Annotated in this window: 44 protein-coding genes (2 of these 44 only partly in view); 19 read left to right on the plus strand and 25 right to left on the minus strand. The window is 63.8% G+C overall.

Going from position 1 to position 57,671, the window contains the following annotated elements:
- Together PLO63_00295 and PLO63_00300 are read left to right on the plus strand one after the other, a co-directional pair.
- Positions 1-121, plus strand: partial view of a hypothetical protein gene (locus tag PLO63_00295; protein HOI72556.1) — the 3' portion only. 92 nt of this gene lie to the left of the window's left edge; 121 of the gene's 213 nt are visible here — the last part of the coding sequence; the start codon falls outside the window, past its left edge; the stop codon is at positions 119-121.
- Positions 100-663 (plus strand): nucleotidyl transferase AbiEii/AbiGii toxin family protein, encoded by a 564-nt coding sequence (locus PLO63_00300; protein HOI72557.1) that lies wholly within the window; start codon positions 100-102, stop codon positions 661-663. Before PLO63_00295 ends, PLO63_00300 begins: the two co-directional genes overlap by 22 nt.
- Before the next feature lie 30 nt (positions 664-693).
- Here PLO63_00300 and dapF read toward each other — a convergent pair whose 3' ends face one another.
- Positions 694-1,569: a diaminopimelate epimerase gene (gene dapF, locus PLO63_00305; protein ID HOI72558.1), complete on the minus strand. Its 876-nt coding sequence runs from the start codon at positions 1,567-1,569 to the stop codon at positions 694-696.
- A 304-nt stretch (positions 1,570-1,873) separates the two neighbouring features.
- Here dapF and PLO63_00310 point away from each other — a divergent pair, with 304 nt between their 5' ends.
- From PLO63_00310 to PLO63_00320, 3 genes are all read left to right on the plus strand, one after another.
- Positions 1,874-3,106 carry an ammonium transporter gene (locus tag PLO63_00310; protein HOI72559.1) on the plus strand — a complete coding sequence of 411 codons (1,233 nt, stop codon included), beginning with the start codon at positions 1,874-1,876 and terminating at the stop codon, positions 3,104-3,106.
- 15 nt (positions 3,107-3,121) lie between these two features.
- Positions 3,122-3,466 carry a P-II family nitrogen regulator gene (locus PLO63_00315; GenBank protein HOI72560.1) on the plus strand — a complete coding sequence of 115 codons (345 nt, stop codon included), beginning with the start codon at positions 3,122-3,124 and terminating at the stop codon, positions 3,464-3,466.
- A 415-nt stretch (positions 3,467-3,881) separates the two neighbouring features.
- A complete protein-coding gene (locus PLO63_00320) occupies positions 3,882-4,601 on the plus strand; it encodes a lysophospholipid acyltransferase family protein (GenBank protein HOI72561.1) in 720 nt (239 codons plus the stop codon).
- 64 nt (positions 4,602-4,665) lie between these two features.
- Here the strand turns inward: PLO63_00320 and PLO63_00325 are convergent, their stop codons facing one another.
- The 10 genes from PLO63_00325 to PLO63_00370 form a co-directional block, all read right to left on the minus strand.
- The gene (locus PLO63_00325; GenBank protein ID HOI72562.1) at positions 4,666-7,560 is read right to left on the minus strand and encodes a PAS domain S-box protein; all 2,895 of its coding nucleotides are present in this window, start codon (positions 7,558-7,560) and stop codon (positions 4,666-4,668) included.
- Positions 7,561-7,846: 286 nt separating this feature from the next.
- Positions 7,847-9,289: an amidophosphoribosyltransferase gene (gene purF / locus PLO63_00330; GenBank protein HOI72563.1), complete on the minus strand. Its 1,443-nt coding sequence runs from the start codon at positions 9,287-9,289 to the stop codon at positions 7,847-7,849.
- A 22-nt stretch (positions 9,290-9,311) separates the two neighbouring features.
- On the minus strand, positions 9,312-12,545 hold the full coding sequence (gene carB, locus PLO63_00335) for a carbamoyl-phosphate synthase large subunit (GenBank protein HOI72564.1): 3,234 nt from the start codon (positions 12,543-12,545) through the stop codon (positions 9,312-9,314).
- A 2-nt stretch (positions 12,546-12,547) separates the two neighbouring features.
- The gene (gene guaA, locus PLO63_00340) at positions 12,548-14,077 is read right to left on the minus strand and encodes a glutamine-hydrolyzing GMP synthase (GenBank protein HOI72565.1); all 1,530 of its coding nucleotides are present in this window, start codon (positions 14,075-14,077) and stop codon (positions 12,548-12,550) included.
- Positions 14,074-15,219 (minus strand): glutamine-hydrolyzing carbamoyl-phosphate synthase small subunit, encoded by a 1,146-nt coding sequence (gene carA / locus PLO63_00345; GenBank protein HOI72566.1) that lies wholly within the window; start codon positions 15,217-15,219, stop codon positions 14,074-14,076. Before carA ends, guaA begins: the two co-directional genes overlap by 4 nt.
- Positions 15,220-15,435: 216 nt before the next feature.
- Complete coding sequence (locus tag PLO63_00350; protein ID HOI72567.1) at positions 15,436-17,613, minus strand: glutamine synthetase III; 2,178 nt, start codon at positions 17,611-17,613, stop codon at positions 15,436-15,438.
- A 31-nt stretch (positions 17,614-17,644) separates the two neighbouring features.
- Positions 17,645-19,978 (minus strand): FAD-dependent oxidoreductase, encoded by a 2,334-nt coding sequence (locus PLO63_00355; protein ID HOI72568.1) that lies wholly within the window; start codon positions 19,976-19,978, stop codon positions 17,645-17,647.
- A gap of 24 nt (positions 19,979-20,002) precedes the next feature.
- The gene (locus PLO63_00360; GenBank protein ID HOI72569.1) at positions 20,003-21,637 is read right to left on the minus strand and encodes a glutamate synthase-related protein; all 1,635 of its coding nucleotides are present in this window, start codon (positions 21,635-21,637) and stop codon (positions 20,003-20,005) included.
- Complete coding sequence (locus PLO63_00365; protein ID HOI72570.1) at positions 21,616-22,731, minus strand: glutamate synthase; 1,116 nt, start codon at positions 22,729-22,731, stop codon at positions 21,616-21,618. The genes PLO63_00360 and PLO63_00365 overlap by 22 nt, the downstream gene beginning before the upstream one ends.
- 218 nt (positions 22,732-22,949) lie before the next feature.
- On the minus strand, positions 22,950-24,509 hold the full coding sequence (locus PLO63_00370) for a sigma 54-interacting transcriptional regulator (protein ID HOI72571.1): 1,560 nt from the start codon (positions 24,507-24,509) through the stop codon (positions 22,950-22,952).
- A 185-nt stretch (positions 24,510-24,694) separates the two neighbouring features.
- On the opposite strand from PLO63_00370, the gene PLO63_00375 reads away from it, so the two are divergent.
- Entirely contained in the window at positions 24,695-27,286 is a 2,592-nt protein-coding gene (locus PLO63_00375) for a PEP/pyruvate-binding domain-containing protein (protein ID HOI72572.1), read from the plus strand.
- 122 nt (positions 27,287-27,408) lie between these two features.
- Here PLO63_00375 and gdhA read toward each other — a convergent pair whose 3' ends face one another.
- A complete protein-coding gene (gene gdhA / locus PLO63_00380; protein ID HOI72573.1) occupies positions 27,409-28,764 on the minus strand; it encodes an NADP-specific glutamate dehydrogenase in 1,356 nt (451 codons plus the stop codon).
- A gap of 31 nt (positions 28,765-28,795) precedes the next feature.
- Positions 28,796-29,881 (minus strand): NrpR regulatory domain-containing protein, encoded by a 1,086-nt coding sequence (locus PLO63_00385; GenBank protein ID HOI72574.1) that lies wholly within the window; start codon positions 29,879-29,881, stop codon positions 28,796-28,798.
- Between the two features lie 206 nt (positions 29,882-30,087).
- On the opposite strand from PLO63_00385, the gene PLO63_00390 reads away from it, so the two are divergent.
- Complete coding sequence (locus PLO63_00390) at positions 30,088-31,287, plus strand: aminopeptidase (protein ID HOI72575.1); 1,200 nt, start codon at positions 30,088-30,090, stop codon at positions 31,285-31,287.
- Positions 31,288-31,358: 71 nt separating this feature from the next.
- Here the strand turns inward: PLO63_00390 and PLO63_00395 are convergent, their stop codons facing one another.
- From PLO63_00395 to PLO63_00415, 5 genes are all read right to left on the minus strand, one after another.
- On the minus strand, positions 31,359-32,735 hold the full coding sequence (locus PLO63_00395) for a hypothetical protein (protein HOI72576.1): 1,377 nt from the start codon (positions 32,733-32,735) through the stop codon (positions 31,359-31,361).
- Between the two features lie 29 nt (positions 32,736-32,764).
- Positions 32,765-35,965 (minus strand): carbamoyl-phosphate synthase large subunit, encoded by a 3,201-nt coding sequence (gene carB / locus PLO63_00400; protein ID HOI72577.1) that lies wholly within the window; start codon positions 35,963-35,965, stop codon positions 32,765-32,767.
- A 289-nt stretch (positions 35,966-36,254) separates the two neighbouring features.
- Positions 36,255-36,653, minus strand: coding sequence for a hypothetical protein (locus PLO63_00405; GenBank protein ID HOI72578.1), 399 nt, complete (start codon positions 36,651-36,653; stop codon positions 36,255-36,257).
- Positions 36,654-37,058 (minus strand): hypothetical protein, encoded by a 405-nt coding sequence (locus tag PLO63_00410; protein HOI72579.1) that lies wholly within the window; start codon positions 37,056-37,058, stop codon positions 36,654-36,656.
- An 83-nt stretch (positions 37,059-37,141) separates the two neighbouring features.
- Positions 37,142-37,981: an MBL fold metallo-hydrolase gene (locus PLO63_00415; protein HOI72580.1), complete on the minus strand. Its 840-nt coding sequence runs from the start codon at positions 37,979-37,981 to the stop codon at positions 37,142-37,144.
- Positions 37,982-38,345: 364 nt separating this feature from the next.
- On the opposite strand from PLO63_00415, the gene PLO63_00420 reads away from it, so the two are divergent.
- On the plus strand, positions 38,346-39,290 hold the full coding sequence (locus tag PLO63_00420) for a class 1 fructose-bisphosphatase (protein HOI72581.1): 945 nt from the start codon (positions 38,346-38,348) through the stop codon (positions 39,288-39,290).
- Positions 39,291-39,369: 79 nt separating this feature from the next.
- Positions 39,370-40,761 (plus strand): class II fructose-bisphosphate aldolase, encoded by a 1,392-nt coding sequence (locus tag PLO63_00425; GenBank protein HOI72582.1) that lies wholly within the window; start codon positions 39,370-39,372, stop codon positions 40,759-40,761.
- 352 nt (positions 40,762-41,113) lie between these two features.
- Here the strand turns inward: PLO63_00425 and PLO63_00430 are convergent, their stop codons facing one another.
- The 7 genes from PLO63_00430 to PLO63_00460 form a co-directional block, all read right to left on the minus strand.
- Positions 41,114-41,683, minus strand: a complete 570-nt coding sequence (locus tag PLO63_00430) for a nitroreductase family protein (protein HOI72583.1) — start codon at positions 41,681-41,683, stop codon at positions 41,114-41,116.
- Between the two features lie 76 nt (positions 41,684-41,759).
- The gene (locus PLO63_00435) at positions 41,760-42,785 is read right to left on the minus strand and encodes a zinc-dependent dehydrogenase (GenBank protein HOI72584.1); all 1,026 of its coding nucleotides are present in this window, start codon (positions 42,783-42,785) and stop codon (positions 41,760-41,762) included.
- A gap of 53 nt (positions 42,786-42,838) precedes the next feature.
- Positions 42,839-43,666: a 3-hydroxy-5-phosphonooxypentane-2,4-dione thiolase gene (gene lsrF, locus PLO63_00440; protein ID HOI72585.1), complete on the minus strand. Its 828-nt coding sequence runs from the start codon at positions 43,664-43,666 to the stop codon at positions 42,839-42,841.
- A gap of 82 nt (positions 43,667-43,748) precedes the next feature.
- The gene (locus PLO63_00445; GenBank protein ID HOI72586.1) at positions 43,749-45,341 is read right to left on the minus strand and encodes a SurA N-terminal domain-containing protein; all 1,593 of its coding nucleotides are present in this window, start codon (positions 45,339-45,341) and stop codon (positions 43,749-43,751) included.
- Positions 45,342-45,443: 102 nt separating this feature from the next.
- Entirely contained in the window at positions 45,444-45,674 is a 231-nt protein-coding gene (locus PLO63_00450) for a DUF2905 domain-containing protein (GenBank protein HOI72587.1), read from the minus strand.
- Between the two features lie 62 nt (positions 45,675-45,736).
- Positions 45,737-46,675, minus strand: a complete 939-nt coding sequence (locus tag PLO63_00455) for a radical SAM protein (GenBank protein ID HOI72588.1) — start codon at positions 46,673-46,675, stop codon at positions 45,737-45,739.
- Between the two features lie 50 nt (positions 46,676-46,725).
- On the minus strand, positions 46,726-47,796 hold the full coding sequence (locus PLO63_00460) for a hypothetical protein (GenBank protein ID HOI72589.1): 1,071 nt from the start codon (positions 47,794-47,796) through the stop codon (positions 46,726-46,728).
- A 308-nt stretch (positions 47,797-48,104) separates the two neighbouring features.
- Between PLO63_00460 and PLO63_00465 the strand changes: the two genes are divergently transcribed.
- The 10 genes from PLO63_00465 to PLO63_00510 all read left to right on the plus strand — a co-directional run.
- The gene (locus PLO63_00465) at positions 48,105-49,367 is read left to right on the plus strand and encodes a glutamate-5-semialdehyde dehydrogenase (protein HOI72590.1); all 1,263 of its coding nucleotides are present in this window, start codon (positions 48,105-48,107) and stop codon (positions 49,365-49,367) included.
- Entirely contained in the window at positions 49,364-50,020 is a 657-nt protein-coding gene (gene nadD / locus PLO63_00470) for a nicotinate-nucleotide adenylyltransferase (protein ID HOI72591.1), read from the plus strand. The genes PLO63_00465 and nadD overlap by 4 nt, the downstream gene beginning before the upstream one ends.
- Positions 50,021-50,149: 129 nt before the next feature.
- Complete coding sequence (locus PLO63_00475; GenBank protein ID HOI72592.1) at positions 50,150-51,835, plus strand: PAS domain S-box protein; 1,686 nt, start codon at positions 50,150-50,152, stop codon at positions 51,833-51,835.
- 112 nt (positions 51,836-51,947) lie between these two features.
- Positions 51,948-53,105 carry an ABC transporter permease gene (locus tag PLO63_00480; GenBank protein ID HOI72593.1) on the plus strand — a complete coding sequence of 386 codons (1,158 nt, stop codon included), beginning with the start codon at positions 51,948-51,950 and terminating at the stop codon, positions 53,103-53,105.
- A gap of 22 nt (positions 53,106-53,127) precedes the next feature.
- The gene (locus tag PLO63_00485) at positions 53,128-53,916 is read left to right on the plus strand and encodes an ATP-binding cassette domain-containing protein (protein HOI72594.1); all 789 of its coding nucleotides are present in this window, start codon (positions 53,128-53,130) and stop codon (positions 53,914-53,916) included.
- A 15-nt stretch (positions 53,917-53,931) separates the two neighbouring features.
- The gene (locus PLO63_00490) at positions 53,932-54,885 is read left to right on the plus strand and encodes an MlaD family protein (GenBank protein ID HOI72595.1); all 954 of its coding nucleotides are present in this window, start codon (positions 53,932-53,934) and stop codon (positions 54,883-54,885) included.
- A 15-nt stretch (positions 54,886-54,900) separates the two neighbouring features.
- A complete protein-coding gene (locus PLO63_00495; protein HOI72596.1) occupies positions 54,901-55,614 on the plus strand; it encodes an ABC-type transport auxiliary lipoprotein family protein in 714 nt (237 codons plus the stop codon).
- Positions 55,611-56,759 carry a metallophosphoesterase gene (locus tag PLO63_00500; protein HOI72597.1) on the plus strand — a complete coding sequence of 383 codons (1,149 nt, stop codon included), beginning with the start codon at positions 55,611-55,613 and terminating at the stop codon, positions 56,757-56,759. Before PLO63_00495 ends, PLO63_00500 begins: the two co-directional genes overlap by 4 nt.
- Complete coding sequence (locus tag PLO63_00505; GenBank protein ID HOI72598.1) at positions 56,756-57,613, plus strand: class I SAM-dependent methyltransferase; 858 nt, start codon at positions 56,756-56,758, stop codon at positions 57,611-57,613. The genes PLO63_00500 and PLO63_00505 overlap by 4 nt, the downstream gene beginning before the upstream one ends.
- A protein-coding gene (locus PLO63_00510) for an NUDIX hydrolase (GenBank protein ID HOI72599.1) crosses the window boundary here: on the plus strand, positions 57,610-57,671 show its 5' portion. It continues 949 nt past the right edge of the window; the window shows 62 of its 1,011 coding nt (coding positions 1-62); the start codon lies at positions 57,610-57,612; its stop codon lies off the right edge, out of view. Before PLO63_00505 ends, PLO63_00510 begins: the two co-directional genes overlap by 4 nt.

The following is a 57,671-nucleotide window of genomic DNA, read 5'->3' on the forward strand; positions in this document are numbered from 1 at the left end:
AGGGCTGTGGCTGGAGGGGGTTCGGCTGGGTGTCCTGCCCCCCTGTGACCCCTGGGAAGGCATCGAGACGGACATCCGCCTGGCAGGGATCCTGAACTCATGTTCGAAGAAATCCTTATAGCTCTCGGCGCTGCCCTGGACCGGAAAGGCCTGGGGTACATGGTGATCGGCGGCCAGGCCGTCCTCCTCTACGGGGAGCCCCGCCTGACCCGGGACATCGACGTGACCCTCGGCGTCGGGATCGAACGCCTGCCGGACCTGCTCCAGGCCGTCCGCGATCTGTCCCTTCAACCCCTTCCCGAAGACGTGGAGGACTTTGTCCGCAAAACGCTGGTGCTTCCTGTTCTGGATAATAATACCGGCATTCGCATCGATTTCATCTTTTCCTACACCGTTTATGAAACGGAAGCGATCCGGCGGGCCCGGTCCGTTGTCTTTCCCGGGGGAGGAACAGCCCGTTTTGCTTCTCCCGAGGACATTGTCGTCCACAAGGTATTCGCCGGACGCCCCCGGGACCTGGAGGACGTGCGATCGATCCTCCTGAAGGTCGGGGATCTTGATCTTCCCTATATCCGTCGATGGCTGGCGGAATTCGATGAGGCGGCGGAGGAAAAACGCTTCGTCCTCCGCTTCGATGAGATCCTGAACAGTCTGGAAGAGTGATTTCGCTTTTTGGTTCGCGCTGACCCGTGCTTAGTGGTCCGATGCCAGGCGGGCCGCTGCGGTCTCCGTCGCCAGGCTGCGCCAGGCCTCCTCCCAGATCGTCCCTTCGTAGATCACCTGGACCCGTCCCTCGAAGTAAACCCTTGAGAAGCCCTTCTCGTTCCGCTCGAAATAGACCTTCAGGATCTCGCCGCTCCGGACCCGGACGCTGACGGGGGACTCCACCAGCCCCCGGGCGGCGGCGATCAGGACGGAGGCCGTCAGGCCGGTGCCGCAGGCCAGGGTCTCGTCCTCGACGCCGCGCTCGTAGGTGCGGACCTGGAGCGTTCGGCCGTCGATCACCCGGACGAAATTGGCATTCGTTCCCCGGGGGGCGTAGTGGTCGTGATAACGGATGGCCCGTCCCGTGCGGAACACGTCGAATGCATCAAGCTCCTCGACGAAATGAACCACGTGGGGCACGCCGGTGTTGACGAAATGGGTTTCCAGGTTTTGTCCGTCCACCCGCAGGGAGACGTTCATCTGCAGGTCCGCCGGGTCCGTCAGGCGGAGCTTAACGACGTCCTGTGTCACCTGGGCGTCGATCACGCCGGCGGCGGTCTCGAAGGACATGGAGGGGCCGGCGATCTTCTTCAGGAACGCGAAGCGGGCGGCACAGCGGCCCCCGTTGCCGCACATCTCCACCTCGCTCCCGTCGGCGTTGAAAAAGCGCCAGCGAAAGGCGTGGCGGTCGGAGCGTTCGATGAGAATCAGGCCGTCTGCCCCGACGGAGGCCACCCTTCGGCAGGCCGACTGAACGAAATCCACAACCTGCACCGGGCCGAGGGCCGCCTCGACGATATGATCCCGGTTGTCGATGAGGATGAAGTCGTTGCCGCTGCCGCTCATTTTAAAAAAGGGAATCATTTCGAAGGTCTCCGTTTAAAAAACGGCGGATGGCCGCCGGTTGGATTCTTCATACCGTTGTTTCATCGGCCCGTCAATCTTCAAAGAATAGTTCCCGGGACTGGAAAACGGGGACCACGATTTTGTGCTGGAGCGATTTTATGGCACACAATTGTTCCTTCCGGGTTCGTCCTCTAAGCCTCCAGGATAAAATAGCATCTATTATATCGTGCAGTTAAACGTCATTTGGCCCATTGGCACATCCCTTGCGCTTCCATGTTTCATCAAGGGGAAACCCTATTCTTGCAGTGTGGGAGGTGTAATCATGAATACCGGCGACACAGCGTGGGTCTTGATTTCCGCGGTCCTGGTCTTTGCCATGACGATTCCCGGTCTGGCCTTCTTTTACGGAGGGCTGGTCCGGCGAAAAAACGTGCTGTCCATCCTGATGCAGTGTTTCATCGTCATGTGCGTCATCAGTCTGCAGTGGGTGCTGTTCGGCTACTCCCTTTCCTTCGGGCCCGACACGGGTTCGGGGATCATCGGGGGGCTCCAGTGGGCGGGCCTCAAATCGGTGGGAGGCCAGCCGAACGGGGACTATGCGGCGACGATTCCTCACATGGTTTTCATGATCTTCCAGGCCATGTTCGCCGTCATCACACCGGCCCTGATCATCGGGGCCTTCGCCGAGCGGATGAAATTCTCCGCGTTCCTGGTCTTCACGCTGCTGTGGACGACCCTCGTGTACGACCCGCTGGCCCACTGGGTGTGGGGTACCGGCGGATGGATGAGGAACCTGGGGGGGCTGGATTTTGCCGGGGGCATCGTCGTCCACGTCAGTTCCGGTGTCTCCGCCCTGGTCCTGTGCATTCTCCTGGGCAGGCGCCTCGGCTACCGGAAATCTCCCTTCCGGCCGCACAACCTGCCGTTCACCGTGCTGGGCGGCGCCCTGCTCTGGTTCGGCTGGTTCGGCTTCAACGCCGGCAGCGCCCTGGGGGCGAACGAACTCGCCGCGAATGCCTTCGTGACGACGCACATCGCCACGGCGGCGGCGGGGCTGACCTGGGCGCTCATCGAGTGGCAGCAGCATGGGGCGCCGACGGTCCTGGGTACGACCACGGGCGCGGTGGCGGGACTGGTCGCCATCACGCCGGCCTGCGGATTCGTGAATCCCATGAATGCGATCTTCATCGGCATCCTGGTGGCGGTCTTCTGCTACGTGGCGGTGGCCGTGATCAAGTCCCGTCTCGGGTATGACGATGCGCTGGACGCCTTTGGCGTGCACGGTGTCGGCGGGATCTGGGGAACCATCGCGACGGGCCTCTTTGCCGAGAAGGCCGTCAATGCCGCAGGAGCGGACGGCCTCTTCTTCGGCGGCGGGCAGCTCATGCCGCAGCTGATCATGGTGGCCGTGGCCCCGCTGTTCGCCGGCATCATGACCTGGATTCTCTTCAAGGTTGTGGACGCCCTGATCGGCATGCGGGTTCCGGAGAAGGACGAGACCGTCGGCCTCGACCTGACTCAGCAGAGCGAAGCGGCCTACACGGTTATTGAATAGAAAGGGAGGTTCGCCATGAAATACATCATCGCCATCATTCAGCCCCACAAACTGGACGAGGTCATGAAGGCCCTGGAAAATGTGCAGATTCCCCTTGTGACCGTCTCCACCGTCCTTGGCCGCGGTCGGCAGAAGGGCGTGACGGAAGTGTATCGCGGGGCTGTCCGGGAGGCGGGGAGCCTCCTGAAAAAGGTAAAACTGGAGATCGCCGTGAACGAGGACTTCGTCGAGCCTGCCGTCCGGGCGATTACCCAGAGCGCCCGGACAGGCGAAGTCGGGGACGGCAAGATCTTCATCCTGGATCTGGCCGAGACCATCCGCATCCGCACGAGTGAGCGGGGCGGGGAGGCCATCGGCTGACGGACGGCGCATCACAGGTCCTGAGCGTTCCATCCGGAAACCCGTTTCTTCAACCCGCCGGGCGACCGCCCGGACAGCGCCAAAGGAGAGGTCCCCATACCCGTACCCCCGGGGAGCGGGGACCTCTCCCTCCTCTTCGTTTTCACGGCATTTTCCATTCCCCGAAGCAAATTTTTCCGAATTGACACCCCGAGGCCGTTCGGATAAGAGGCCCCTCGGAGGGAAATCCAATCTACAGGTGAGGAGGGTGCAGGGAAGCGCAGCAGGCGCCTTGCCGCCCCATTCTGCAATTCCTGCCGTACCCTCAACCGTTTTCCGGCCGGTTCATTCGACGGCAGCGGGGATCCCGCGCCGACCCTCCGGGGAAACGGGAAACGGTTCACGATGCATACAGGAGGAGGAAACCCCCGTGGAGATGAAAACCCGTTCCGAGCCGGAGGCCGACACCACCGCCGTCCCTTCGATGTCACCCCCGCGGGAAATGATCGAGGCGCCTGCCCAGGGGCGCATCATGTCGAGAACCATGTTCGACACGCCCGTCGTGAAGCAGTTCTTCTATGGACTCTCCCTTTTCCTGCTCAGGATCATAGGCTGGAAGAAAGAGGGGAAGCTTCCGGAGATCCCCAAATTCGTGGTCATTGCGGCGCCCCATACGTCGAACTGGGACTTCCCCCTGACCCTGATGCTCGCCTTCGCCTTCCGACTGAAGGTGTACTGGATGGGCAAGCACACCCTGTTCCGGGGAGTCATGGGCCCGATCTGCCGCTGGCTCGGAGGAATCGAGGTGGACCGGAGGCAGTCCACGAACCTGGTGGCCCAGTCCGTTGAACGGTTCCGGACCTCGGAGGTGCTGACCATGATCATTCCCCCCGAGGGGACCCGGAAAAAAGTCCGTTACTGGAAGACGGGCTTCTATCATATCGCCCACGGCGCAGGGGTTCCCATCTTGCTGGGCTTTATGGATTACCGCCGCAAGGTCGGAGGAGTGGGACCGCTCTTTCATCCCACCGGGGACATCGAGCAGGACATGGCGGAGATCCGGGCGTTCTATGAGGGCATTACAGGGAAGCGACCCGACCAGTGGAGCCATGAAAGCGTCGCCGCGAAGACGCGACGGGAGCGGCCTGTAGACTGATCCGCCGCCGGAGGACCAGGGGAGGGGAGGTTTCAAGGGGGTGGCGGCCCGCTTCGTTCCAGGCTCAGCCGCTGAAGAAGGCGCACCGGTTCCTGCCTGCCCGCTTCGCCTTGTACATGGCCACATCGGCGTTCCTGAGCAGCGTGTTCATGTCGGTGCCGTGGGACGGGTAAAGGGCCGCCCCGATGCTCGTGGTGACCTCCATGACGTGCTCCCCGCAGGTGAAGGGCTCCCGGATGGCCTCCACGGCCTTCTGGCAGATCCAGAGCGTGTCTTCGTCGCCCCGGACCTCAGGCAGCAGGATGACGAACTCGTCGCCGCCGAAGCGGGCCACCGTGTCCACTCTCCGGAACAGGCCCTTCAGGCGGGAGCCGACGGCGATCAGGAGCTCGTCCCCGACGGTGTGTCCCAGGGTGTCGTTGATTTCCTTGAAGCGGTCGAGATCCATCATCAGGACGGCCAGGACGCCTCCTTCCCGCTCGGCCCGGGCCAGGGCCATCTCCAGGCGGTCCGTGAATAACTGGCGGTTCGGCAGGCCCGTGAGGATGTCGTGGTAGGCCATTTCCCGGATGGCCTCTTCGGCTTTCTTGCGCTCCGTGGTGTCCCGGGCGATGCTCCGGAATCCCGTGGGAATGCCCTCCGCGTCCCGGATCAGCGTGGCCGACATCTCCACCGTCCTGCGGACGCCGTCCCCGCGCAGGATCTCACACTCAAAGCGGTCCACGGGAGCGCCCGTCTCGAGAATGCCGTCGAACGTCCGGGAGACCCTGTGGCTGTTGTCCTCGTCCATGTATCTCTGGAAGTTCATGCCGCGCAGCTCGTCGGCTTCGTATCCCATGATCCGCTGCAGTGAGCCGTTGAAAAACGTGAAGTTCCCCTCCAGGTCCACCTCGCAGTACCCGTCCTCGATGTTCTCGATGATGGTCCGGTAGCGCTCCTCGCTCTGCTGGAGAACCTCCTCCATGCGCTTGCGTTCGCTGATGTCGCGGATGGATTCGATGGCGCCGATGATCCGCCCCTCCCGGTCGTGGAGTGGCGAGACCTTCATGAAGATGTACGCGCCGCGGCCGCCGTACAGGGCGGGGCAAAAGGCCTCCGCGGTGATCGCGCCACCGTCTTTCCGGACCTGGGAGTAGCGGGTCTCGAGATCGGCGTTGTCCCCCCAGATCAGATCCATGAGTTGGGGGCGGCGTTCGCCGTAAAAAGGGATCGTATAGGCGTAGTCCCCCCGGCCGATCATCTCGGAGGCCGGGATGCCCGTCATCTCCTCGATTGCCCGGTTCCAGACGATGACGTTCCCGTCCGCATCGATGGCCAGCGTCGCGTCGGGCAGGAAGCTGATGATGTCGGCCAGCTGCTGCTGTGATTCCCGGAGGGCGTTCTCCGCCTTCCGGCGGTCGTCGATGTTCTCCAGGATGCCCTCGTAGTAGAGAACCTGCCCGGAGGGATTCCGGACGCAATTCGCATTCATGGACACCCAGAAGGACTCTCCGCTCCTCCTCTGCATCCGGCACTCGAAGCTCCGGACAACCCCTTCCCGCTCCAGGATTTCCTGGAAGCGCTTCCGGTCCAGGGGGTCCAGAAAGACCTGGGTGGCGATGTCCGTCACGGAGCGGATCATCTGCTCCGGCGTTTCATAGCCGCACATCCGGGCCAGTGCCGGGTTCATCTGGAGATACCGCCCGTCGGGAGTGCTCTGGAAGATCCCCTCCGCGGCGTGCTCGAAGATGTGCCGGTAGTTCTCCTCGGAGATGCGAAGGCTTTCCTCGATCCGCCGGCGTTCCGTGACGTCCCGGGAGAGGCCGCAGATTCCCTCGACGTTTCCTCGCTCGTCCCGGATGGGGGTCTTGATGGCGTGGAAGGTAAGGGAAGTACCCTGGATGCGGTGTGTCAGTTCGTATTCGACACTTTCTCCCGCCAGCACCCGAGTGTCCGTGTCGTCGATGATCTTCTGCGTATCCGGGAGGGATTCGAAGATCCCGATCTCCGCGTCCTTCCTGCCGAGGAAGGCATCGTTTTGAATCCCGAACCGTTTTCTGAAAAACGCGTTCACCAGAGTATATCGCCGGTCCGTGTCCTTGATGAAGACAAAATCCTCGATGGAATCGAAGAGGGCCCGGAAGCGTCCTTCGCTCGCCAGCAGGGCATCCTCCGTCGCCCGGCGCGCCGTGATGTCGTCGAGGAAGTTGAGGGTGGCCGCCTTTCCCTCCCAGTCGATACGGACTCCCTTGAGCTCGACCCACTTGACCGTACCGTCCTTTGTCACGACCCGAAACACATAGGAATAGGACGCGGGAACCTCCCCGGCCAGGCGCTGGAGGTGCCGCTCGACCACCATCTGCTGGTCTTCCGGATGGATGAACTCCAGGAAGGAGTGGGAAATGAACTCTTCTTTTGTGTATCCGGCTATTTCCGTCGATTTCGGGTTGATGTAGCGGATGATGCCGTCCTGGGCCACGAAGATAGCCTCGTTGGCGTTTTCCGCCAGGTTGCGGTATTTCTCCTCCGATTCGCGCAGGGCCTCTTCGGTCTTCAGGCGTTCCGTGATGTCGATGAAGTGGACCTGAACGGCGGGCCGGCCCTGATAACGGGTGACGTTGATGTAGGCCTCCGCCGGAAGGATGCTGCCGTCCGGACGGACGATGCGGAGACGGCTGGATGGAGAGAGGGGCTTCCCCTCCAGCCGTTCGGCCAGGCGGCGCCATACGACGTCGCGGTCCTCCGGGTGCAGAAGCCCGTCCATGCCGGTCCTGGTGAACGCCAGGAGTTCGTCCCGCCTGCGCCCGGTCATGGCTTCCAGGGCGGGATTGACGACGACGAAGCGTTCGTCCTGAAAAACGAAAATGCCCAGGGGGGAATGTTCCAGGAGTGGGTCGCCCTCCCCTTGAGAGGCAATCTGCCGGCGGAGGGTCTGCAGCTCCTCGATCAGCCTCGCCTTTGTCTTGCGCCCATTCTCCACGGGGCCTCCTGTCGGGGCGGCTTTTCCGGAGAGGCCGCCCGAAGAGACTTGCAGGACATCCAGGCCGGGATCCCGCGGGGAGCCCGGGTCACGAACAGAACAACGATGCGGAAATGACGCTCCTGTGTATCAGAATTGATAGATAAATGCCATCTGTTCAATAAGGATGTCGGGGGCAGGGTTTCTTCCGATACGGCGGGGGTCCGCCTGCGGGACCCGGGTATGCCCGATGCGACGGAGCACCGGAACACCGGAACGCCGGTTGTCCGGGGAAAAGGAAAGATTCTTACGGAATCAGGGTGAGCTGGACCGGATCCGCCGGCTCGAGGCAGTGCTTGCCGAAGGACTCGGGCGGCGCGACAGGGTATTCCCCGGTGTAGCAGGCGAGGCAGAAGCCGTTGGCCTCCACGCCCGTGGCGGCCACCATGCCCTCCACGGAGAGGTAATGCACCGAATCGAGGCCGACGAAGCGGGCGATCTCCTCCATGTCGTTCATTTCGGCGGCCAGAAGTTCCCCCTTGGAGGAGAAGTCGATGCCGTACGGACAGGGGTGGCGCGTCGGGGGGCAGCTCACGGCCATGTGGACCTCCCGGGCGCCGTTGTCCCGCAGGTTCCGCACCCGGTTGCGGCTGGTCGTGCCCCGGATGATGGAATCCTCCACGATGAGAACGCGCTGTCCCGCGATGAGCGGCCGGACGGGGTTCAGCTTCACCCGCACGCCGAAGTCGCGGACCGTCTGGGTCGGCTGGATGAAGGTGCGGCCGACGTAGTGGTTGCGGATCATGCCCATCTCGAAGGGGATGCCGCTCCCCTCCGCGTAGCCCAGGGCCGCGTAGTTCCCCGAGTCCGGGAAGGGCATCACGAAGTCCACGTCGGGCCGGTACTCCCGGGCCATCTGCCGGCCCAGGCGCTTCCGGCAGAGATAGACGTTCTGACCGAAGACCTGGCTGTCGGGGCGGGCGAAGTAGATCAACTCGAAGATGCAGCGGGCCTGCGGAAGCGATGGAAAGGGCTCGATGCTGCGGGGGCCGTTCTCGTCGATGATGAGTATTTCCCCCGGACGGATGTCCCTCACATACTGGGCTCCCACGAGGTCGAAGGCGCAGGTTTCGGAGGCGACGACCCAGCCGTCGCCGAGGCGGCCCAGGCACAGGGGCCGGAACCCCCGGGGGTCCCGGGCGGCGACGACGGTGTTTCGCGTCAGGATCACGAGGCTGTAGGCCCCTTCGACCCGCGAGAGGGCGTGGGTGAGGGCGCTCTCGATGCCCGCATCGAGATGGCGTGCCATCAGGTGGACGATCACCTCCGTGTCCATGGTGGACTGGAAGATGGATCCCCGCACCTCGAGCTCCCGGCGGATGGCCAGGGCGTTGGTCAGGTTCCCGTTGTGGGCGATGGCATAGTATTCCTCGCCGTGGTGGACGAGAAAGGGCTGGGCATTGGAAATCACCGACGATCCCGTCGTGGAGTAGCGGACATGCCCGATGGCCATGGCTCCCGTCAGTTTCGCCAGGATCTGCTCCGGGAAAACCTCGGAGACGAGGCCCATACCCTTGTGGCCCCAGACCCGGCATCCATCGGCCACTTTGATGCCGGCGCTCTCCTGCCCACGGTGCTGGAGGGCGAAGAGGCCGAAATAGGTGACCCGTGCAGCCTCCCGGTGCCCGTAGACGGCGAAGACGCCGCACTCCTCCCGGGGCTTCCCGTTGTCCCTTTCCCTGTCTTTCATGCCCGCCCTCTTCGGTCTGTTCTTACCGGCCGCATTCCCCGCCTGGATGAAGTCCGGAATGGTATTCCTGCAGCGGCGCCACGCCCCAGTCCCGTTCCCGGAGAGCCCGGACGGCCTCGCTGGTGGCCCGGGCACCGGCGAGCGTGGTCGAGTAGGGGACATTGTACAGGAGCGCCCCCCGCCGCATGGCCGTGGCGTCGGCGCTGGCTCTCCGCCCCACGCTGGTGTTGATCATGAGCTGGATGTCCCCGTTCTTCAGATGGTCCAGGACGTTGGGGCGGCCCTCGCTGATCTTGTGGACGGACCAGACGTGAACCCCGTGGTCGTGGAGAAAGGCCGCCGTCCCCCGGGTTCCGACGATCTGGAACCCCATTTCCTGGAAGGTCTTCGCAACGGGAACGATCCCCTCCTTGTGGCGGTCGTGGACGCTGATGAAGACCCGCCCCTCCAGCGGCAGCCGGAATCCCGCGGCCATCTGGGACTTGGCGAAGGCCATCCCGAAGGACGAATCGATGCCCATGACCTCCCCGGTGGACTTCATCTCCGGACCCAGGATGACATCGACGCCGGGGAAGCGGCTGAAGGGGAAAACCGCTTCCTTGACGGAAATGTGGTCCGGACGGACGGCCCCGGCGAATCCCAGCTCCTTCAGGGTCTTTCCGAGCATGACCTTCGTGGCCAGCTTGGCCAGGGGGACGCCGATGGCCTTGCTGACGAAGGGAACCGTCCGGGAGGCCCGGGGATTCACCTCCAGGATGTAGAGTTTTCCATCCTTGATGGCGTACTGGATGTTCATGAGCCCCACGACGCCCAGCTCCTCGGCGATCATCCGGGTCTGCCGCTCGATCAGGGCCATCATCTCCCCGGAGAACGTCAGCGGCGGAAGGATGCAGGCGCTGTCTCCGGAGTGGATGCCCGCCTCCTCGATATGCTCCATGATGCCGCCGATGACCGTGTCGGTTCCGTCGCTGATGGCGTCCACGTCGACCTCCACGGCGTCCTCCAGGAACTGGTCGATGAGGATCGGGTGCCCCGGGGAGACGTGGACGGCCCGCTCCATGAAGGACTCCAGGGTCTTGCCGTCGTAGACGATCTCCATGGACCGTCCGCCCAGGACGTAAGAGGGCCGCACCACCACGGGATACCCGATTCGCTCCGCCGCCGCGACGGCCTCTTCCGCCGTCATGGCCGTGTCGTTCCTGGGCTGGAGGAGGTCCAGCCGGTTGACGATGTCCTGGAAGCGCTTTCGGTCCTCCGCCCGGTCGATGGCGTCGGGGGAAGTGCCGAGAATTCGCACCCCCGCGTCCTCAAGACCCCGTGCCAGGTTCAGGGGGGTCTGGCCGCCGAACTGGACGATGACCCCCAGGGGATCCTCGGCCCGGACGATGTGGAGGACGTCCTCCAGGGTCAGGGGCTCGAAATAGAGCCGGTCGGAGGTGTCGTAGTCGGTGCTGACCGTCTCCGGGTTGGAGTTCACCATGATGCTCTCGATCCCCATCTCGCGTAGGGCGAAGGAGGCGTGGACGCAGCAGTAGTCGAACTCGATGCCCTGGCCGATGCGGTTCGGCCCGCCGCCCAGGATGATCACCCGGGGCTTCGTGGAGCGTCGGCTCTCGTCTTCCGTCTCGTAGGTCGAATAGAAGTAGGGGGTGTAGGCCTCGAACTCGGCGGCGCAGGTGTCGACGAGCTTGTAGACGGGCAGGATCCCTTCCGCCAGGCGTCTCTGCCGGATTTCCTTCTCGCCGGTGCCCCAGAGCTCCGCCAGCCGGCGGTCGGAGAAGCCCATCCGCTTGGCCTCCCGGAGCGTCTCCGGCGTTCTTTCCGCTCTTGCCAGTTCCCGCTCCGCCTCCACGACGTCGTGGATGGGGTACAGGAACCAGGGATCGATGTTCGTCAGTTCGTGGATTTCCTCGATGGTCAGGCCGTGGGCGAAGGCGCTCGCGATCCGGAAGAGGCGCTGGGAGTTGGGCGTGCGGAGCAGCGGGGTGAAATACTCCCTGGGGTTCCGGACGTCCGCCGGCAGGGGCTGCAGAAGGCCGAAGCGCCCGATTTCCAGGGAGCGGACCGCCTTCTGGAGGGCCTCCTTGAAGGTCCGGCCGATGGACATGGTCTCCCCGACGGACTTCATGGACGTGGTCAGGAAGTCCTCCGTCTCGGGGAATTTCTCGAAGGTCCAGCGGGGGATCTTGACGACGCAGTAGTCGATGGTGGGCTCGAAGGAGGCCATCGTCTCCCGGGTGATGTCGTTGGGGATCTCGTCGAGGGTGTAGCCCACGGCGAGCTTGGCGGCGATCTTGGCGATGGGGAACCCCGTGGCCTTGGATGCCAGGGCGGAGGAGCGCGACACCCGGGGGTTCATCTCGATGACGATCATCTCCCCCGTCCGGGGATGGACGGCGAACTGGACATTGGACCCCCCGGTCTCGACGCCGATCTCCCGCATGATGGCGATGGCGGCGTCGCGCATGTCCTGGTATTCCCGGTCCGTCAGGGTCTGGGCGGGGGCGACGGTGATGGATTCGCCCGTGTGGACCCCCATGGGGTCCAGGTTTTCGATGGAGCAGATGATGACGACGTTGTCCGCCTTGTCCCGCATCACCTCCAGCTCGTATTCCTTCCAGCCCAGGGCCGACTCCTCCAGCATGATCTCGTGGATCATGCTGGCGTCGAGGCCCGCCTTGGCCATCCCGGCAAGCTCCTCCCGGTTGTAGGCGACGCCGCTGCCCGTTCCCCCCAGGGTGAAGGAGGGCCGGACGATGATGGGGAAGCCGATTTCGGCGGCGATGCGGAAAACGTCCTCCATGGAGCGGGCGAATCCGCTTCGGGGGACCCGCAGGCCGATCCGCTCCATGGCGTGGCGGAATTTCTCCCGGTCCTCCGCCTTGTGGATGACGTCCCGGTCGGCGCCGATCATCTCCACGCCGTACTGGTCCAGGACCCCCATGTCGGCCACGGCCACGGCCGTGTTCAGCCCCGTCTGTCCCCCCAGGGTGGGCAGGAGCGCGTCGGGGCGCTCCCGGGCGATGATCTTCGCCACGGCCTCCGGGGTGATGGGCTCGACGTAGGTCCGGTCCGCCGTCTCCGGGTCCGTCATGATCGTGGCGGGGTTGGAATTGATCAGGACGACCTCGTATCCCTCTTCCTTGAGGGCCTTGCAGGCCTGGGTGCCCGAATAGTCGAACTCGCAGGCCTGGCTGATGATGATCGGACCCGAGCCGATGATGAGGATTTTCTTGATGTCGGTGCGCTTGGGCACGATTACTCCCACTCGATGGTGCTGGGCGGCTTGGAACTGATGTCGTAGACCACCCGGTTGACGCCCCTCACCTCGTTGATGATCCGGTTGGAGACCTTTCCCAGGAGGTCGTGGGGCAGGCGCGCCCAGTCGGCCGTCATGGCGTCGTCGCTGGTGACGGCCCGGAGGGCGAGGATGTTTTCGTAGGTACGCTGGTCTCCCATGATGCCGACGCTCTTGACGGGCAGGAGGACCGTGAATGACTGCCAGAGTTTCCGGTACAGCCCGGCCGCGCGGATCTCCTCGAGGAAGATCACGTCACACTTGCGCAGGACGGACAGGCGGCGCTCCGTCACCTCGCCGATGATCCGGATCGCCAGGCCCGGTCCCGGGAAGGGCTGCCGCCAGATCATCTCCTCCGGGAGCCCCAGCTCCTTTCCCAGGAGGCGGACCTCGTCCTTGAACAGGTGCTTCAGAGGCTCCACGAGCCGGAGCTTCATGCGCTTCGGGAGACCGCCCACGTTGTGGTGGGACTTGATGACGGCGCTGGGGCCGCCGAAGACCGACCGCGATTCGATGAGATCCGGGTAGAGCGTTCCCTGGGCGAGGAATTCGGCGCCTTTGATCTTTTTGGCTTCCCGGTCGAAGACCTCGATGAAGGTTCGGCCGATGATCTTCCGTTTCCGTTCCGGGTCTTCCACTCCCTTGAGCTTTTTCAGGAATTCTCTTCCTGCCCGGACGAAGCGGAGCTTCATGCGGTAGTTGCTGCGGAAGACCTCCTGGACCTTTTCGGCCTCCCCGTGGCGGAGGACCCCGTTGTCCACGAACACGCAGGTCAGCTGTTCCCCGATGGCCTGGTGCAGGAGGACCGCGGCCACGGAGGAGTCCACACCGCCGCTCAGTCCCAGGATGACCTTCTTCTCGCCGACCTCCTCCCGGATCTCCGCGATGGTGTCCCGGGCGAAATTCTTCATGGTCCAGGAGCGCTTGCAGCGGCAGACGTCGAAGAGGAAGTTGCCCAGCATCCGCCTGCCTTCCGGGGTGTGGACCACCTCGGGGTGAAACTGCAGGCCGTAGAAGCGCCGCTTCGGGTCCTCCGCAGCGGCGACCCGGGTGCTGGGCGTCGTGGCGGTAATGCGGAAGCCCTTCGGGAGCCTGCCGATGGAATCGCCGTGACTCATCCAGCAGCGGGAATCCTGGTGAATGCCCTTGAAGATCCCTTCCGGCTTCCGGATCTGGAGTTCGGCAAAGCCGTACTCCCGCTTGTTCGCCGGGATGACCTCGCCCCCCAGGGTGTCCGCCATGAAATGGAGACCGTAGCAGATTCCCAGGACGGGGATTCCCAGCCGGAAGATCCCCGGATCCGCCTTGGGGCTGCCGGGCTCGTAGATGCTGGCGGGTCCCCCCGAAAGGATGATCCCCTCGGGATTCAGGTCCCGGATCTTCTCCAGCGGGAGGTCCGGCGGCTCGATCTGGCAGTATACATGGTGTTCCCGGACACGACGGGCGATGAGCTGGTTGTACTGCGACCCGAAGTCGACGATGAGGATCATGGCGCTTTTCTCCTGGCGGTCATGGATTCCACGAAGCGGTCGAACAGGTAGGCCGCATCGTGGGGACCCGGGGCGGCCTCCGGATGGTACTGGACGCTGAAGGCTTGCCGGTCGTCGTAGGAGAGGCCTTCGGACGTGGTGTCGTTGAGGTTGTCGTGGGTCGCCTCGCGGCTGCCGGTGAGGGAATCGGGGACCACGATGAAGCCGTGGTTCTGCGATGTGATCTCGATCCGGCCGGTGCGGTGGTTCTTGACGGGCTGGTTGATTCCGTGGTGCCCGAATTTCAGCTTGGCCGTCCGGCCCCCTGCCGCCTGTCCGAGGATCTGGTGGCCCAGGCAGATGCCGAAGACGGGCACCCGTCCGAGCACGAGCCGGGCGGCGTCGACGATGTAGGGAAGGGCCGCCGGGTCTCCCGGGCCGTTGGAAAACAGGATGCCGTCCGGTTTCCAGGCGAGGATCTCCTCGCCCGTTGCCGCGGCCGGAACGACGAGGACCTGGCAGCCTCTCGCTTCCAGGTGCCGGAGAATGTTGTATTTTACGCCGCAGTCCACCACGACGACCCGGAAGCGCTGCGGGTCCGCTGGCAGGTCCGGAGGAAGCTCCTGCGGGCGTCCGTCCTGCCACAGGCAGGTCTCCCGGCAGCTCACTTCCCGCACCAGGTCCCGTCCCACGAGGCCGGGGTGGGCCTTCACCTTCTCCAGGAGAAGGGCCGTGTCGGAGGTCTCCGTCGCGAGAACGCCCTTCATGGCTCCGTCCAGGCGGAGGCGCCGGGTCAGGGCCCGGGTGTCGATCCCTTCCACGCCGATCTTGCCGTTCGCCTCCAGGAAATCCTTCAGGGACCGGTCGGCCCGCCAGTTGCTGGGCCGGTCCTGGTACTCCCGGACGATGAAGCCCTCAAGGTGGATCCCCGCAGACTCCATGTCCTCCGGGTTGATGCCCGTGTTCCCCACGAGGGGGTAGGTCATGGCCACGATCTGCCCCTTGTAGGACGGATCCGTGAGGACCTCCTGGTAGCCTGTCATGCCCGTGTTGAAAACGACCTCGCCCAGGACCTCGCCCCCGCCGGCGAAGATGCGGCCGGGGAAGACGCTTCCGTCTTCCAGGACGAGAATGGCGGGTTTCCGCTGCCGCAGGAGCGACATGAACATACCTCAACCGTCAAGAAACAGGATACGGGCTCCGGATTTCCAATTCGTCCCCCGGTTGCCCGCGAGAAACCAGAAGGCGGGAAGGCGAACTCGCAGACGCGGCTTTCGCGTTTCCCGCCCCCTCGCCAGGGACCCAAGTCATGTGGTCCACGATTCACAAGCCGCGGGCGTCCTTATCCTATCCCGCGCACGAATGCAACCGCGAGCCCGTCAAATGATGAAGAGCATTTCCCAGAACTTCGGCAGCGGCCAGAGCTCATCGTCCACGATGCCCTCCAGTTCGTCCGCATATTCCCTAAGCTCGTTCATCCGGGTCTTGACTTTGTTGCAGAGCATCTCCGCCTTTTTCTGCTCATCGTGAACGGCCGACGCCTTCTCGATTTCCGCGAGAATGGCCTGGTTGGTGGCGTAGACCTTGTTCACCAGCTCCGTCACCTGCTTCAGCAGCGCCTGCTGGGCCGCCATTCCGGCACCCTTGCCAAGGGCCTCCCGCGTGCGGAGGATCGTCTCCGAGAGCCGGTTCTGGTAGGACGTCGCCACCGGGATGATCTGGCTCAGGCAGATGTTCTGCAGGCACTTCGCCTCGATGCTCAGATCCTTGATGTACCGCTCGACGCGGATCAGATAGCGCGACTTGAGCTCCTCCCTGGAGAGAACCCTGTATTTTTCGAAGAGGTCCAGAGACTTCGGGGTGATCAGGGCCTTCAAGGCTTCCGGCGTGGTCTTGTAATTCGGAAGCTTCCGCTTTGCCGCTTCCTTCTCCCATGCCTGGGAGTAGTTGTCACCGTTGAAGAGAACCGGCTTGAGCTCCTTCATCTCCTTGCGGATCACCGCCAGGACGCACTGGTTGATATTGGCGTTCTTTTCGCACTCGGCCTTGATCTTGTCCGCCAGGTAATCGAGGCTTTCGGCGATGATCGTGTTGAGGACCGTGGCCGGGAAGGAGATCGACTGGGCCGAGCCGACGGCCCGGAATTCGAATTTGTTTCCCGTGAACGCAAAGGGTGACGTCCGGTTCCGGTCGGTGTTGTCCTTGCTCACGATGGGCAGCGAGGCGATGCCGAGGTTGATGATCTCCTTGTCGGAGGCCTTCGTCACTTTGCCGGCCTCGATGTCCTCGAGAATCTTCGTGAGCTGGTCGCCGAGGAAGATCGAAATGATGGCCGGCGGCGCCTCGTTGGCGCCCAGGCGGTGGTCGTTGGCGTAGGATCCCACGGCGGCCCGCAGGATGTCCGCGTGCCTGTAGACGGCGCGGATGACGGCGATCAGGAAGACCAGGAACTGGATGTTGTCCTGCGGCGTCTGTCCGGGATTCAGGAGGTTGTTCCCCTTGTTGTCCGACAGCGACCAGTTCAGGTGCTTGCCCGAGCCGTTGATGCCCGCGAAGGGTTTTTCGTGAAGCAGGCAGGCCAGGCGGTGCTTCTTTGCAACCAGCTGCATCGTGTCCATGACGATCTGGTTGTGGTCGACCGCCAGGTTGGCCTCCTCGAAGACCGGGGCCAGCTCGAACTGGCTGGGCGCCACTTCGTTGTGCCGCGTCTTGGCGGGAACGCCCAGCTTGAAGAGCTCCTCCTCCATGTCGTGCATGTACGAGGCGATGCGCTCCTTGATGCTCCCGAAGTACTGGTCTTCCAGCTCCTGTCCCTTCGGCGGGGGGGCGCCGACGACGGCCCGGCCGCCCATGACCAGGTCGGGGCGCTTGAAGAAAAAGTCCGCGTCGATCAGGAAGTACTCCTGCTCGGGACCCAGGGTGGCGTAAACGCCTCTCACGCCTTTGCCGCCCAGGAGATCCAGGATCTTCAGGGCGCTTTTGCTGACCGCCCGGTTCGAACGCAGGAGGGGCGTCTTCTTGTCGAGGGCCTGGCCGGTATAGGAGATGAAGGCTGTCGGGATGCAGAGGGTCGTCGAGATGCCGTTCCGCCGGATGAAGGCGGGGGAGGACATGTCCCAGGCCGTGTAGCCGCGTGCTTCAAAGGTTGCCCGGATGCCGCCGCTCGGGAAGCTCGAGGCGTCCGGTTCCCCCTGGACCAGCTGCTTGCCGGAAAAGCGCTCGATGACCGAGCTCGGCCCGGTTACATCGATGAAGGCGTCGTGCTTCTCCGCCGTGATCCCCGTCATGGGCTGGAACCAGTGGGCGAAATGGGTCGCCCCCTTCTCGATGGCCCACTTCGCCATGGCGTGGGCAACCGTGTTGGCCGTCTCGAGGTCGAGAATGGTGTTTTCGTGGATGGCGTCGATGATCTTGTCATAGGCGTCTCCGGGCAGCTTGCCCTTCATGACCCGGATGTTGAAGGTGTCCTCGCCGTAGTATTCCGATACGGGGCCGGACTTTTCCTTCGCCACCGGGTAACTCCTTTCGGCTGCGGTGATGGGGCATGTCTTTTTCATAAATCCTCCATATCTCTCTTGATGATGGTTATTATTCGATAGGGGCGTTCTCTGCAAGCTCCCAGATGCCGCAGGGGCAGGCGTCGGCGCAGAAACCGCATCCAATGCAGCGTTCCCCGTCCACAATATATTCGTAGGCGTCTTCCCCGAGGCTCCGCCTTGAAATCGCCTGTCCGGGGCAGAGGGTCTCACAGAGGCCGCAGTCCCGGCAGGCGCCGCAGGAGGCACACGCGGTGGAACAGCTGCCCAGGTCTCCCGTCGTCGGGATCCGCGGGTCGTAGTATTCCAGGTGCACCCGCGAGGTTGAAATGGCGGGCAGGTTGTCGTAGGTGTCCTGCCGGCCCCGGAGCAGGTTGTCGATGGCCCGGGCGGCGATCCGTCCGGCCCCGATGGCATCCGTCAGGAGGCCCGGCCTGACGGCGTCGCCGATGGCGAAGACCTGGGGATCGGAGCTCTGGTACTGTCCGTTGACGGCGACGAAACCCCTCAAGAGGACGATGTCCTCGGGAAGGAATCCGAGGTCCGGCGCGTCGCCGACGGCCATGATGACCGTATCCGCCGGCAGGATTTCGCCGTCGGCCAGCTCCACGCCCCTGTCGGTAATGGATCGGGTCGTCCGCGGCCAGAGAAAGCGCGCTCCGGCGGCCTCGGCGTGGCGTCGCTCCGCCCCGAAGGACGCGGGCTCCTGGATGTCCACCAGGGTGATCTCCCGGGCTCCGAGCCGGGCGGCCTCCGCCGCGGCATCGCAGCCCACGTTGCCGGCGCCGATGATCACCACGCGCTCACCCACGGCGGCCCGGTCTTCCTTGCTGTCCCTCAGGAAGTCCAGGGCGGCCAGCGCCCGCTCCTTACCCGGAATGGGAATTTTCCGGGGCTTCTGGGCACCCGGGGCGATGACGACGATGTCGTGCTTTCCCCGGAGGGTCCGGAACGCCTCCTTCGTGAGGGATTTCTTCAGGTATGTCACGGGGATCCGCTCCCGGACCCGTTCGATTTCGCGGGCCACCACGTCGTCGGGGATCCGCGCCCTGGGAATCGTGGCGGTGATCTTGCCTCCCAGGCGTTTCTCACGCTCGTAGACGACGGGCGAATGGCCCATCATCATGAGCTGCCAGGCCGCGGAGAGTCCCGCCGGGCCGCCGCCGATGACGGCAACGCTCTTTCCGGTCGCGGGAGCGGGGTCGGGCGTCTTCGCCTCCAGGGAGGCCCTGCCCAGGAGGGCTACGTCCAGGGCCGGCAGTGAGGCCGCCTGCCGCGTGCATCCCTGCATGCAGAGGTTGGGGCACAGGTATCCGCAGACGGTAGCCGGGAAGGGGGTGCAGGTCAGCGCCAGATCCACCGCCTCCGCCAACCGTCCCTTCCGGATCAGGGACCATCGCTTCTGCACGGGAATGCCCGTCGGGCAGGATGCCTGGCACGGGGGGAGGTGTTTTTCGTTTTCCCAGCGGGGAATCCAGCGGCGCAGGTCGCCGGTGGGGACGACGTCGATGGCCGACCGCGGGAGGTCCGTCAGGTCGCCGATCAGGCCGCCTGCTCCCAGTTCCCCGTCCCAGGTTTCCCGGACAAACTGCGCCATGGTCCGGACCGGCGCTCCCGTCTTTTCAAAGGGCTTGCGTGCCACCAGGATGTGCCACTCCGAGCGGTCCGATACCAGGACCGGGTAGAGCTCCGTCCGGCCGATCGTCTTGAGAAAGACAAGAAGATTGTCCAGCAGCCACTGCCAATCCTCGTCGTCGGGATCGGTCAGCCGGGCGTCCTGCTCGCTGTATCCCCGGTGGGGTCCGCGGAAGAAGATCCGGCCGCTCACCATTCCGACGCAGGGGCGGTAACCCAGCGTGTTCTCGATCCGGGTCGTCCCATGGCCGCAGACCACGGCGGTCCCGCCGGCCATGAACTCGGCGAAGGAGTCGCCGGTGCTTCCCAGAACCCAGAGTTCGGGAGGCGCAAATCGGGGATTGTGCTTGGTCATGGTCATGCCGCGGGCGCCGATGTCGCCGGCGACATAGATCTTCCCCTGGGCCATGGCATTGGCCACCCCGTTGGTGGCATGGCCCCGTACAATGATGGTCGCCCCGGCGTTCAGCCAGCCCACGTCGTCGGAGGCGGGGCCGAAGACGTCGATCGTCGTGTTGGGAAAGCCCATGGACCCAACGCGCTGACCTGAGGAGCCGAGGACGCGGATCATGATCTCGTCGTCGCCGCCTCTCCAGAGGCGGCCGCCGATCCCGTGCTGGCCGTAGGCATGGATCTCGATGCACCGGTGCCCGTTCTGGACGGCCTTCTGAAGGTTTGCCTCCAGGTCCCGGGAATCCACGCGGACGCCCTGAATGACCCCGGGCAGGACAATCGTCGGTTTGTACAGCATGGAGATGCTCCTTCTTCCTGTTTCCTACAGAACGTGGCTGATCTTGAGCCGTGCGGCGGCGGCGCCGTCGGCGATGCCCAGGGCGTCGGACATGCCGATCGGCAGGGACGTCGAGCGGCCCAGGGGGGCCACGATCTTCTTCAGTTCCGTGTCGAAGCTCAGGTATGTTTCCACCACCCGCTGGGCGACCTTCTCCGGATCCAGTCGCCGGTACAGCCGCGGATCCTGGGAGGTGATGCCCTTGGGGCAGAGTCCGATGTTGCAGATGTTGCAGCGGTCCGTCTCGGATCCGAGGCATCCCGCCGCCGCCTGCATGATGTACTTGCCGATCTGGACGCCGCTGGCCCCCAGCATGATCAGGGCGGCGGCATTGGCGGCGAGGTTGCCGTTCTTACCGATTCCGCCGCCGGCGAACAGCGGGATCTCGTTCTGCTTTCCCACTTTCACGAGGTTCATGTAGGCGTCCCGGATGTTGCTGGCGATGGGGTGGCCCATCGTGTTCATGGAAACGTTGTAGGCGGCTCCGGTCCCGCCGTCCTCCCCGTCGATGGCAAGACCCGCCGCATACGGATTGCGGGTCAGGTTGTTCAGCACGGCCAGGGTGGTGCTTGTGGCGGAGATCTTGGGATAGACGGGGACCCGGAATCCCCAGGCCATGGCCATGGACTGGGTCATCTTGGCCACGGACTCCTCGATGGAGTACTTGGTCTGGTGGGTCGGCGGGCTGGGCAGGCTGATGCCCGGCGGGACGCCCCGGATCGCGGCGATCAGCCTGTTCACCTTGTACCACATCAGGAGGCCGCCGTCGCCGGGCTTCGCCCCCTGGCCGTACTTGATCTCGATGGCGCAGGGGTCTTCCTTCATGTGCGGCAGGGCGTGGATGATCTCGTCCCACCCGAAGTAGCCGCTGGCGATCTGCAGGATGATGTATTTCAGGAACCGGGAGCGCAGGAGCCTCGGGGGGCAGCCTCCCTCGCCCGTGCAGATGCGGACGGGCATGCCCTTTTCCTCGTTCAGGTAGGCAACCCCCATCTGGAGCCCCTCCCACATGTTCGGCGAGAGGGCCCCGAAGGACATGCTGCCGATGATGAGGGGGTAGATCTCCCGCACGGGGGGAATCCAGCCGTTCTCCTGGATGGTCCGGACCAGTCTCTCCGGCGGCAGGATCCGGCCCAGGAGGGTGCGCAGCTCGAAGTCGTGGCGTCCCGCGTCCAGCGCCGGGTCGGTGAGCATGGAAATGCGGATGAACTTGATCTCGTCGAGCAGGCTCCGGGGATCGTTCCTGCGGCCGCCGCGCCTGCGGGGGACTCCGCCCGCGTTGTTGTGGAAGCGGAGTTTGTCTGGCTCATCGCCCCGGACGGGACGGATGGCCCCATTCGGGCAGACCAGGTCGCACATGCCGCAGCCGATGCAGGCGAAGGCCGGATCGGTCTTCTGGCGGACGCCGTGATAGACGCTGAACACGTTCCCCGGTTTCTCCGCCAGCCCCATGTCGACCTGGACGACCCGCTTGCGGTGCACTCCCAGCTCGATGGCCCGGACGGGACAGACGGCCGTACATCGCCCGCAGAGCGTGCACCGCTCCTTGCTCCAGTCGATCTGCCACGGCAGGTCGGTCCGGCTCAGGGTGGAAGGCGTTATCGTTCCCACTGATTCCATCGAATCACCTCCTCCCGGCCGGGCGGGATCATGACCGTGTCGTACTTCATGGGTTGAATGTCGGTGCTTTTGTTCCGTGCCGGGATCGCTGCGTCGAGGCCGCACACCTCCGAGGAGAAGGCGAACAGGCCGGAACTGCCGCCCACGATGCCGGGACGGAGCTTTTTGCTGTCCTGGACCATGAAGACGGTCTTGTCGGGCAGGCAGCCGATCACGCAATTGGGGCCGTCGATGATGAGGGGACGGCAGGCCTGCTTGATCTGTTTCAATTTTGTACCGTTCGGGTGGCGACCCAGCTCCTCGTCCTTCAGGGGGGTGATGATGTGCTTGTACAGATCGAGGCCGAGGTGGAGGTGCTTCTGGGTGTAGTGAAGGATGTGGGTGAAGACCTCCGAGTCCGACTGGTATCCCGTGTATCCGGCGTAATCCCGCGAGGTCAGGAACTCCCGGATGGGGACGAAGGCGGTGTTCTCGCCGTTGGTCATCGTCGCGTAGCCCTGGATGAAGAAGGGATGGCAGGCGTAGATGTTGATGGCGTAATTCGTATTCTGCCGCCCCTGCGCAAGGATGACCCGCGCCTGAAGCTCCTCGTGGTCGAGGCCCAGGTAGTCCGCCAGCTCCATCGGGTCCCCGACCTCCTTGAGCATGATCACGTCCGGCCAGAAGCTGAAGATCAGCATGGACCCGTCGGCCTCGCCCATCAGGCGGAGACGCAGACGTGTCAGCATCAGGCGGTGCTCTCTCTCCTCCTGGGGCAGGGTGAGCCAGTCCGGCGGGTAGTCGTAGGCGCGAATGACATAATTGTCCCTTTTCGGTGTTCCGTTCGGCGGAATCTGGGCCGGCCGGATGGAGAGCTTGTACTTGACGGTGAAGTCCAGGTCCATCAGGTACCGGTCCAGGGTCCGGAGCCCTTCATTGGAGAAGATGCCCGAGAGAATGGGAGAGCCGCGGAAACGCTCGAAGCTGCCCCCGAGGTCCGTCAGGAACAGGCCCATTCCGGAGCCGTCGTGCCCTTCCTTCATGACGTTCAGGGCATGGACGGCCGTCATGGGGGAGAGGGGCTCCCGGCTGGTGATGGCAAACAGACGGCACATGACAGATCCTTTCAAAAACGATTCACGCTGCAGGGCGTCAAACAGTCCCTGCTTAAAAGCGAAAAATGTGCCACCATGGCCGGCGTATGAAGACATGCGCGGACAGGGGATTCGCCACGGACGGACCATTGCAGGGTTTGCGCGTCCAGGCACAAAAATGTCTTTTTCGTGTGCCCGAAAATACAAATTTGTTGTTTTCCGATCCCGCCAGCCATCCGTCAGGCCACCTCCTGGACGTCCTGGCCCGGCCGGTCCGGTCCGCGCCCCTTCTGCCGGTATTTCCGGGGGTCGATGCCCAGCTTCTGGATCTTGTACTGGATGATCCGCTTCGTTGTTCCCAGGAGCCGCGCCGCCTGGCTCTGATTGCCCCGGGTCTCCTTCAGGGCGTCGACGATCAGTGTCCGTTCCTGGGCCTCGACGACGGAGCTGAGCCGTCCCGAGTCCTTCTTTTCGCAGGCCCGGGTTTTGATCTGCAGGGAAGGGGGAAGATGCACGATTTCAATGGAATCTCCCTCCGCGAGCAGGATGGCCCGCTCGATGCAGTTTTCCAGTTCGCGGACATTGCCCGGCCAGGTGTGGCTCAGGAAGGCCTCGACCACGGCCGTGGAGATCCGTTTCACCGGTTTCCCCAGTTCGTGCGAATACTTGAGTACGAAATGGTCGGCCAGGAGAATGATGTCGTTGCCGCGCTCGCGAAGCGGCGGAAGGTGGACGGGGAAAACGCTCAGGCGATAATACAGGTCGGACCGGAACTGGCCGGTGGCGATGCATTCCTCCAGGCGGCGGTTCGTGGCCGCGACGACCCTGGCGTTCGTGTGAACCAGCCGGGACGAGCCCAGCGGCTGGAACTGCTTTTCCTGGAGAACGCGGAGCAGCTTGGCCTGGGCGGCGGCGGACAGCTCCGACACCTCGTCCAGGAAAATCGTGCCGTTGTTGGCCTCCTCGAAGCGGCCCCGACGCTGGCGAAGCGCCCCCGTAAAGGCGCCCTTCTCGTGACCGAAAAGCTCGCTTTCCATGAGGGTGTCGGGAATCGCGGCGCAGTTCACCTGGACCAGGGGGCCCTTGTTGTGGGGGCTGTTCATGTGAATCGCCCGGGCCACCAGTTCTTTCCCGGTTCCCGTCTCGCCCAGGATCAGGACCGTCGTGCCTGAGTCGGCCACATGGCTGACGAGCCCGAAGACCTCCTGCATCCCCTTGGAATGTCCTATGAAATCGACGGACGGCGACCGCCCCTGGTTGATGATCCGGCGGAGCCGCCGGTTCTCCTCTTCCAGCGCCAGGATATGCACCGCCTTGGCGATCAGTTCCGCTACGGCGGTGAGCATGGCAAGCTCGAGGTCGAGGTCGATCACGGAGCCGGCGCCCTTGTCGGCCGACAGGATGCCTACGACCCGGTTGTCGTACATGATCGGGACACACAGAAACGCCAGTTCTTCCCGGTTCAGGTATCGCCGGGCTCCCGTCCGGTCCAGGAACAGGGCTTCCTTGCCCAGGTTGGGGATTGCCATGGGACGGCCCGTCTGGGCCACCTTGCCGGTGATCCCCTCCCCCATCCGGTAGGTGATCTCCAGGCCGTCGAGATTGACGCCATGGGCGACATCCAGCCACGCCTCGCCGGTATCCCGGTCGAGGAGGGAGATCATGCCGCGCTCCATCCCCAGCCGGACATGCATTTCGTTGAGGACGCGCTCGAGCTGGTCCCGCAACTCCCAGGGCTGGGCCAGGATCTTGGCTATGGCATGAAGGGCCGCCAGTTCTTCGAAACTATGGGTGCTCACAAGGTTCCTCCGGGTTGTCTCGGATCCGCCGCTGCGGTCGTTGATGGACAAAAATGAACAAAAAGTGTGCCAACGAATCCCTTCTATACATTTTCGTTGAAATTGGCAATGGGAGAAGAAAACCATTTCTGGTATGAAACTTGATAAAGAATGAAACGGCAATTTCGAAAAGGGGGTTTCTGTCCATGGTATCCTTTTCCCGGGTCTCGACCGGCATCGAGGGGCTCGACAGCGTCCTGAACTACCTCCAGACGGGAGACAATGTGGTGCTCCAGGTGGACGACATGGAGGACTACCGCTCCTTCGTCCTTCCTTTTGTCAAGACGGCCCTCGAGAACAACGAACGGGTCGTCTACATGCGCTTTGCCCGCCACGCGCCGCTCCTGGAGCCCACGGGCCAGGTGACCATCTACAAGCTGAACGCCGACATGGGGTTCGAGTCCTTCTCCACCCAGGTCCACAACATCATCCGCCAGGAGGGACGGGACGTTTTTTATGTCTTCGACTGCCTTTCGGACCTCCTGCACGCCTGGGCCACGGACCTGATGATCGGCAATTTCTTCGTCATCACCTGCCCGTACCTTTTCGAGTTGAACACCGTCGCCTATTTCGCCATCCTCCGGAGCCGGCACTCCTTCAAGACAATCGCCCGCATCCGGGAGACCACCCAGGTGCTCCTCGATATTTACAATTATATGGGAAAGATGTGTGTCCATCCCCTCAAGGCATGGCACCGCTATTCGCCCACCATGTTCCTTCCCCACATTCAGACCAACGGCCGCTTCACGCCGATCATGAACAGCGTCGACGCCACGAACCTGTTCGCCTTCCTGGCCAACAAGGGATCCATCGGTGCCGAGCGGAACCTGGATTACTGGGACCGCATCTTCATGCAGGCCCGCGAACTGGCACAGGACCCCGGGGCAAGGGAAGCGAAACACGGCATGGTGGACCAGCTCTCCCGGGTCCTCATCGGCCGGGAGAAACGAATGCTGTCCCTGGCCAGGGATTATTTCAGCCTGGAGGATCTGTTGGAGATCCAGGAACGCCTGATCGGAACGGGATTCATCGGCGGAAAATCCGTCGGCATGCTCCTGGCCCGGAACGTACTCCGGAAGGACCGGTCCTTCGACTGGGACGGCAAGCTGGAACGGCACGACTCCTTCTATATCGGCTCCGATGTCTTCTACTCCTACATCGTTCAGAACGGCTGGTGGAAGCTCCTGATGGCGCAGAAGACCAAGGAAGGCTATTTCGAGTGCGCCGGGGAGCTTCGGAACGTCATGCTCCGGGGCGTTTTTCCGGAGGAGGTGCGGGAGCAGTTCCAGCTGATGCTCGAGTATTTCGGCCAGTCCCCCATCATCGTCCGCTCCAGCAGCCTGCTGGAAGACGCCTTCGGCAATGCCTTCGCGGGCAAGTACGAGAGCTACTTCTGCGCCAACCAGGGCACGCCGGAGCAGCGCTACGAGTCTTTCGAGGAGGCGGTGCGGCGCATCTTCGCCAGCACCATGAACGTCGACGCCCTGACCTATCGGCTTCAGCGGGGCCTGGACCAGCAGGACGAGCAGATGGCCCTCCTCGTCCAGCGGGTGTCCGGATCCTACCGGAAGCATTATTTCTTCCCGGAGCTGGCCGGCGTCGGGCTTTCCCACAACACCTTCGTCTGGAAACAGGGCCTCGATCCGAAGGCCGGCATGCTCCGTCTGGTCCTGGGGCTGGGAACCCGGGCGGTCAACCGGGTGGAAAACGATTATCCGCGGATCGTGGCCCTCGACGATCCCCTGCTGAAGGCCCATTCAGGGCTTGACGACGCCCGGCGGTTCTCCCAGCACGATGTGGACGCCCTCAACCTGGAGGAAAACCGCTTCCAGTCACTGCCGCTGGTGCAGGTGGTCCAGGAGGGCCTGGACGCGAGGCTCGACCTGGTGGGCACCCGTGACATGGAGTCCGCGGACCGCCTGCGGGCCCTGGGCAGGCCCGAAACGGACATCTGGATCCTGACCTTCGACGAGCTCCTCTCGACGACGGATTTTCCCGATACCATGTCCCGGATGCTCAAGACGCTCGAAAGGGTCTATGAATACCCGGTGGACATCGAGTTTACGGCCAACTTCAACGCCCAGGGGAACCTGCAGGTCAATCTGCTTCAATGCCGGCCGTTCCAGACGCGGGGACAGACGGCCCAGGTGGAGATCCCGGCCAGGGTCCGGAAGGAGCGGGTGCTCATCCGGCAGGAGGGAAACTTCATGGGCGGAAGCATTTCGCAGCCCATTTCCCACGTGATCTACATCGATCCCCAGGGCTATACAAAATTGTCCCTCTCGGAAAAATACGACGTGGCCCGCATCATCGGCCGGCTCAACAAGCTCGTGGAGAACCGGGAGGAAAGACCCACGGCCCTCCTGGGACCGGGTCGCTGGGGAACGACGACGCCGGCCATGGGAGTCCCCGTGACCTTCTCGGAGATCAACAACATCACCGCCATCGCCGAGATCGCCTACCGGGACGGAAGCCTGATCCCCGATCTCTCCTTCGGGACCCATTTCTTCCAGGACCTTGTGGAGATGGAGATCTTCTACATGGCCATCTATCCCGAGAAGGAGAACGTCTACTTCAACCCGGCGTGGCTCTCGGCCTTTCCCAACCGCCTCGCGGAACTGTCCCCCAGGGACGGCGCCTACGGGGAAGTGGTGCGCGTCTACGACGTGCGGGAGCGGAATCTCCGGCTCATGTCGAACGTCGTGACGCAGAAGCTGATCGTGTACGCCCGGGAATGAAGGATGCGGGAAGCCGGGCCCGGGTCGGATGATTCCGGGGCTGCCGGCGGATGCACGAAAAAAAAAGGGACGGCCGCGGACATTCCGCGGCCGTCCTTTCGCGTTCCGAACCCTGAAATTGCTTATACGACACCGAAGGCCAGCATGGCCCGGGCCACCTTGGTGAATCCGGCGATGTTGGCGCCCGTCACGTAGTCTCCCTTCCGGCCGTAGGCCTCGGCGGTCTCGACGCAGGCCTTGTGGATGCTCTTCATGATGATGAGGAGTCGCTGGTCCACCTCTTCCCGGGTCCAGGAGAGCTTCAGGCTGTTCTGGCTCATTTCCAGGCCCGAAGTGGCCACGCCGCCGGCATTGGCGGCCTTCCCGGGTCCGTAGAGGATGCTGTTTTCCTGGAAGATCTTCACGGCGTCCGGTGTGGAGGGCATGTTGGCCCCCTCGGCCACGCAGAGGCAGCCGTTCTTCACCAGGGCGGCGGCATGGGAGGCATCCAGCTCGTTCTGGGTGGCGCATGGCAGGGCGATGTCCACCTTGATTCCCTGGTCCCGGATCACGTCCCACACGCTGGAACCCTCGACGCAGCAGGTCTTGTACTTGTCGGCGTACTCCTTGATCCGGCCGCGCTTGACGTTTTTCAGCTCCATGACAAAATCGCACTTGTTCTGGTCGATGCCAGCCTCGTCCACGATGGTTGCGCTGGAGTCGCACAGGGTGATGACCTTGCCGCCCAGCTGGTTGACCTTCTCGACGGCGTACTGGGCCACGTTGCCGGCGCCGCTGATGGCCACGATCTTGCCCTTGAAGTCCAGGCCGCGGGTGGCCAGCATCTCCGCCGCAAAATAGGTGGTGCCGTACCCGGTAGCCTCGGGACGGACCAGGCTGCCGCCATATTCCAGAGCCTTGCCGGTCAGCACGCCGGTATGCTCGTTGCGGATCTTCTTGTAGTATCCGAAGAGGTAGCCGATTTCCCGGCCGCCGACCCCGATGTCGCCGGCGGGGACGTCCGTCTCCGCGCCGACATGGCGGAAGAGCTCCCGCATGAAGGCCTGGCAGAACCGCATGACCTCGCCGTCCGACTTGCCTTTGGGATCGAAATCGGAGCCGCCCTTGCCGCCGCCCATGGGCAGGGTCGTCAGGGAATTCTTGAAGATCTGCTCGAAGCCGAGGAACTTGATGATTCCCAGGTTCACCGAGGGATGGAAGCGGAGGCCGCCCTTGAAGGGACCGATGGCGTTGTTGAACTGGACCCGGAAGCCCCGGTTCACCCGGACATTCCCCTTGTCATCCACCCAGGGAACGCGGAACAGCATCGTGCGTTCGGGCTCGACGATGCGCTCGTAGATGTTCGCCTTCACGAATTCGGGATGGCGTTTCGTCGTCGGCTCCAGGGTCTCCATGACCTCTTCCACGGCCTGGTGGAACTCGGGCTGGTCGGGGTCAAGCTGCTTTACCTTGGCAAGGACATCTGAAATAACGGACATGACAATACCCCTTTCTCTTGTTGGTCTTGTTTTATTTTTCCCCCGGCGATCCTTCCCCGGCCCGCCGGCGTGCTGTCTTCTTTCCGGGTCCCGTCCAGTCCCGGCAGCGCTTCAATACCTGGTCGAACGGCTCCATGTCTCCGAACTCCATGACGGCGGACATGGCCCGGTTGTCCACGTCCAGCCCCGCCTCCTCCACGCAGGCGACCGGGTTCAGGCCTCCAATGAGAACGATGCCGACCCGATTCACTTCCACGGGTGTCTGGCAGACCGGCTCGCTCACCTCGCCCTTCACGAGGACCCCGTCGATGCCGGCCCGGGCCAGCCCGGCGAGCTGCTGTTCCATGAGGGGAAGGCAGGCAGCCGGGATTTCCCGGAAGTTGGCCAGGAGCATTCCCTCTCCCTCGGCAACGACGCTTCGGACGGACGTCATCTTTCCCCGGATGAAGACCTCCGACGGGTCCAGGGACGATCCGGAGTAGTAGATCAGCTCCACGAACCGGAGGGGGTTGCGGTTTCTCACCTGCAGGATGCCACCGAACTTGGAGTCCATGGGGATGCCGTGTTTCAGGAGAACGCCGTTGACCACGATGCTGCACACCGTGGCCATTGCCACCCGACCCTCGGGGACGAGGAGTCCCGCCAGCCTCTGTCCCGGACCGGCGACGGCCACGCGGCGGCTGACGGCATAGCCCGCCTCGAAGACCGGCTCCATGATCCGGACGGCCTCGGGAAATGTCTCCTCCGGCAGGAGCGAGATGTTCACCGGCAGAAGCCCCCGGCCGGTTTCCGGTTTGAACGTGGTCTGGAACGCCAGGGACTCGATGCGGGAATTGGCCAGTCCCACCTTGTCCCGGACCCTGGCCCGGCCGATCTCCTCGATACCCCGGTCGGTGATGATCCGCCCGTCGCGCTTGCCGATCAGCCGTGTCAATCCGCGCTCGTCCATGAGTTTCAGGTGGTAACGGACGGCCCGCTCGCTCGATGGCAGGCCCCGTTCCAGCATCTTCCGGGAAATCAGGCGCGATCCCACGGACTGACCCGCCTCGTGGAGAATGCGTAGGATCATCAGGGTCTTGCGCTCGACATCGGCGGGATTTGTGAAGGGGGAACCCATCGGCAATCGGCCATCCTTTGCCGACGCAACTACACGGAAAGGGACAATCTTGTCAACACAAAATTGGGCCTTTCCCGCGGGTCCCGCCGCGCCCCTCTCCACCGGCGCTTCGACCCCGGGGGAAGGACTGCCCGCACCCCGTCCTCTTTGCCAAATCCCGCTTTTTCTGCTACCTTTCCCCCACTTTACGAGGGAGGGAAGGGGACATGCTGACGGATACCCGGTTGGAGCGCTATGCGGATGTTCTTCTGTGGGGATTGGAAACCGCGCGGAAAGGGAAGTTCCGGAAGGGGGATATTGTCCTGATCCAGTATGACCCGCCGGCGCTCCCTCTGGCGGAGCTCCTGTATGCCCGCGTCCTGGATCGCGGGATGTCCCCGGTCCAGCGGATGGGGCTGACCTTTCGCATGGAGAGGATGTTTTTCGAGAAATCATCGGGACGCCAGCTGACCTTCATCGCCCCGGGGGAACGGGAGCTTCTGGAGCGGGTCAACGGCCGGATTTTCCTGCGGGCGCCGGAGTCGCTGACGCACCTGAAGGAGATCGATTCCTTCCGGATCGGGAAGGTCCTGGTGGCCCGGAAGTCCCTGAAGGACATCCTGGATCGCCGGGAAGAGGAGGGGCACTACGGCTGGACCCTCTGCACGTATCCGACGAAGGAGCTGGCCGTCCAGGCAAAGACGACCCCGAAGGCCTACGAGAACGAGATCGTCCGGGCCTGCTGGCTCGACGAGGAGGATCCCGTCCGGAAGTGGTCCTGGATCCACCGGGAGATCGGCCGCATCAAGACGTGGCTGGGCAGCCTGCCCGTGAAGTCCTTCCGTGTCGAGTCGGCGAACATGGATCTGACGGTGGTACCGGGGGAGCACAGGAAATGGGCCGGCGTTTCGGGGCACAACATCCCGAGCTACGAAGTCTTCCTCTCCCCGGACTGGCGTGGAACCGAGGGGACGTATTACGCGAACCTTCCTTCGTACCGGAGCGGCAATTACGTGGAGGGGGTCCGGCTGACCTTCCGGAAGGGCGTAGCCGTTGGTATCCAGGCCGCCACGGGGGAGGAGTTCGTCCGGAAGCAGCTCGCCATGGATCGGGGGGCGAGCCGGGTGGGGGAGTTCTCCCTGACGGACCGCCGGTTCTCCCGGATCGGCCGCTTCATGGCGGACACGCTCTTCGATGAGAACCACGGAGGGGCCTTCGGGAACTGCCACGTGGCCGTCGGGTCGTCCTATTCGGACACCTACTCGGGAAACCCCGCAGACTTGACCATGGAAAAGAAGAAGGCCCTGGGCTTCAACGATTCGGCCCTTCACTGGGATCTCGTGAACACGGAGAACAAGACCGTGACGGCCAGGCTGAAAACCGGGAAGAACGTCGTCGTCTACGACGGAGGGGTGTTCAAGATCTGAAGCGCCGCCAGGTGGACGGCGACGGGCGGTTTCGCCGTTGCAGAGCGCGACCGCCCGGGAAACCCTGGCTCTCAGGGGATCGGGACGCTCCCGTCAAAGCATTTCAGGCACAGGTCCTTGCGGGGCAGCCCCAGGGCGGCCACAAAGGCCTCGGTGCTGTTGTACTTGACCGAATCGGCCCCGATCTGGTCCGCCACCCACCGCTCCAGTTCCCTCAGCTGGTCCATCGACTTGATATCGCCGGTCCGGAAGAAGCTCCGGGCGGTCAGCTCGTCGTACGACCGGGTGGAGATGCCAAAATCGCAGGGGTACATCAGGGGCGGGCAGGCGATCCGCACGTGGACCTCCTCGGCCCCGGCCTCTTTCAAGTCCCTTACCTTGTAAAGGATCTGGGTCCCCCGGACGATCGAATCGTCACAGATGACGATCCGCTTTCCCTTCACGGCGTAACGCAGCACCGAGAGCTTGCGCTTTGCCATGCGGCTCCGGGCGTCCTGGGTCGACTGGGTGTAGCTCCGGTCGGCGTAACGGTTGTAGAGGAAAACCTCCTGGTAGGGGATGCCGGATTCCTGGTGGTAGCCCACGGCGTGTCCGATTCCGGACATGGGCACGGGTGAAACCAGGTCCGCCTGCGGGCTGCCTTCTTCGCGGTCCCGGCGGGCCAGGCTCCGGCCGATGCAGTTGCGGGCCTCCTGGACGTACAGGCCGTCGATGATGGAGTCAATGCTGGCCGTGTAGGCCCACTCGAAGGCGCAGTGTGCCTTGCGTGGCGACGGGATCTCGGTGACGGTGCGGAATCCGTGGCCGTCGATGAGCACCGTCTCTCCCGGGCGAACGTCCCGGAGGATCTCCATCTCCAGGTTCTGCAAGGCCCGCGACTCGGAGCAGACGGCGGTCCGCTCCCCGTCCCGGCCGAGGATCAGGGGCCGGAACCCGTATGGGTCGCGGGTCGCGTAGATTCCTTCCTTCGCCAGGATCACCAGGCAGTAAGCCCCCCGGATCCGCTCCGCCAGGGAGTTGATCCCCGTCAGGATATCCGAGGACTCCATGATGATCTTGGCGATGACCTCGATGTTGTATCCGCGGTAGAAGGCGTGTCCCTGCCGCTTGAGGTCGGCGATGAGCTCCTCGGCGTTGATGATGTTGCCGCTGAAGGCCAGGGAGATGTCCCCCACCTTGGATTGCCAGCTCATGGGCTGGCGCTCCCAGAGGCTCACGTGGCCGATGCCCAGATTCCCGTGCAGGTAGGAGAGGTCCTCGGTACTGAAGGCGCTGCCGACCTTGCCGTGGTGGGTCACCTGGTGGATCCGGCCGTCATAGGTGGCGATCCCGCAGTATTCCTGTCCGCGGTGCTGGATGAAATCGAGGCCGTTGTAAATGTCGTAGACGCAGGGCCGGGTCGAATAGATCCCGAACACACCGCAGTTGTCTTTGATCTCGCCTCCCATGACCGTCTTGCCTCCTCGAACGACACCGGCTACTGGATGTCCTTGTGGTAACTCTGCAGAGAGCGGGCCCGTCCGTGGCCTTTCCGGAAGGCCTGGATGCCCTTGACCGCGGCCGCCGCGGCCGCCGTGGTGGTGATGTAGGGGATCCGGTACTTGATGGCGGCCTTCCGGATGTACGAGTCGTCGTAGGCGCTCATCTTGCCGCTCGGCGTGTTGATGATGAGCTGGATGTCCCCGTTCTTGACGGCGTCCACGATGTTGGGGCGCCCCTCGTGCATCTTCAGGATCGGCTCCGTGGCGATCCCCTGGCGGGACAGGAAATCGTGGGTTCCCCGCGTGGCCAGGATCCGGAACCCGAGGTCCTGGAACGTCCGGGCCGTCTGGAGGATGCCGCCCTTGTCCTGCGCTTCCACCGTGATCAGGACGGTGCCGGTATCGGGAAGGACCTGCTGGGCCGCCTCTTCGGCCTTGTAGAAGGCCAGCCCGAAGGAATCCGCCAGCCCCAGCACCTCGCCGGTGGAGCGCATCTCGGGCCCCAGGACGGGGTCCACCTCCTGGAACATGTTGAAGGGGAACACGGCCTCCTTGACGCCGAAATGGGGGAACCGCCGGGTCGACAGGTTCAGATCGGAAAGCTTCTTTCCCAGCATGACCTGGGTGGCCAGGCGGGCCATGGAGATGCCGCACACCTTCGAGACGAGGGGCACCGTCCGGGATGCCCGGGGGTTCGCCTCCAGGACATAGACGGTGTCGTCTGCGATGGCGTACTGGATGTTCATGAGCCCCACCACGTTGAACTCCACGGCGATCTTGCGGGTGTACTCCTCGATGGTGTCCAGGTGGCGGGCGGGGATGCTGATGGGCGGGATAACGCAGGCCGAGTCGCCGGAATGGATTCCCGCCAGCTCGATGTGCTCCATCACGGCCGGGACATACGCGTCGGTCCCGTCGGAGATGGCGTCGGCCTCCGCCTCGATGGCGTTCTCCAGGAACTTGTCGATGAGGATGGGGCGCTCCGGCGTCACGCCGACGGCGGCGGAGACATACTGCCTGAGCATATCCTCGTCATGGACGATCTCCATGCCCCTTCCGCCCAGGACGTAGGACGGCCGGACCATCAGGGGGTAGCCGATCCGGTTCGCCACAAGGAGGGCCTCTTCGATGGTGCTGGCCATGCCGGACTCGGGCATGGGAATGCCCAGCTTTACCATCATCTGGCGGAACCGGTCCCGGTCCTCCGCCAGGTCGATCGTCTCCGGCGACGTTCCGAGGATCTTCACACCGGCCTTCGAAAGCTCGCCGGCGATGTTCAGGGGCGTCTGCCCTCCGAACTGGACGATGACCCCCTCGGGCTTCTCCTTTTCATGGATGGACAGGACATCCTCGACCGTCAGGGGCTCGAAGTAAAGCTTGTCGGATGTGTCGTAGTCCGTGGAGACCGTCTCGGGGTTGCAGTTCACCATGATGGATTCGAGTCCTTCGTCCCGGAGGGTGAAGGCGGTGTGGACGCAGCAGTAATCGAACTCGATCCCCTGGCCGATCCGGTTCGGCCCCCCCCCGAGGACCATGATCTTCCGCCGGTCGCTGACGGGGACCTCGTCGGAGGCGTTGTAGGTCGAGTAGTAGTAGGCGGCATTTTCCACGCCGCTGACGGGAACGGCGTGCCAGGCCTCGGGCATGCCGATGCCGATCCGCTGACGGCGGATGTCCGCCTCGGGCACGCCGAGAATCTGCGCCAGGTAGCGGTCGGCGAAGCCGTCTTTCTTGGCCTGCGCCAGGAGCTCGTCCGGCAGGGGGTTGCCCCTGTATTTCAGGATCTGCTCTTCCAGGTCGACCAGCCCCTTCATCTGCGAGAGGAACCAGGCCTTGATGTAGGTTTTCCGCGCGAGGGCTTCGACCGTCGCCCCCTTCCGCAGGGCCTCGTAGAGGATGAACTGGCGCTCGCTGGAGGGCTCCGCCAGGAGCTCCATCAGTTCCTCGAGGGATTTCTGGTTGAAATCCTTCACGAAGCCCAGGCCGTACCGGCCCTTTTCCAGGGAACGGATGGCCTTCTGGAAGGCCTCCTTGTAGTTCTTCCCGATGCTCATGACCTCACCCACGGCCCGCATCTGGGTGCCCAGCCGGTCGACGGATCCCTTGAATTTCTCGAAGTCCCAGCGGGCGAACTTGACAACGACATAGTCGCCCCAGGGGGTGTACTTATCCAGGGTCCCCTCGCGCCAGTACGGGATCTCGTCGAGGGTCAGCCCTCCCGCCAGGAGCGAGGACACGAAGGCGATGGGGAAGCCGGTGGCCTTGGAGGCCAGGGCGGAAGAACGGGACGTCCGGGGATTGATCTCGATCACCACGACCCGGCCCGTCTCGGGGTTGTGGGCGAACTGGATGTTCGTGCCGCCGATGACCTGGATGGCCTCGACGATATCGTAGGAGTACTTCTGGAGCCTGGCCTGGAGCTCGGGAGCGATGGTGAGCATGGGGGCCGTGCAGTAGGAGTCCCCCGTGTGGACGCCCATGGCGTCCACGTTTTCGATGAAGCAGACCGTGATCATCCGGTTCCTGGCGTCCCGCACCACCTCCAGCTCCAGTTCCTCCCAGCCCAGGACCGATTCCTCCACGAGGATCTGGCCCACCAGGCTGGCGGAGATGCCGCGGCCGGCCACCGTGCGGAGCTCCTCCAGGTTGTACACGAGGCCGCCGCCTGTGCCGCCCATGGTATAGGCGGGACGGATGACGACGGGATAGCCGAGCTGGACGGCGATCTTTTCCGCCTCCTCGACGGTGTAGGCCGGCTCGCTCCGCGGCATGTCGATGCCGAGCCGGTTCATGGTCTCCTTGAAGGCGATCCGGTCCTCTCCCCGCTCGATGGCGTCCACCTGAACGCCGATCACCTTGACCCCGTACTTTTCGAGGACTCCCCGGCGGGCCAGTTCGGAGGTCAGATTCAGCCCGGTCTGTCCGCCCAGGTTGGGAAGGATCGCGTCGGGCCGCTCGTTTTCGATGATTTCGGTCATGGATTCGGCGTTCAGCGGCTCGATGTACGTCACGTCGGCCATTCCCGGATCCGTCATGATGGTGGCGGGATTGGAGTTGACGAGTACAATTTCGTACCCGAGCTTTCGAAGGGCCTTGCACGCCTGGGTGCCGGAGTAGTCGAACTCGCAGGCCTGACCGATGACGATGGGGCCGGAGCCGATGATCATTACTTTCTGGATGTCGCTTCGCTTCGGCATGGTTTCCTCTGTCTTTCCGCCGCACCGGGGGCGGGACGGCTTGCTGTCGGGATGGACCGTCGACGATAACGTACAGATTTCCGGGAGGATTGCTGTGGAGATCGGTCAACCGGTTGGCGATATATAGGGGAGAGCCCTCCGGTTGTCAAGGCGGAAATAACTTCTTAATAATACGAGCATATTTCTAACGGCGGCCGGTGCGGATTTCCCGCTGGCGACCGATGGAGGGAGCCCCGGAAACGGCGAATTCCGGTGTTGCTTCCTGTCCCGCGCGGCGGCCTGACCGGGGTCAGAACACCCCGGCCAGATCGAGGCCCGAGAGAGCGGCCAGGAACGCCGCCACCAGGGCGAGGCGGCCCGTCCAGCGGTGCACCGTCCGGAGCCGGACGGCATGGGCGCGGATCCGGAACGCCAGGAGGCCAAGGATCGGGGCGGTCCAGGACAGGGCGAGCGCGGTGGCTCCAAACCAGGTGTGGGGCGCATCGAGATGGACCCCGGAGGATGCCTCCACGAGACGGAAGGCGGTGACGGACCCGGGAATCAGCACGACTGCGCCGGCGATTCCCAACGCCCGGTGCGTCTTCAGCCACCAGCGCTTCCGCTTGAGGAAGCGGGAAATGAAGCCGGCAGCGGCCATCAGGCCGAGTCCCGATCCCATGACAAGACCATGGATCAGGAGAGGATTCATCTATTTTGATGCCGGGTTCGCCGCCGGGACGGTGTATTTTACGGTTTTCGAACCCCAGAGATTGCAGGTCGCCTTCACGTCCAGGACGTCTCCGGGAGCGAGCTGGATGCGGTAGCTGTAGGAAAAGGCCGGGGCTTCCGGCTGGTTCTTGTAGTCCTGGGAGGCAAGAACCTTTTTGTCTTTCCTGATCTCCACGTTCTTGATGTAGTGGGAGCTCGGAACCGGAGAGGAGTGGGTGATGGTTACCTGGAGGGTCTGGGACGCGGCATCGTAGCTGCACTTCACATCGCCGGGCGCATGGGCCTGGGCGACGCCGCAGGGGAGAAGCCAGACCCCCGCCAGGATCATCCAGAATACCGCCAGCAGGACCAGGCCGCGGGCCGTCTTTCTCACATTCCGTTTCATGGTTTGTCTCCTTCCTTCCTTTTTTAGAGGCTTTTTGTCCCGTGCCCGGTCGCCGGAAGCACCATGGGCGGGCCTGGGGCGGTCTAAATCTTGATTTCCATGTTCTGGTGGAGGGCGAAGCAGTCCATCTTGCGTCCTTCCCGCTTGATGAGACGGCGGCAGTCCTGCACGATGGCATCCACCTGGTCGTCGGATCGCTCCTGGTTGTGGTGGAACAGGCCGAGACGCTGCACGCCCGCCTCCAGGGCCAGGTTCAGGGCGTCCGTGTAGACCGAGTGCCCCCAGGCCCGCGTGCGGAGGTATTCCGTCTCCGTGTACTCGGCGTCGTGGATCAGCAGGTCCGCGCCCCGGGAGAATGCCATGTAGTCTTCGAAATCACACCCGCCCGGATGCTTGTACATGAGCTCGTTGTCCGTCAGGAAGACGAAAGTTTTTCCGTCCTCTTCGAACTTGAACCCCTCTCCCTGGTTCGGATGGCTGATCGGGATGGTACTGATGGTGACGGAGTTGGTCCGGAACTCCTCTACGCAGGCTTCGTGATAGACGATATCCGCCCGGATGTCTTCGAAATTGACGGGAAAATGGGGAGGCTCCATGACCCGGGAGATGATTTCCTTCAGGGAGGACTGGGCATAGGAGCAGCCGTACATGGCGATGGAGATCTTCGGGAAATAGATGGGCTTGAAGAAGGGGAAGCCCATGAGATGGTCCCAGTGGGCATGGGTGAAGATCATGGTAAAGGAGTTCACGCCTTCGGCCATGAGCTGGTTGCCCAGCCGCCGGATTCCGGAGCCGGCGTCGATCAGGATGACGTCGTTGCTCTTCGTCCGGATTTCGATGCAGGTTGTATCCCCGCCGTACTTGAGATACTCGCTCCCGGATACGGGGATCGATCCCCGGGCCCCCCAGCAGCGGATGATCATAGGTTCCCTCCACGCACCCTTGTCCGGGAGCGATTCATGAATGACGCCGTTTCTGTGGGATTGCGATGCAACAGGATAGTAAATAACCGTGATCAGAGAGGTTGTCAAGAATTCATCCCGCCGGGTCCCGGATTTGCTCCCTTTCCGGTGTTCGGGACAAGAGAAAAGCAGGATATTCCTGCCGATCCTTTCTTCGGGGAAACCCGGGAGGGTGGCCGGTCATGGTTGCGGGGAGAGTGTCCATAGGGCGAAACATGATGGATTCCGGTTAGATCCGAGTGCAAAAGGCGGAAATTGTGCTTGTCAAAACCGGCGTTCATTGCTACAAGCCAGGAACTTAAAGAGGAAGTGAGGTGAACATCGGATGGGAGAGGGCATTTCGGATTATACGAAGTTCGTCGTGGACCTGCGGCGCCACATGTGGATGGCCGGCGTGGAGATGGAACTGAGGCGTCTCATCTGGCAGATCGCCGTGACAGGGAAGTATATCTCCGCGAAAATTCATGAATCCAACCGCAAACTCGCGGGGCTCCGAAACGTGTACGGGGAGGAGCAGCTCGCCCTGGACCGGAGCGCCGACGAGATTCTGAAAAACCAGCTTCACCACTCGGGTTTCGTCCGCCAGTATGCCTCGGAGGAGCAGGAGGCTATCGTCGAGATCGGACAGGGAAACGGGAAATACTTCGTCACGGCGGATCCCCTGGATGGATCCTCCCTGGTGGATACAAACCTTTCCATCGGCACGATCATCGGCATTCACCGGGAGACGTTTCTCACGGAGGGAGCGCACTCCATGGTGGCGGCCCTTTACATCACCTATGGCCCCCTGATCACGATGGTCTATTCCGCCGGCAAGGGAACCCATGAGTTCGTCCTCAACCGGGAGGGGGAGTACGTCCTTTCCCAGGAAAACATCCGTCTCAACGAACAGGGATCGATCTACAGCCTGGGCGGTCTGCGCAAGGAATGGACGGACGGGCACCGGAGGTTCGTGGAGTTCCTCGAGGATCAGGGCTACAAGCTCCGGTACAGTGGAGGGTTCGTCCCCGATATCAACCAGGTGCTCATCAAGAAGGGGGGCGTCTTCACGTATCCCGCCCTGAAGAAGAATCCCCGCGGGAAACTGCGGCTCCTCTTCGAGCTTCAGCCCATGGCCTTCATCATCAGCCAGGCCGGAGGCATGGCGACCGACGGCCACCGCGACATCCTCTCGATTCCGGTGGAGGAGTTGGACCAGTGCTCCCCCATTTACATCGGGAGCTCCTTCGAGATTCGCAAGGCCGCGGAGTTTCTGAAGCAGGCATCCTGAAAGAAGGCCGCCTCGAAAAATCCGGAAGCGGATGATCGTTCCCGCAGCCCGTGTCCGCTTCTCAGAAAGGAGATGTTTCATGCCCGTGATTTTTGAGCAGATGGATTCGTTGCATGCCGCTTCGAAGGGAATCCTCTCGATCGAAGATGACGTCCGGGTTCTCGACGAGCGGACCCTGAGGGACGGCCTCGTGGACGACCTGGTTTATTCCGCCGTCTTCAGCGGAGACGAGAGAGTCCGGGAGGTCTGCCGCTGGCTGATCCGGCGCGCCGGATGGGCCCTCGGGATTTATTCCGCCTCCATCCAGCCGCTGTACGAGGCCATGGGAAGAAGGGAGGTGTCCGGTTTCACCGTGCCGGCCATCAATATCCGGACCCTCACGTACCACACGGCCCAGGCCATCCTCCAGGCCGCCATGAAGGGAAAGGCGGGTTTCGTCATCTTCGAGATCGCCCGCTCCGAGATCGACTACACGAAGCAGCGTCCCGCCGAGTACACGGCAGCCGTTCTCGCGGCGGCCGTCAAGACGGGATGGAAAGGCCCCATCTTTCTCCAGGGGGACCATTTCCAGGTGAACGCGGGCCGTTATGCCAAGGACCCCGACAAGGAACTGCGGGGCGTCAAGGACCTGATCTGGGAGGCCATCGAAGGAGGCTTCTACAACATCGACATCGACACCTCCACGCTGGTGGACCTTTCCAAGCCGACCGTGCGGGAGCAGCAGTACCTGAATTACAGCCTCGCGGCGGAGCTTACGACCATGATCCGCGACCTGGAGCCGGAGGGGATCACCATCTCCGTGGGAGGCGAGATCGGCGAGGTCGGCGGCAAGAACAGCACGGTGGAGGAGTTGAATGCCTACATGGAGGGGTTTTTGGAGATCCTGAAGCAGCAGGGCGAGAACCTCAAGGGGATCAGCAAGATGAGCGTCCAGACGGGAACGAGCCATGGCGGCGTGCCCCTTCCCGACGGAACCGTGGCCCAGGTGAAGCTGGATTTCGAGACGCTGAAGCGCCTGTCCGAGGAGGCCCGGGCCCGCTGGGGCCTCTCCGGGGCTGTGCAGCACGGCGCCTCCACCCTGCCCAACGAGGCCTTTGACCGCTTCCCCGCCACGGGAACGGCGGAGATCCACCTCGCCACGGGTTTTCAGAACATTGTTTACGACAGCCCGGCCTTCCCGGCCTCGATGAAGGAGAAAATCTACGGATACCTGAAAACGGAAATGGCGGGGGAGAGGAAAGCCAGCGACACGGAGGAGCAGTTCCTCTACAAGACCCGGAAGAAGGGGTTTGGTCCCTTCAAGCGGGAGCTGTGGGGGCTGCCGGATGAAACCCTGTCGGCCCTGAGCCGGGAACTGGAGAACCAGTTCGCCTTTTTCTTCGGCAAGCTGAACATGCACGACACGGAGCACCTCGTGGCCCGCTACGTTCAGCCCGTGGACGCCGCCATGAAGAAACCGGCCGGACTCTAAGGCACGCCGGCCGGACGTGAACCAGCACACGAGGAGGGCGGATTTCGAATCCGCCCTCCTTTTTTTTACTCTTCGCATCGAGGCGCGGGGGCGCGACCGGGGGTTTCCAGAGGAGCGATCAGGACATTTTTCCCATCCCTCTTGCCTGACGGACCGTCGACGACGGATCGTGGGAAAAATGGCCGCGACAGCGGAAGCCCCCGTGGCAGCCCCCGCGCCCCGATGCGTTGAATGCAAAGGGAAAGGGGAGCCGGCTTGGCAGGAAAGAAAAGAATGAAGAAAGAGGGACGGGTTTGAAATCCGCTCCCCCTCTGTCTTGTGTGCCGGGTGTGCCGTACTAGCAGCCCCGGGCTCAGCCCAGGACGATGTCTTCCAGGTGGCGCTTGGGAACGTGATGGACGCGGTTGCCGTCGCGCCAGTACTTCACGTCCCCATCCGGGCCGATCGGGTCCATGACGACAGTCTCCACGGGCCTGCCCAGGGCGATGACGAGCAGGATCTCGTATCGCTCCGGGATGGCCAGGGCCTTCCGCAGGGCGGCCCGGCTCACCGAGGCGATCATGCAGCCCCCCAGCCCCTTTTCCACCGCCCCCAGGAGGATCGTCTGGGCGGCGATGCCGTGGTCGTAGGCCACCTCCGGCGCGGTTTCCCTGTCGCCCAGCATGATGACGTATCCCGTCGGGCGTTCCCCGGCTTCCGGTCCCGGCCAGTCCGGCAGGTAGCCGGCCCAGGCGAGGTGCCCGAATACGACGGCATTTCTCTCCGGGTCCGAGGAAAGGATGTACCGGAGGGGTTGCTTGTTGGCCGCCGAGGCCGTCTGGCGGGCCAGGTCCACCAGCTCCAGGAGCGTCTCCCGGCTGATGGCGAAGGATTCGTCGAATCTCCGGTAACTCCGGTTTTTCACTACCAGGTCCTTGAACATGGTCCAGCCTTCTCCTTTCCGGATGAAAACGATCCCGTCGGGTATTGCGGGGCTGTGGCCGACAACCGCCGGGTTTTCAGCGATGGGGTTCGATGACGACTTTCAGGGACGGCCCACCCTCGGCGACGAGGCGGAAGCCCTCCTGGATGTCCCCGAGCGGGAGCCTGTGGGTGATCATCTCCTCCACGGGAACGCGTCCCAGGCGGATGAGATCGATGGCGACCCGGGCGTCCAGGGGGCTGTTCCCGTAGGAGGGAAGGATCCGGATCTCGTTCCGCCAGAACTCGTTGAGGGGCACCGGCAGCAGAAAATCCGGCTCCGTGGTGGCGAAGCAGAGAACAACCCCTCCCCGGTCCACGCAGCGGAGCGCCTGCTCGAAGGCGGTTGGCGCGCCGGCGCAGACGATGACCGTGTCGGCCAGGCAGCCGTCGTTCTGGCGGCGGACCCAGTCCGGCAGGTCCTCCCGGGCGTCCGCGACGGCCTCGGCGCCGAAGCGGAGCGCCGCCTCGCACCGGTAATTGTGGACGTCCGTCGCCAGGATCCGGCCCGCCCCGAGGGCCCGGGCCAGCATGATGTGAAGGATGCCGGAGATGCCACTCCCCAGGACCAGGACCGACTGTCCGGGCTGGAGGCCGGCGAGGCGCTGCCCCCGGATGACGCACGCCAGCGGCTCGATCATCACGCCGGCGGCGAAGCTCATCTCGTCCGGAAGGGGAAAGACGCCCCGGTCCACGTTCAGGCGGGGCACCCGGAGGTATTCGACGAAGCCTCCCGGGTCGTAGTTCGTGGTGTGGAGGGTCTCGCAGGCCGTGTGGCAGCCCCGGAGGCACCAGCGGCAGGTGTTGCAGGGGATGTGGTGGGAGACGAAAACCCGGTCGCCGGGGCTCCAGCCGGTCACCCCGGGGCCGATCTCCTCGACGGTCCCGGCGATCTCATGCCCCAGGACGAGCGGGGCCTTGCGGAGCCGGTACCACTCCATGACGTCGCTGCCGCAGATGCCGCTGGCCAGGACCTTGACGAGGATCTCGCCGGGGCCGACGGCCGGCACGGGCCGCTCCTCGACCCGGACGTCCCGGTTTCTGTAGTAGACGGCGACGCGCATGGCTGGATCCGGGGAAAGTTTACGGGAAACGGGCTTCCCGCCTGTTCAAGGGGTTACTTTTTCCGCGTTTTCGTCCCGGGCGCCTTCTTCCTGCCGGCGGAGACGATCTCCCGGTAGAGCCCGTGGGCCTCGGGGGCCGTGTAATTTTCGTGGATGATGGCCCGGAGCGATCGCATCATGGCCACGGGGTGGGGATGCTGCCAGACGTTCCGCCCCAGGTTGAGGCCGATGGCGCCCTTCTTGATGCCGTCGTGAACGAATTCCATCACCTCCAGCTCGGTCTCGCACTTCGGTCCTCCGGCCATGACCACTGGAACGGGGCAGCCGCAGGTCACCCGGTCGAAGTCCTCGCACCAGTAGGTCTTGACCACCCGTGCGCCCAGCTCGGCGGCGATGCGGGAGGCCAGGGCCAGGTAGCGGGCATCCCGCTTTTCCAGCTCCTTGCCCACGGCGGTTACGGCCATGACGGGAATCCCGTAGTCTTCGCAGAGGTTGACCATCTCCGCCAGGTTCAGGAGGGACTCCCGCTCGTACTCGCTGCCCACGAAGATGGAGACGCCCACGGCGGCCACGTTCAGGCGGAGGATCTCCTCCATGGAGGTGGTGATGGACTCGTTGGCCAGATCGGCGCCGATGACGCTGGTGCCGCCGGAGACGCGGAGGATGATGGGGGTGGTGATGGCCGGATCCACGGCGGCCCGCAGGACTCCCCGCGTGACAAACAGGGCGTCGCAGTACGGCAGGAGCGGCGCGATGGTCTCGCCGGGCTTCTCCAGGCAGGACGTGGGTCCCTGGAAATACCCGTGATCGATGGGAAGAAAGAAGCAGCGGCCGTCCGGCTGGATCAGGCGGGAGAGGCGGTTTTTCATGCCCCAGTCCATGGTGTTCCTCCTATGTGTTTCTTTGCCGGTTCGGCCGGCGGAATCAAGACGGGCGGCGGGGGCTTCCTCCCGCCGGGTTCGGTTACAGATCCTTTACGTCTTTCTTGATCTTCAGCCGGCCTTCCTTCACCATGGCCGTCTTCATGCCCTCCACCCAGGTCTGGAGGATGGTTCTCTGCTTCATCTGCAGGAGGGCGTTCCGGACGGCTTCCTTCCGGGAGGCGAAGTCGGTGAAATCGACGGTGCTTTTCCCCTTGAACTCCACCAGGATGAACCGGTCGCCCACGGCGAAGGCTTTCTCCGGATGGGGCTTCTTGGCGGAAAGTGACCAGATGGCTTCCGTCAGGTCCCGGGATTCGCCGATTTTCGGAATGGCCCGGGTGGGGGCGAAGAAGCCCGTCTCCTCGATCTTCCAGCCCTTGGCGACCTGGTCGAGCGTCGCTCCGGCCTTGAGTTTGCCGGCCAGCGCTTCCGCCTCCCCGGAGGCTTTCCGGCGTGCCTCCTCCTTGACGTACCCGGCCCGGACCTCCTTTTCGATCTCCTTGAGCGGGGGGACGTAGGCGGGCTTCCGCTGTGCCACCTGGAAGAGGAGATACCCCCGGTCGTTCGAGAGAACGGGGCTCACCTCCTTGGGCTTCAGGTTGAAGACCGTCTTTTCGAAGTCCTTGATCCCGCGAAATGCGGCCGGCGGGGCGGAGACGGCGAAGAACTCCGTCACCTGGACGTTCAGGCGGTTCTGGGCGGCATAGCCGTCGAAATTCTCGTCCTGGTAGATGGTGTCGTGGGCTTTCTTGGCGCGGTCCGAGGCCATGTACATCCCCTCGACGCGCTTCTTCTCCGCGACGATCCGGTCCCGCACCTGCTCCAGGGACAACTGCCGGCCGTCCTTGCGGAAATCGGATTTGTGCCGGTCATAGTAGTCGCGGACGTCCTCGTCGGAGGGCTTCACCGCGTCTTCATAGTCCTTTCCCGGGAAGGCCAGCACCTTGAGCTGGATTCGCTCGGCCACGCGATACCGGTCGCCTTTCTCTTTCAGGTAGCTCTCCAGGTCCTTCTCGGAGGGCGTGATCCGGCCTTCGAAGTCCGCCGGCGAGATCGCGACGAAGGCCAGGTTCATCTTTTCGTTCTGGAGGCGGTAGAGGTCCGAGATTTCGCTGTCCGAGACCTTGGCCGATCCCTGGACCAGGTCCTCCAGGCGGGCGATGGTCATGGCCCGTCTCTGGATCCCCTCGAATTCTTCCGCGGTGACTTTGTTGTACCGGAGGGCCTGCTTGTAGAGGCGGTCGTCGAAAACGCCGTTCCGCTGGAAGGCGGGAACGGACATGATAAAGTTCTTCATGTCCTCGTCGGATACCCGGATGTTCATCTCATCGGCCTTCTTGAGGAGAATCGTCTGGTGGATGAGATTGTCCAGAGCCTGCTGCTTCAGCCTGCCGTCCTTGATCAGCTCGTCGGTCACCTCGTTGCCGAGCCGCTGGCGGTAGACCTCCACCATGTTCTGGTACTCCCGCTGGAAGTCGGCGTAGACGAGGTTCTTTCCGTCGATCGTGACGATCGTCTCCGTCTGCTGAAGGCCGCCGAGGGATCCGAAATAAAGGACAAAGACGATGACGATGATTCCCAGGAGGATCTTCATGATCCAGCTCCTGGCATGTTTTCTCATCAGTTCCAGCATGGTTGTCCTGCTCCGGTCAGGCTGATTTTCCCGATGCGGAACGCGGGTCGGGAAGGGCCGTTTTGGTAGTACAAACACGGCGGAATTGCAAATTCTTTTTCCTTACTTCCGGTTCAGGAAGATCCAAAGGAGACTCAGGACCAAGCTGACCAGGAGGCTGGTTGCCAGGGGGACATGGATGTGAACGTTCCGGCCCCGCCAGGAAAAATCCCCGGGCAGGCGTCCGAACCAGGAGAGGAATCCCTTTCCCCCCAGGACGAAAAGAAGGCCGACGCCTGCGAGGACCAGGCCGAAGACGATGAGCATTTTCCCGATGCCGGAAAGATCCGCCATGTGCCGCTCCGGATGAGGGTGGATTCGGGGTGTCGCGCGAGGGGCGGGAGGGGGCCGGTCTTTCAGCCGCCGCTCCCGGGCCAGCGGAAAGGATCCTCCCGCCGGAAGTCCGGGACGATCTCCCGCTCGTCCACGGCCTGAACATAGAGTTCTTCAAAACCCAGGTCAAGGGCGTAATCCACGACGGACTCGTACTCCTCCGGCGTCACCCGCCGGCTCAGATCCGGCTCCAGCCTGACCGGGTTGACGGGGGTGTACTGGGACATCAGGCTGAGGGGGACCGAAGAGCCGAGCCGCCGCCGGAGAAGATCGAGGGCCGCCCTGCTGTTGGCGGTGTTGCCGGGGAGGATCAGGTGCCGGACGAGGAGGCCCCTCCTCGCCAGGGAGCCGTCCGTCTCCAGGGTGTCTCCGACCTGCCGGATCATCTCGCCGACGGCCCGGAGAGCCGTCTCCGGGTAATCGGGGACCCCGGTGAGCTTCGTGCCCAGGGCGGGATCCCCGAACTTGAAGTCCGGGAGGTAGACGTCCACCATCCCCTCGAGGAGCCTGAGGACCGCCGGATCCTCGTATCCCCCGCAGTTGTAGACCAGCGGAACCGACAGCCCGTCCCGGCGGGCGGCCAGCCAGGCCTCCAGGATGCCCGCTGCGTGAGGCGTCGGCGTCACCGGCTCGATGTTGTGGCATCCCTCCTCCTGGAGGCGGAGCATGGTCCGGGCCAGCCCGGCGGCCGTCTCCTCCCGGCCTGCCGTTTCATGGCTGATCTGGTGGTTCTGGCAGAAGGAGCAGCGCAGGTTGCAGGAGGACAGGAAGATCGTGCCGGCGCCCCGGGATCCCGAGATGGGGGGCTCCTCTCCATGGTGAGGCAGTGCCCGGGCCACGACGGGACGGTCCGCGAGCCCGCAGAAACCCCGTTCGCCGCCCGTCCGGTCGACGGCGCAGCGCCGTGGACAGAGGACGCAGCGCTTGAGGATTTGCTTCAGTCGGCGGAGATTTTCTTCCATGGGGTGCGGAAAGGCCTGTTGCCGGGACATTGGTGCGGGGGCGGCCGCCGTCAGGAGATGGGCTCCACCACGTCACGGATCCGCCCGCTCTCGACGAGCTCCAGGAATTCCTCCCCGAAGTGGGCCGACTGCCGGACTGTCTGCCACCAGTTGCGAATCCGGGTCTCCGGGTCGTCGATCAGGTCGGTGAGGTCGTCCCGGTCGGGCACCTTCCCACCCGGGAGACCCTCGACGAAGGCCTCGGAGGGGTACACCATCAGGACGTTGTCGAGGATCTCCTCGGAAGGCCTGCGCTTCATGCGCTTCTTGTCCATCCAGCCGGGGATGATCCGCTCCTGGTGGTTGAAGAAGAGGGTCACCTCGTCGTCCCGCTCCGTGTAGCGGTGGGTCAGGTGGTAGTCGAAGAATCCCCCGTCCCGGTAGATGCCGGTCGGGGCGCCGAAGATGTCCCGGACGCCGGCGACGACGACGGGGATGGCGCCGGATGCGAGGACGGCGGCTCGGAAGTTCGTGGCGCTCAGCCGGATGAAGGTCCCCCGGAAGTCGCTCCGCAGGCAGAACGAGGGAGGCTTGGGGCCGTTGTAGAAGATGACCCGCTCGCCGAAGGTGTGCAGGGTCGACGGGCTGGCGATGTTCATGAGGTAGCTGAGCATGAAGCCGCCCTTCTGGATCCAGGGCCGTTCCGAGGCGGTCAGCGGGCGGCATCGCATCGTGGACACGGCAAAGCGGTATTTCTTGTTGGCCAGGGCAAAGGGAACGGCGTCACGCTCCAGGAAGGTGTTGATGATGCCGCCTAAGGTCTTGAGGATGTCCTGGGGCGAGTCTTTCCGGTGATAGGAGGCCGTGAGGTAGGACTCGATGAGGGCATTGTAGCTTTTTTCCGGCTCGGGCTGCAGCCAGGCGGCGAAGCGCCAGGCCCCGGCGGAGGATCCCGCCAGGAGGACCGGGTGCCGGTTTCCCAGGACCCCCGAGGAGAGGAGCGTCCGGTCGAAGCCGGACACGATGAGCCAGCGCGGACCCGATGCGGGGCCGTAGTAGGAACGGACGGCGTCCAGGGAAAACCCGCCGTCCCGGATCAGGGCCATGGCGGAGCGGCCCGCACGGATCCGGAGGGTGTTCATGGGATTCCCTGCCGGTGGGGGATGCACCGCATACGTGCGGAATCCGACGGCCGCCGCAGGATCGTGCACCCGTTCCGGGTGACCGGGCCACTTTTAGTTATTACCTGATATAATGATATCGTTCTTGACACGGTCCGGTACGTTTTGTAAGTTGATCCTGCCGCTTGGCCCCTGCGGGCCCAGCCGGCAGATACGGAGATGGTTGGGCTGGCAGTCGGTTCATACAAAATCTCCTTTGGTTTTGTCAACATTTCCCTCGCCGGCAGGTGGCGGAAAGGGAAACCTTCCTGGGAATCCTCTTCGGGAGCGTGGGATTGGAGATAAGGGAAAGTATTCTCGAAACGGCAGTCAGGGCGCGTGCGGCCGCTTCCGCCCTCGGGCGCGTACCGTCCGATCGCAAGGACCGCACCCTCCTGGCCATGGCCGGTGCCCTGCGGGAGCGGGAGGCGTTCCTGCTGGAGGCGAACGCCGGCGACGTCGCAAAGGCCCGGGAGCGGGGGCTGTCCAAGGCCATGGTCGACCGCCTCACGCTGACCCCGGCGACGATCCGGGGCATGGCCCGGGGGCTGGAGGAGGTGGCGGCCCTGCCGGATCCGGTCGGCCGGATCACCGGCATGTGGCGGCGCCCCAACGGCCTGCTGGTCGGGCGGATGCGGATCCCCCTGGGCGTCATCGGCATCATCTACGAGGCGCGCCCCAACGTGACCGTCGATGCGGCGGCCCTGTGCCTGAAATCGGGCAATGCGGTGATCCTGCGGGGCGGATCGGAGGCCATCGACTCCAACCTGGCCATCGCCCGGGTCCTTCAGGACGTGCTGGAGACGTCGGGCCTGCCGCCGGCGGCGGTGCAGGTCATCGGCGTGACGGACCGCCGGGCGGTCTACGAGATGCTCCAGCTGGAGGAGTACATCGACCTGATCATCCCCCGGGGAGGGGAGGACCTGATCCGGGCGGTGGTGCGGGATTCGAAGATCCCCGTCATCAAGCACTACAAGGGCGTCTGCCACATCTTCGTCGACGCCGGCGCGGACGTCGGGGAGGCGGTCAAAATCTGCATGAACGCCAAGACCCAGCGCCCGGGCGTCTGCAATGCCATGGAGACACTCCTCGTCCACGAGGCGATCGCCGGGGCGTTTCTCCCGGAGGCGGCCAGGGTCCTGCAGGACGCCGGCGTGCGGCTCCGCGGGTGTCCCCGGACGCGGGAGATCGTTCCCTCCGCCGAAGAGGCCCGGGAAGAGGACTGGCACGCCGAGTACCTGGACCTGATCCTCGCGGTCCGCGTGGTGGACGGGATCGAAGAGGCGATGGACCACATCGAGCGCTACGGCTCCCTGCACACGGAGGCGATCCTGACCCGGGACTACGCCAACGCCCAGCGCTTTCTCCGGGAGGTCTCCTCCTCGACGGTGCTGGTGAACGCCTCGACCCGCTTCAGTGACGGGTTCGAGCTGGGGCTCGGGGCCGAGATCGGCATCAGCACGACAAAGCTGCACGCCTTCGGGCCCATGGGGCTGGAGGAGCTGACGACAACGAAATTCATCATCTACGGAGACGGACAGGTGAGGACATGAAGTGGGGACTGTTAGGCGGAACCTTCGATCCGATTCACATGGGCCATCTGCGATGCGCCGAGGAGATCCTGGAGATGTTCGACCTGAACCGGATCATCTTCGTCCCCGCATCCCGGCCTCCGCACAAGCTGGGGGCGGAGATCACGCCCTTCTTCCACCGGGAGCAGATGGTCCGGCTCGCCATCGAGGACAATCCCTCCTTTTCCTTTTCCGACGTGGAGAACCAGCGGGAGGGAAAGTCCTATTCGGTGGAGACCATCGAGTATTTCCTGAGCCGCTACCTCAAGGACCTCGAGCTTTACTTCATCCTGGGCCAGGACGCCTTTCACGCCATCCAGACGTGGCGGGACTGGAACAGGCTCCTCCTCCTGTGCCACATGGTCGTCATGACCAGACCGGGCTATGAAAACAGGGGGCTCGCGACGATCCTTCCGGAGGATTTCGCTTCCCGCTTCACCTACGAAGAGGAGTTTGACGCGTACCGGGGACCGACGGGGCACATGATTTACTTCCGGGAGGTCACCTTCCTCGATATCGCTTCCAGCAATATCCGCCAGCGGGCGAAGGCTTCGCAGTCCATTGCCTACCTGGTTCCCGACACGGTGCGCCGCTACATCGTCAAGAACGAGCTGTACAAATCAAGATCCCTGTGACCCGGGAAGAAAGAACCGGAAGCCCGTTCTTTTCAGGAAATGAGGTCCTGCATGGATCCGCGATTCCGGACAGGGCGGGTAGCCCGGCCGCCGGAGTGGGTGTATCGAAGGACCGGCAATGGAGGAGATATGGAAGGCGCGAAGAAAACCAGGGAAGAGCTGCTGAAGGAAGTGGCGGAGCTGAAAAAGAAAGTGCAGGGCCTCGGGCGGGGCGGCCCGGCCGTGCAATCCTGGGAGGAGCGCTACCGGGAGCTGGCGGAGTGCCTGCCGCAGGTCGTCTTCGAGCTGGACCGGAAAGGCCGCTTCACCTTCTTCAACCGCCATATCACCACGTTCCTCGGCTACGACCAGGAGGATTTCGATAAGGGAATGACCGCCTGGGAGGCGGTGATCCCGGAAGACCGGGAGCGGATGAGGCGGGAGATCGACCTGGTGCTCAAGGGAAAATCGAAGGCCCAGGGCACCCAGACGGCCCTCCTCCGGAAAGACGGAACATCCTTTCCCGTGGCCATCTTCGCGTCCCCCATCCACTCGGCGGAAGGCATCCGGGGGCTCCGGGGCGTGGGGGTCGACATCTCCTACCAGAAGAGGGCGGAGATCGAGCTTCGGGAGAGCGAGGAGCGCTACCGTTCCATCGTCGAGCACACCCACGACGGGATCTGCGTGATCGACCGGGACGGCCGCATCCAGTACGGGAACGACGAGCTGTCCCGGATGACCGGATACAGCAGGGAGGAGAATCTCGGGAAGACGTTCACCGATTTCATCGTCCCGGAAGACCGGCGCATTGCCCTGGATCGGTTTACGAGACGCCAGCGCGGCGAGAACGTGGTCGACCAGTACGAAACGAGGATTGTCTGCAGCGACGGCCGGCAGATCAACGTGGAGGCGAAGGTTTCCGTCCTGACGGACTCAAAGGGACAGAAGCAGGCGGTCGTCAAGCTCCTGGACATCACGGACCGCAAGAAGGCGGAGAACAGCCTGCGCCAGTCGGAGAACCTCTACCGCACGATCTTCGAGAACACCGGCACCATCATGATGATCGCCGACGAAGACCGGAACATCGTTCTCCTGAACGGCGAGTTCGAGAGGGTCGCGGGAATCCGGCGGGAAGACGTCGTCGGGAAGATCCGGGCCGACGACCTGATCGAGAGCGCCGACCTGGAGCGGCTGGTGAGCCTGCAGCGTGAAATCCTGGAAGATCCGGCCAGGGGGCCTTTCCACACGGAATTCTCCCTGAAGGACAAATCGGGCGGGATGCGGGATGTTTTTCTTGTGATCTCCGCCATCCCCGAGACCCGGCTCGTCGTGTGCTCCCTCCTGGACATCACGGAGCGGAAGCAGGCGGTCCAGGCGCTCCTGGAGAGGGAGAAGGCCCTGGAGGAGACGACCCGGCGCCTGGAGGAGGTCAACGAGGCCCTGCGCGTCCTCCTGAAGCACAAGCAGGAAAGCCAGGGAGAGGTGGAATCGAAGGTCCTCGCCAATGTCCGCGAACTGGTGCTGCCCTACGTGAAGAAAATGCAGAGCACCTCCTTGGACGGCGCGCAGAAGGCGTACGTGGACATCATCGAGACGAACCTGGAGGACATCATGTCGCCCTTCCTCCGGACGCTGACCTCCCAGTACCTGAACTTCACGCCGAAGGAAATCCAGGTGGCGAACTATATCCGCAGCGGGAAGACCACGAAGGAAATCGCCAGGATCATGAGTGTCTCCCGGAGTGCGATCGACCTGCACCGGAATCATATCCGGGCGAAGCTGGGCCTGAACAAAAAGAAGGCCAACCTGCGCACCCATCTTGCCAGCCTTGCGTGACCGGTGACGGTCCCGGACGGAGCGGCGCCGTCCTCTTCACCTGGCGCCCCTCCGTTCCGGGGCCGTTTTGCGTCGTGTTTCACCGGTTTCCGAACGGAGGGATTCCGGCCGCATGTTCAAGAAAGAGGTTCCGGACAAGCCTCAGAGTTTCACCCTCGCCGCGGAGGGAACACCCGGGGAGGCCTGTACCCTTTCCCTGTCGGGCCGGCTCGCCCTGGAGAACCTGGAGCGGCTGCTCGCGGAAGCCGATGCGTTTTTCGGGAGCCGTCGGCCGTCGGCCGTCCGGGTGGATCTCTCCCAGGTCCGTTACATGGACAGCGCCGGAGCCCTTTTCATCGGCCGTCTCCGGACGCTGGCCGCGGCCCGGTCCATTCCCCTGGAGCTGGCGGGCCTCGGGGAGGATGCCCGGCGGATCCTGTCGCTCGTGGAAAGCAGATCCGCCCCTGCCGTGACGAAGGCGGCCGCGGAGAAGCCGGGGGGGTTCTTCCCGAAGGTTGCGGATACGGCGGAGTCCCTGCTCGATGCCTTCGCGGACCTCATGACGTTTGTCGGGGAGGTCGTCCTGGCCCTGCTCCACGCCCTTTTCCATCCCCGCACGGTGCGCTGGAACGCCGTCCTGTTCTACATGAGAAGGGCCGGCGTGGAGGGCCTGCCCGTGGTCGGGCTCATCAGCCTGCTCCTGGGCCTGATCATGGCCTTCATGGCCTCCCTTCAGCTTCGCCAGTTCGGCGCCAACATTTACGTGGCCTCCCTTGTATCGATCTCCATCGTGCGCGAGCTGGGGCCGATCATGACGGCCATTCTCGTGGCCGGCCGCTCCGGATCGGCCTTTGCGGCGGAGATCGGCACCATGATGGTCAACGAGGAAGTGGACGCCCTGACGACCATGGGGTTCGATCCCGTCAAGTTCCTGGTGATCCCGAAAGTGATCGCCGCCCTCGTGGTCGTGCCCATCCTGACCCTGTACGCGGACCTGCTGGGAGTTCTGGGCGGCCTGATCGTCGGTGTGACGGGACTCGACATCACGGTCCATGCCTACATGACCCAGACCATCAAGAGCATCCGGATCTTCGACATGAACGCCAGCATGTTCAAGGCCATGTGCTTCTCCCTCCTGATCTCGGGCATCGTCTGCTACCGGGGCTTCCAGGTCCGGGGAGGAGCGGAGGCGGTCGGGGCGGCGGCGACCTCCGCCGTGGTGTCGGCCATATTCCTGATCATCGTGGCGGATTCGGCCTTCGCCATCATGCTGCACTACATCCGGCCGTAGGGGAGTGCCGGGAAAGGTTGACATGAACGATCCATCCGCGGTACCGGCTAACGGGACCGGGCCCGTCATCGAGGTCGAGAACCTGACGGCTGCCTACGGGGACCATGTCGTCCTGGAAAACGTCAGCATGCAGGTGCAGCCCGGGGAGATCATCGCGATCGTCGGGGGAAGCGGCTGCGGGAAGTCGACCCTGCTGAAATACCTCATCGGGCTATATCGGCCGACGTCGGGACGGGTCCGGGTCAACGGCGTGGACATCGCCGCGGCCGACGATGCCGCCCTGCAGGAGTTCAAGCGGCAGATCGGCGTCCTGTTCCAGTCGAGCGCCCTCATCGGCTCCATGACCCTGGCCGAGAACGTGGCCCTCCCGCTCCAGGGGCACACGGACCTCCCGCCGGCGATCATCGACGAGGTCGTACGGATGAAGCTCTCCATGGTGAACCTGTCGGGCTACGAGGATTACCTGCCGGCGGAGCTCTCGGGGGGCATGAAGAAACGCGCGGGCCTGGCCCGGGCCATGGCCCTGGACCCGACGATCCTGTTCTTCGACGAGATGTCCGCCGGCCTGGATCCCGTCACGTCGGTGGAGCTGGACATGATGGTCAGGAGCATCAACGAGGGCATGGGAACGACGATGGTGGTCGTCACCCACGAGCTGGAGTCGATCTTCACGATCGCGTCCCGGGCCGTCATGCTCGACAAGTCCTCCCGCGGCATCATCGCGGAGGGGCGGCCCCGGGACCTGCAGAAGGATACGTCCGATCCGCGGGTGTACCATTTCTTCAATCGCACGAGCGGTTCTTCCGCATAGGGAGGCATTCCGTCCATGGCCAGAATCAAGACTCCCAAGTTCCTGATCGGTCTGTTCATCACCCTGGGGGTTTCCATCGGCGTCGCCACGGTCATCTGGATCGGGGCGTCCAAGATCCTCCAGAAGGGCGATATGTACGTGACGTATTTCGACGAATCGGTACAGGGCCTTTCCCCGGACTCCATGGTGAAATACCGCGGCGTCGACGTCGGCCGCATCGACAGCATCCAGGTGGCCCAGGACCGGCGCCTCATCGAGGTGGTCATGAAGGTGGACCTGAAGCCCTCGGAGGCGAAGGACTCCGTGGCCCAGTTGAAGTCCGCCGGCCTCACGGGCATCGTCTTCGTGGACCTGGACCGGGTTCCCACGGGCGAGCGGGTCGATACGCCGCGGATCAACTTCACCCCGCCCTATCCCATCATCCCCTCCCAGGCCTCGGCGCAGAAGCTGATCCTGTCCGGCCTGGAGATGACCATCGCCAAGATCAAGGAAGTCGACCTGGCGGGGATCTCGAACGAGCTGAAGCGGGTGGAGAAGTCCATCAGCGAGTTCTTCGGGGGCAGGCAGACCCACCGCATCCTCGAGAACCTGGAATCCACGACGGCGCACCTCAATCACACGCTGGACAAGGTGGATCAGCTCGTCTCCGCGGGGCACCTGGAGGGTGCCCTGGATGACGCGAAGACCCTGTTCCAGGAAACAAAGGACGGCATTGTGGATGCCCGCGGACTGATCGATGACGTGCGGAAAGAGATCAAGGCGATGAATCTCGCCGAAACGGCCCGGCGGACCGAGGGCATGGTGACGGATCTCGACCACAAGACGCGGCAGATCACGACGGACATGGAACTGGCCGGGGAGAACATCCGCCGGGCCTCGGAAAATCTTGACGCGCTGCTCCAGAGGCTGGAGGCCAATCCTTCGGACCTGATCTTCGGGGAGCCTCCACCGCCCCGACGTTTCCGCTGAGGGAGGAATCGGAACATGACGAACAGGATGAAGAAAGGGTCCCGCATCGGCGCGACCGGGAGAATGAAAGCGGGATTGCGGGTTCTGGCGGTCGTCCTTCTTGCGGCGGGATTGCTTTGGGGCTGTGCCGGTGCAAAGCCGGCCCTCCTGGTGGATCATTATTCCCTTGAATACGATCCGCCCGCCTTCGAAGGGACGGCGCCTCTGGACGAAGTCCTCAAGCTGGACCGTTTTTCCGCCACGGAGGCCCTCCGGGGCGTCCTGATGATTTCCCGGCTGGAGCCCTATGTCTACTATGCGGATCCCTACCATCGCTGGCGGGTCAATCCGGCCGACCTGGCCACGGATTTCCTGGCCCGCGATCTGCGCAGCGCGGGGCTCTTCAAGGCTGTCTTCACGTGGCGGGATCCCGTGGACGCAAGGTTTGTACTCAAGGGCGCCGTGGAGGAATTCTCCGAGACCGGCGGCGCCGACGGCCGCCGCTCGCTCCTCGTGCTCCGGATGACGCTGATGGACATGAGCAAGAGCGACGTCCAGAACCGGGTCGTGTATCAGAAGAAATACGAGTCGTCCCTTCCCGTGGAAGGCCGGAGCGCCGGCGGCCTCGCCGCCGCAATGAGCCGCGCCATGGCCCTCCTGTCCCGTCAGATCATTCATGACGCCAGCACGGCGGTCCGGCGGAATGCCGGACCCGGGATGCCCGGAGATAAGAAGCCCACCGGCGAATGATACTGTTTCTTGTCCTCTACCTCCTCGTCTACGGGGGGGGCCATGTCTATGTATTCCTCAGGCTGGTGCGGGCGTTTTCGCTGCCGGCACCGGGACAGGGGGTACTCGGCGTTTTCCTGGCCATGATGGTTCTCCTTCCGGTGGCCGTTCACTTCCTCGAACGGATCGGCCAGGAGCGTGCAGCCTGCCTGGCATCCTGGACCGGTTTCCTCTGGATGGGGGTTCTGTTCTTCGCTTTATGCCTGCTGGCCGGCCTGGATGCCTGGAACTGGGTGATGCGGCTCGGGACGGTCGTCACGGGCGCGGACCGGTCCGCCTGGATGGTCGGGGCCCGGCCCGCGGCGCTCCTGGCCCTGGGAGGGGCGGTGCTGCTCTCCGTCTACAGCGCCTGGGAGGCGACTCGCCTCCAAACGGAGCGGATCGTTCTTCCGAGTGCCAAGGTTTCCCGGCCGGTGCGGATCGTCCAGATCTCGGACGTCCACGTCGGGTTCATCATCGCCGGGGACCGCGTCGGCCACATCGCCGCGGCCGTCGAGGAGGCCCGTCCGGACCTGGTGGTGTCCACGGGGGACCTGGTGGACGGCCAGATCGACAGCCTCCTGGATTCCATGGAGCGGCTCCGGGCGATCCGGCCGCCCCTCGGCAAGTTTGCCGTGACGGGGAACCATGAGTTCTACGCCGGCCTCGATCAGGCCCTTGCGTTCACCGAGGGAGCCGGGTTCACGGTTCTCCGGGGAGAGGGGCAGACCGTGGGCGGGGTCCTGAACCTGGCCGGTGTGGACGACGCGACGGGAATCCATGCCGGGCTGGCCCCGGCGGTGGACGAGCGGGCGGTTCTCGATCGCCTCGACCCCGGGCTTTTCACCGTTCTGCTCCGGCACCGGCCGGAAAACCGCTCCGCAACGGCCGGCCGATTCGACCTGCAGCTGTCGGGACATACGCACAAGGGACAGATTTTCCCTTTCAGTTTTTTCACGAGGATGGCATTTTCCCATCATGCAGGGGATTACCGGCTGCCCGGCGGAGGGCTTCTCCATGTCAGCCGAGGGACCGGGACCTGGGGACCGCCCATGCGGTTTCTGGCGCCTCCTGAAATTACCGTGATCGATCTCGTGCCCGGGCCCGGGCGGGAGGAAGCGAAGTGAACGAGCGGCCGGATCCGGAAGCGGTCCAGAGCGTTTTCAGGGATGTGACGGGCCATCGCGCCATTGCCGGGATCATCCGCAGCCACTCGACAAACAGCCGGGATGTCCGCCGTTACGCGCTGGAGGGACTCGATCTTTTGGATTGCCGCGACATCCTGGAGCTGGGGTGTGCCTTCGGCCCCTTCACCGAGACCCTGCGGGGGCGGGTCGCGCCGGAAGCCGCCGTTACGGGGGTGGACATCGTGGAGGCCTACGAAGAGCCGTTCCTCGAAGCCTGCGGCCGGGCGGGCCTTCGGGGACGATTCCTCCCGGAGGGAGTCCCGGTGATCCGGAGCTTCCCGGAGGCGTCCTTCGACCTGGTCCTGTGCTCCTTCGCCCTGTATTTCTTTCCCGAGGTCATTCCCGGGATCGCCCGGATCCTGCGGCCGGGCGGCCTGTTTGTCGTCATCACCCACGACCGGAACAACATGGGGGAGCTGGCGGACCTGATCCGGAGAACGCTGACGCGGCAGGGCGACCTCCCGGGGGGACGTCTTCCCGTGGAGAGCATCGTGGCGCGGTTTTCCGCGGAGAACGGCCGGGATCTCCTGGCGCCCTGGTTCGGGGAAGTCGAGACGCAGGACTACCGGAACACCCTGGTTTTCCCGCCGTCCGACATCCCCCAGATCCTGCAGTACATCCACTTCAAGAGCCCGTTTCTTCTGACCGGAACCGCCCGCACCGTCCCGGAGGTTACAAAGCTTCTGGAGGAGGAGCTTAAGCGCTGGATCCGGAGCACCGGAAGCATCCATCTGTCCAAGAACGACCGGATCTTCCGCTGCCGGCAGCCACGGTCCCGAAAGGACGGAACATGAGCACGCCGCGAAGGCATTACTGCCATGTCTGCGGGGGGGGAATCGTCCGCGAGAGGGA

The sequence above is a fragment of the Syntrophales bacterium genome (genome assembly GCA_035363115.1).
Taxonomy (GTDB): Bacteria; Desulfobacterota; Syntrophia; order Syntrophales; family PHBD01; genus PHBD01.

Bases quoted from the DNA above. Each gene is read 5' to 3' on its own strand.
- PLO63_00385 (HOI72574.1), bottom strand. From the start codon at position 29,881: ATGGGTTCCCCCTTCACAAATCCCGCCGATGTCGAGCGCAAGACCCTG.
- PLO63_00455 (HOI72588.1), bottom strand. From the start codon at position 46,675: ATGGAAGAAAATCTCCGCCGACTGAAGCAAATCCTCAAGCGCTGCGTC.
- dapF (HOI72558.1), bottom strand. From the start codon at position 1,569: ATGATTCCCTTTTTTAAAATGAGCGGCAGCGGCAACGACTTCATCCTC.
- PLO63_00360 (HOI72569.1), bottom strand. From the start codon at position 21,637: ATGGAATCAGTGGGAACGATAACGCCTTCCACCCTGAGCCGGACCGAC.
- PLO63_00315 (HOI72560.1), top strand. From the start codon at position 3,122: ATGAAATACATCATCGCCATCATTCAGCCCCACAAACTGGACGAGGTC.
- carB (HOI72577.1), bottom strand. From the start codon at position 35,965: ATGCCGAAGCGAAGCGACATCCAGAAAGTAATGATCATCGGCTCCGGC.
- PLO63_00495 (HOI72596.1), top strand. From the start codon at position 54,901: ATGACGAACAGGATGAAGAAAGGGTCCCGCATCGGCGCGACCGGGAGA.
- PLO63_00480 (HOI72593.1), top strand. From the start codon at position 51,948: ATGTTCAAGAAAGAGGTTCCGGACAAGCCTCAGAGTTTCACCCTCGCC.
- PLO63_00450 (HOI72587.1), bottom strand. From the start codon at position 45,674: ATGGCGGATCTTTCCGGCATCGGGAAAATGCTCATCGTCTTCGGCCTG.
- PLO63_00500 (HOI72597.1), top strand. From the start codon at position 55,611: ATGATACTGTTTCTTGTCCTCTACCTCCTCGTCTACGGGGGGGGCCAT.
- PLO63_00430 (HOI72583.1), bottom strand. From the start codon at position 41,683: ATGTTCAAGGACCTGGTAGTGAAAAACCGGAGTTACCGGAGATTCGAC.
- PLO63_00445 (HOI72586.1), bottom strand. From the start codon at position 45,341: ATGCTGGAACTGATGAGAAAACATGCCAGGAGCTGGATCATGAAGATC.
- PLO63_00310 (HOI72559.1), top strand. From the start codon at position 1,874: ATGAATACCGGCGACACAGCGTGGGTCTTGATTTCCGCGGTCCTGGTC.
- carA (HOI72566.1), bottom strand. From the start codon at position 15,219: ATGTCGCTCCTGCGGCAGCGGAAACCCGCCATTCTCGTCCTGGAAGAC.
- PLO63_00375 (HOI72572.1), top strand. From the start codon at position 24,695: ATGGTATCCTTTTCCCGGGTCTCGACCGGCATCGAGGGGCTCGACAGC.
- PLO63_00460 (HOI72589.1), bottom strand. From the start codon at position 47,796: ATGAACACCCTCCGGATCCGTGCGGGCCGCTCCGCCATGGCCCTGATC.
- PLO63_00425 (HOI72582.1), top strand. From the start codon at position 39,370: ATGCCCGTGATTTTTGAGCAGATGGATTCGTTGCATGCCGCTTCGAAG.
- guaA (HOI72565.1), bottom strand. From the start codon at position 14,077: ATGATCCTCATCGTCGACTTCGGGTCGCAGTACAACCAGCTCATCGCC.
- purF (HOI72563.1), bottom strand. From the start codon at position 9,289: ATGAAAGACAGGGAAAGGGACAACGGGAAGCCCCGGGAGGAGTGCGGC.
- PLO63_00365 (HOI72570.1), bottom strand. From the start codon at position 22,731: ATGTGCCGTCTGTTTGCCATCACCAGCCGGGAGCCCCTCTCCCCCATG.
- PLO63_00405 (HOI72578.1), bottom strand. From the start codon at position 36,653: ATGAATCCTCTCCTGATCCATGGTCTTGTCATGGGATCGGGACTCGGC.
- PLO63_00355 (HOI72568.1), bottom strand. From the start codon at position 19,978: ATGCTGTACAAACCGACGATTGTCCTGCCCGGGGTCATTCAGGGCGTC.
- PLO63_00420 (HOI72581.1), top strand. From the start codon at position 38,346: ATGGGAGAGGGCATTTCGGATTATACGAAGTTCGTCGTGGACCTGCGG.
- PLO63_00410 (HOI72579.1), bottom strand. From the start codon at position 37,058: ATGAAACGGAATGTGAGAAAGACGGCCCGCGGCCTGGTCCTGCTGGCG.
- PLO63_00390 (HOI72575.1), top strand. From the start codon at position 30,088: ATGCTGACGGATACCCGGTTGGAGCGCTATGCGGATGTTCTTCTGTGG.
- PLO63_00320 (HOI72561.1), top strand. From the start codon at position 3,882: ATGAAAACCCGTTCCGAGCCGGAGGCCGACACCACCGCCGTCCCTTCG.
- nadD (HOI72591.1), top strand. From the start codon at position 49,364: ATGAAGTGGGGACTGTTAGGCGGAACCTTCGATCCGATTCACATGGGC.
- PLO63_00485 (HOI72594.1), top strand. From the start codon at position 53,128: ATGAACGATCCATCCGCGGTACCGGCTAACGGGACCGGGCCCGTCATC.
- PLO63_00490 (HOI72595.1), top strand. From the start codon at position 53,932: ATGGCCAGAATCAAGACTCCCAAGTTCCTGATCGGTCTGTTCATCACC.
- lsrF (HOI72585.1), bottom strand. From the start codon at position 43,666: ATGGACTGGGGCATGAAAAACCGCCTCTCCCGCCTGATCCAGCCGGAC.
- PLO63_00435 (HOI72584.1), bottom strand. From the start codon at position 42,785: ATGCGCGTCGCCGTCTACTACAGAAACCGGGACGTCCGGGTCGAGGAG.
- PLO63_00475 (HOI72592.1), top strand. From the start codon at position 50,150: ATGGAAGGCGCGAAGAAAACCAGGGAAGAGCTGCTGAAGGAAGTGGCG.
- PLO63_00300 (HOI72557.1), top strand. From the start codon at position 100: ATGTTCGAAGAAATCCTTATAGCTCTCGGCGCTGCCCTGGACCGGAAA.
- gdhA (HOI72573.1), bottom strand. From the start codon at position 28,764: ATGTCCGTTATTTCAGATGTCCTTGCCAAGGTAAAGCAGCTTGACCCC.
- PLO63_00350 (HOI72567.1), bottom strand. From the start codon at position 17,613: ATGAAAAAGACATGCCCCATCACCGCAGCCGAAAGGAGTTACCCGGTG.
- PLO63_00395 (HOI72576.1), bottom strand. From the start codon at position 32,735: ATGGGAGGCGAGATCAAAGACAACTGCGGTGTGTTCGGGATCTATTCG.
- PLO63_00415 (HOI72580.1), bottom strand. From the start codon at position 37,981: ATGATCATCCGCTGCTGGGGGGCCCGGGGATCGATCCCCGTATCCGGG.